The organism is Myxococcus sp. CA051A, assembly GCF_013336705.1.
GTDB classification, from domain to species: Bacteria; Myxococcota; Myxococcia; order Myxococcales; family Myxococcaceae; genus Myxococcus; species Myxococcus llanfairpwllgwyngyllgogerychwyrndrobwllllantysiliogogogochensis.
Window position 1 is genome coordinate 286,279 of the sequence record NZ_JABUMS010000003.1, and the last position, 56,734, is coordinate 343,012.

The 56,734-nt window shown below is 69.8% G+C and carries 49 protein-coding genes (2 of these 49 running past the window's edge); 32 read left to right on the top strand and 17 right to left on the bottom strand.

Features of this window, described 5'->3' with window-relative positions:
• Both HUA74_RS11120 and HUA74_RS11125 read left to right on the top strand, forming a co-directional pair.
• A protein-coding gene (locus tag HUA74_RS11120; protein WP_371745656.1) for a hypothetical protein crosses the window boundary here: on the top strand, window positions 1–617 show its end. Its footprint begins 838 nt before the window's first position; only the last 617 of its 1,455 coding nucleotides appear in the window; its start codon lies off the left edge, out of view; the stop codon is at window positions 615–617.
• A complete protein-coding gene (locus HUA74_RS11125) occupies window positions 586–1,728 on the top strand; it encodes a glycosyltransferase family 4 protein (protein ID WP_254613957.1) in 1,143 nt (380 codons plus the stop codon). The genes HUA74_RS11120 and HUA74_RS11125 overlap by 32 nt, the downstream gene beginning before the upstream one ends.
• A 6-nt stretch (window positions 1,729–1,734) precedes the next feature.
• Here the strand turns inward: HUA74_RS11125 and HUA74_RS11130 are convergent, their stop codons facing one another.
• Both HUA74_RS11130 and HUA74_RS11135 read right to left on the bottom strand, forming a co-directional pair.
• The gene (locus HUA74_RS11130; RefSeq protein WP_174454547.1) at window positions 1,735–2,883 is read right to left on the bottom strand and encodes a glycosyltransferase family 4 protein; all 1,149 of its coding nucleotides are present in this window, start codon (window positions 2,881–2,883) and stop codon (window positions 1,735–1,737) included.
• A 75-nt stretch (window positions 2,884–2,958) separates the two neighbouring features.
• Window positions 2,959–4,176 carry a glycosyltransferase family 4 protein gene (locus HUA74_RS11135; protein ID WP_174454548.1) on the bottom strand — a complete coding sequence of 406 codons (1,218 nt, stop codon included), beginning with the start codon at window positions 4,174–4,176 and terminating at the stop codon, window positions 2,959–2,961.
• A 303-nt stretch (window positions 4,177–4,479) separates the two neighbouring features.
• Here HUA74_RS11135 and HUA74_RS11140 point away from each other — a divergent pair, with 303 nt between their 5' ends.
• Entirely contained in the window at window positions 4,480–6,060 is a 1,581-nt protein-coding gene (locus HUA74_RS11140; protein WP_174454549.1) for a serine/threonine-protein kinase, read from the top strand.
• Between the two features lies 1 nt (window position 6,061).
• On the opposite strand, the gene HUA74_RS11145 is transcribed toward HUA74_RS11140, so the two are convergent.
• Genes HUA74_RS11145 through HUA74_RS11155 form a run of 3 tightly spaced genes read right to left on the bottom strand, consistent with a single transcriptional unit; the run spans window position 6,062 to window position 9,051 of the window.
• Window positions 6,062–7,171, bottom strand: coding sequence for a glycosyltransferase (locus HUA74_RS11145; RefSeq protein ID WP_174454850.1), 1,110 nt, complete (start codon window positions 7,169–7,171; stop codon window positions 6,062–6,064).
• Between the two features lie 32 nt (window positions 7,172–7,203).
• Complete coding sequence (locus tag HUA74_RS11150) at window positions 7,204–8,379, bottom strand: glycosyltransferase (protein ID WP_174454550.1); 1,176 nt, start codon at window positions 8,377–8,379, stop codon at window positions 7,204–7,206.
• Window positions 8,380–8,382: 3 nt separating this feature from the next.
• A complete protein-coding gene (locus tag HUA74_RS11155) occupies window positions 8,383–9,051 on the bottom strand; it encodes a bifunctional 2-polyprenyl-6-hydroxyphenol methylase/3-demethylubiquinol 3-O-methyltransferase UbiG (RefSeq protein WP_174454551.1) in 669 nt (222 codons plus the stop codon).
• 198 nt (window positions 9,052–9,249) lie between these two features.
• Here HUA74_RS11155 and HUA74_RS11160 point away from each other — a divergent pair, with 198 nt between their 5' ends.
• The 4 genes from HUA74_RS11160 to HUA74_RS11175 all read left to right on the top strand — a co-directional run bounded on the left by HUA74_RS11160 (window position 9,250) and on the right by HUA74_RS11175 (window position 13,861).
• Complete coding sequence (locus tag HUA74_RS11160) at window positions 9,250–10,767, top strand: oligosaccharide flippase family protein (protein WP_141641779.1); 1,518 nt, start codon at window positions 9,250–9,252, stop codon at window positions 10,765–10,767.
• Window positions 10,768–10,786: 19 nt separating this feature from the next.
• On the top strand, window positions 10,787–11,737 hold the full coding sequence (locus tag HUA74_RS11165) for a glycosyltransferase family 2 protein (RefSeq protein WP_174454552.1): 951 nt from the start codon (window positions 10,787–10,789) through the stop codon (window positions 11,735–11,737).
• Window position 11,738: 1 nt separating this feature from the next.
• The gene (locus HUA74_RS11170) at window positions 11,739–12,656 is read left to right on the top strand and encodes a glycosyltransferase family A protein (RefSeq protein ID WP_174454553.1); all 918 of its coding nucleotides are present in this window, start codon (window positions 11,739–11,741) and stop codon (window positions 12,654–12,656) included.
• 176 nt (window positions 12,657–12,832) lie between these two features.
• Window positions 12,833–13,861 (top strand): ROK family protein, encoded by a 1,029-nt coding sequence (locus HUA74_RS11175; RefSeq protein WP_174454554.1) that lies wholly within the window; start codon window positions 12,833–12,835, stop codon window positions 13,859–13,861.
• Between the two features lie 112 nt (window positions 13,862–13,973).
• On the opposite strand, the gene HUA74_RS11180 is transcribed toward HUA74_RS11175, so the two are convergent.
• Genes HUA74_RS11180 through HUA74_RS11195 form a run of 4 tightly spaced genes read right to left on the bottom strand, consistent with a single transcriptional unit; the run spans window position 13,974 to window position 17,397 of the window.
• Complete coding sequence (locus HUA74_RS11180; protein WP_174454555.1) at window positions 13,974–15,044, bottom strand: acyltransferase; 1,071 nt, start codon at window positions 15,042–15,044, stop codon at window positions 13,974–13,976.
• 13 nt (window positions 15,045–15,057) lie between these two features.
• The gene (locus HUA74_RS11185) at window positions 15,058–16,020 is read right to left on the bottom strand and encodes a glycosyltransferase (protein ID WP_174454556.1); all 963 of its coding nucleotides are present in this window, start codon (window positions 16,018–16,020) and stop codon (window positions 15,058–15,060) included.
• Window positions 16,017–16,292: a hypothetical protein gene (locus HUA74_RS11190; protein ID WP_174454557.1), complete on the bottom strand. Its 276-nt coding sequence runs from the start codon at window positions 16,290–16,292 to the stop codon at window positions 16,017–16,019. Before HUA74_RS11190 ends, HUA74_RS11185 begins: the two co-directional genes overlap by 4 nt.
• A 7-nt stretch (window positions 16,293–16,299) precedes the next feature.
• Complete coding sequence (locus HUA74_RS11195; protein ID WP_254625016.1) at window positions 16,300–17,397, bottom strand: acyltransferase; 1,098 nt, start codon at window positions 17,395–17,397, stop codon at window positions 16,300–16,302.
• A 299-nt stretch (window positions 17,398–17,696) separates the two neighbouring features.
• Between HUA74_RS11195 and HUA74_RS11200 the strand changes: the two genes are divergently transcribed.
• From HUA74_RS11200 to HUA74_RS11220, 5 genes are all read left to right on the top strand, one after another.
• Entirely contained in the window at window positions 17,697–19,181 is a 1,485-nt protein-coding gene (locus HUA74_RS11200) for an MraY family glycosyltransferase (protein WP_174454558.1), read from the top strand.
• Window positions 19,182–19,189: 8 nt separating this feature from the next.
• Complete coding sequence (locus HUA74_RS11205) at window positions 19,190–20,215, top strand: nucleotidyltransferase family protein (RefSeq protein WP_371817225.1); 1,026 nt, start codon at window positions 19,190–19,192, stop codon at window positions 20,213–20,215.
• 109 nt (window positions 20,216–20,324) lie between these two features.
• On the top strand, window positions 20,325–21,296 hold the full coding sequence (locus HUA74_RS11210; protein ID WP_174454560.1) for a nucleotidyltransferase family protein: 972 nt from the start codon (window positions 20,325–20,327) through the stop codon (window positions 21,294–21,296).
• A 102-nt stretch (window positions 21,297–21,398) separates the two neighbouring features.
• On the top strand, window positions 21,399–22,700 hold the full coding sequence (locus HUA74_RS11215; protein ID WP_174454561.1) for a UDP-glucose/GDP-mannose dehydrogenase family protein: 1,302 nt from the start codon (window positions 21,399–21,401) through the stop codon (window positions 22,698–22,700).
• Window positions 22,697–23,887 carry an acyltransferase gene (locus HUA74_RS11220; protein ID WP_174454562.1) on the top strand — a complete coding sequence of 397 codons (1,191 nt, stop codon included), beginning with the start codon at window positions 22,697–22,699 and terminating at the stop codon, window positions 23,885–23,887. Before HUA74_RS11215 ends, HUA74_RS11220 begins: the two co-directional genes overlap by 4 nt.
• 10 nt (window positions 23,888–23,897) lie before the next feature.
• Here the strand turns inward: HUA74_RS11220 and HUA74_RS11225 are convergent, their stop codons facing one another.
• Entirely contained in the window at window positions 23,898–24,203 is a 306-nt protein-coding gene (locus tag HUA74_RS11225; protein WP_141645546.1) for a hypothetical protein, read from the bottom strand.
• Window positions 24,204–24,573: 370 nt separating this feature from the next.
• Between HUA74_RS11225 and HUA74_RS11230 the strand changes: the two genes are divergently transcribed.
• Window positions 24,574–27,180: an O-antigen ligase family protein gene (locus tag HUA74_RS11230; protein ID WP_174454563.1), complete on the top strand. Its 2,607-nt coding sequence runs from the start codon at window positions 24,574–24,576 to the stop codon at window positions 27,178–27,180.
• A 17-nt stretch (window positions 27,181–27,197) separates the two neighbouring features.
• Here the strand turns inward: HUA74_RS11230 and HUA74_RS11235 are convergent, their stop codons facing one another.
• Together HUA74_RS11235 and astB are read right to left on the bottom strand one after the other, a co-directional pair.
• Window positions 27,198–27,737 (bottom strand): YbaK/EbsC family protein, encoded by a 540-nt coding sequence (locus tag HUA74_RS11235; RefSeq protein ID WP_174454564.1) that lies wholly within the window; start codon window positions 27,735–27,737, stop codon window positions 27,198–27,200.
• 135 nt (window positions 27,738–27,872) lie between these two features.
• Window positions 27,873–29,195 (bottom strand): N-succinylarginine dihydrolase, encoded by a 1,323-nt coding sequence (gene astB / locus HUA74_RS11240; RefSeq protein WP_174454565.1) that lies wholly within the window; start codon window positions 29,193–29,195, stop codon window positions 27,873–27,875.
• Window positions 29,196–29,211: 16 nt separating this feature from the next.
• On the opposite strand from astB, the gene HUA74_RS11245 reads away from it, so the two are divergent.
• The 8 genes from HUA74_RS11245 to hpf all read left to right on the top strand — a co-directional run bounded on the left by HUA74_RS11245 (window position 29,212) and on the right by hpf (window position 36,315).
• Window positions 29,212–30,168 (top strand): lysophospholipid acyltransferase family protein, encoded by a 957-nt coding sequence (locus HUA74_RS11245; protein ID WP_174454566.1) that lies wholly within the window; start codon window positions 29,212–29,214, stop codon window positions 30,166–30,168.
• Between the two features lie 21 nt (window positions 30,169–30,189).
• Window positions 30,190–30,738: a hypothetical protein gene (locus HUA74_RS11250; RefSeq protein ID WP_174454852.1), complete on the top strand. Its 549-nt coding sequence runs from the start codon at window positions 30,190–30,192 to the stop codon at window positions 30,736–30,738.
• The gene (locus tag HUA74_RS11255) at window positions 30,731–31,321 is read left to right on the top strand and encodes an LptA/OstA family protein (RefSeq protein WP_174454567.1); all 591 of its coding nucleotides are present in this window, start codon (window positions 30,731–30,733) and stop codon (window positions 31,319–31,321) included. Before HUA74_RS11250 ends, HUA74_RS11255 begins: the two co-directional genes overlap by 8 nt.
• Window positions 31,318–32,061, top strand: a complete 744-nt coding sequence (gene lptB / locus HUA74_RS11260) for an LPS export ABC transporter ATP-binding protein (protein ID WP_174454568.1) — start codon at window positions 31,318–31,320, stop codon at window positions 32,059–32,061. Before HUA74_RS11255 ends, lptB begins: the two co-directional genes overlap by 4 nt.
• A 247-nt stretch (window positions 32,062–32,308) precedes the next feature.
• A complete protein-coding gene (gene rpoN / locus HUA74_RS11265; protein WP_141645553.1) occupies window positions 32,309–33,826 on the top strand; it encodes an RNA polymerase factor sigma-54 in 1,518 nt (505 codons plus the stop codon).
• A gap of 57 nt (window positions 33,827–33,883) precedes the next feature.
• A complete protein-coding gene (locus tag HUA74_RS11270; protein WP_174454569.1) occupies window positions 33,884–34,531 on the top strand; it encodes a GNAT family N-acetyltransferase in 648 nt (215 codons plus the stop codon).
• Window positions 34,532–34,626: 95 nt separating this feature from the next.
• Window positions 34,627–35,394 (top strand): hypothetical protein, encoded by a 768-nt coding sequence (locus HUA74_RS11275; protein WP_174454570.1) that lies wholly within the window; start codon window positions 34,627–34,629, stop codon window positions 35,392–35,394.
• A 249-nt stretch (window positions 35,395–35,643) separates the two neighbouring features.
• Complete coding sequence (hpf, locus tag HUA74_RS11280; protein ID WP_174454571.1) at window positions 35,644–36,315, top strand: ribosome hibernation-promoting factor, HPF/YfiA family; 672 nt, start codon at window positions 35,644–35,646, stop codon at window positions 36,313–36,315.
• Between the two features lie 310 nt (window positions 36,316–36,625).
• Here hpf and HUA74_RS11285 read toward each other — a convergent pair whose 3' ends face one another.
• Window positions 36,626–37,243, bottom strand: coding sequence for a hypothetical protein (locus HUA74_RS11285; protein ID WP_174454572.1), 618 nt, complete (start codon window positions 37,241–37,243; stop codon window positions 36,626–36,628).
• A 241-nt stretch (window positions 37,244–37,484) separates the two neighbouring features.
• Between HUA74_RS11285 and HUA74_RS11290 the strand changes: the two genes are divergently transcribed.
• The gene (locus HUA74_RS11290; RefSeq protein WP_174454573.1) at window positions 37,485–37,946 is read left to right on the top strand and encodes a PTS sugar transporter subunit IIA; all 462 of its coding nucleotides are present in this window, start codon (window positions 37,485–37,487) and stop codon (window positions 37,944–37,946) included.
• Between the two features lie 27 nt (window positions 37,947–37,973).
• Entirely contained in the window at window positions 37,974–38,819 is an 846-nt protein-coding gene (locus tag HUA74_RS11295; protein WP_141645559.1) for a hypothetical protein, read from the top strand.
• On the opposite strand, the gene dtd is transcribed toward HUA74_RS11295, so the two are convergent.
• Window positions 38,816–39,283 (bottom strand): D-aminoacyl-tRNA deacylase, encoded by a 468-nt coding sequence (gene dtd / locus HUA74_RS11300; RefSeq protein WP_141645560.1) that lies wholly within the window; start codon window positions 39,281–39,283, stop codon window positions 38,816–38,818. The genes HUA74_RS11295 and dtd overlap by 4 nt on opposite strands.
• A 226-nt stretch (window positions 39,284–39,509) precedes the next feature.
• Here dtd and dacB point away from each other — a divergent pair, with 226 nt between their 5' ends.
• Entirely contained in the window at window positions 39,510–41,795 is a 2,286-nt protein-coding gene (gene dacB, locus HUA74_RS11305) for a D-alanyl-D-alanine carboxypeptidase/D-alanyl-D-alanine-endopeptidase (protein ID WP_141645561.1), read from the top strand.
• A gap of 231 nt (window positions 41,796–42,026) precedes the next feature.
• Window positions 42,027–42,533 (top strand): single-stranded DNA-binding protein, encoded by a 507-nt coding sequence (locus HUA74_RS11310; RefSeq protein WP_141645562.1) that lies wholly within the window; start codon window positions 42,027–42,029, stop codon window positions 42,531–42,533.
• A gap of 134 nt (window positions 42,534–42,667) precedes the next feature.
• Here the strand turns inward: HUA74_RS11310 and HUA74_RS11315 are convergent, their stop codons facing one another.
• Window positions 42,668–43,345: a succinate dehydrogenase gene (locus tag HUA74_RS11315; RefSeq protein WP_141645563.1), complete on the bottom strand. Its 678-nt coding sequence runs from the start codon at window positions 43,343–43,345 to the stop codon at window positions 42,668–42,670.
• Between the two features lie 262 nt (window positions 43,346–43,607).
• On the opposite strand from HUA74_RS11315, the gene HUA74_RS11320 reads away from it, so the two are divergent.
• The 7 genes from HUA74_RS11320 to HUA74_RS11350 all read left to right on the top strand — a co-directional run bounded on the left by HUA74_RS11320 (window position 43,608) and on the right by HUA74_RS11350 (window position 53,593).
• Window positions 43,608–44,501: an Hsp33 family molecular chaperone HslO gene (locus HUA74_RS11320; protein WP_174454574.1), complete on the top strand. Its 894-nt coding sequence runs from the start codon at window positions 43,608–43,610 to the stop codon at window positions 44,499–44,501.
• Between the two features lie 34 nt (window positions 44,502–44,535).
• Window positions 44,536–45,567 (top strand): Glu/Leu/Phe/Val dehydrogenase dimerization domain-containing protein, encoded by a 1,032-nt coding sequence (locus tag HUA74_RS11325; protein ID WP_141648593.1) that lies wholly within the window; start codon window positions 44,536–44,538, stop codon window positions 45,565–45,567.
• Window positions 45,568–45,686: 119 nt separating this feature from the next.
• Window positions 45,687–46,430 carry a phosphoribosyltransferase gene (locus tag HUA74_RS11330; RefSeq protein WP_141648592.1) on the top strand — a complete coding sequence of 248 codons (744 nt, stop codon included), beginning with the start codon at window positions 45,687–45,689 and terminating at the stop codon, window positions 46,428–46,430.
• Between the two features lie 19 nt (window positions 46,431–46,449).
• Complete coding sequence (gene selB, locus HUA74_RS11335) at window positions 46,450–48,366, top strand: selenocysteine-specific translation elongation factor (RefSeq protein ID WP_174454576.1); 1,917 nt, start codon at window positions 46,450–46,452, stop codon at window positions 48,364–48,366.
• Window positions 48,363–50,879: an ATP-binding protein gene (locus tag HUA74_RS11340; protein ID WP_141648590.1), complete on the top strand. Its 2,517-nt coding sequence runs from the start codon at window positions 48,363–48,365 to the stop codon at window positions 50,877–50,879. The genes selB and HUA74_RS11340 overlap by 4 nt, the downstream gene beginning before the upstream one ends.
• Window positions 50,876–52,321 (top strand): sigma-54 dependent transcriptional regulator, encoded by a 1,446-nt coding sequence (locus HUA74_RS11345; protein ID WP_174454577.1) that lies wholly within the window; start codon window positions 50,876–50,878, stop codon window positions 52,319–52,321. The genes HUA74_RS11340 and HUA74_RS11345 overlap by 4 nt, the downstream gene beginning before the upstream one ends.
• A 501-nt stretch (window positions 52,322–52,822) precedes the next feature.
• On the top strand, window positions 52,823–53,593 hold the full coding sequence (locus HUA74_RS11350) for a GNAT family N-acetyltransferase (RefSeq protein WP_371817226.1): 771 nt from the start codon (window positions 52,823–52,825) through the stop codon (window positions 53,591–53,593).
• Between the two features lie 99 nt (window positions 53,594–53,692).
• Here the strand turns inward: HUA74_RS11350 and HUA74_RS11355 are convergent, their stop codons facing one another.
• Window positions 53,693–55,252: an NADH-quinone oxidoreductase subunit N gene (locus HUA74_RS11355; protein ID WP_141648587.1), complete on the bottom strand. Its 1,560-nt coding sequence runs from the start codon at window positions 55,250–55,252 to the stop codon at window positions 53,693–53,695.
• Window positions 55,253–55,270: 18 nt separating this feature from the next.
• Window positions 55,271–56,734: the 3' portion of a NuoM family protein gene (locus HUA74_RS11360; protein ID WP_174454579.1), read on the bottom strand. It continues 267 nt past the right edge of the window; the window shows 1,464 of its 1,731 coding nt (coding positions 268–1,731); the start codon falls outside the window, past its right edge; its stop codon occupies window positions 55,271–55,273.

Genomic DNA, 56,734 nt, shown 5'->3' on the forward strand with positions numbered 1-56,734 from the left:
TAGCGGCCATGGCCTTCGTGCTCACGCTCACGGGCCGGGTGGGGCGGCTGGCGAAGCTGTTCGCCGTGGTGGGCGGGGCGGCTGTGTTCGCCTTCGGCTGGGCCGTCGCGGTCGGGGGCGACGCGGTGCAGTCGCGCTGGGACTCCTTGTTCGAGGCGAAGCCCGAGGAGGTCTACCGCAGCAACCGGGGGCGCTTCCTGGAGGGGACCTTCGAGCACCTGCTGCCGGAGTATCCGCTGGGAGCGGGCCTGGGACGCTACGGAATGCCCAACGCGTACTTCGGGGACAACTCCGACCCGGCCTACCCGGGCCTGTGGGCGGAAATCCAGTGGACGGCGTGGGTCTACGACGGTGGGGCCTTGGTGATGGTGCTCTATCCGCTGGGCCTGCTTGCAACGATGGCCTGGGTGCTGCGCATCGCGCGGCGGCGCGAGGACCTGGGTGAGGAGTTCTGGCTGTGGGGGAGCGTCATCTTCGCGTACAACCTGGGCGCGCTGGCGCTGACCTTCAGCTATCCGTTCTTCATGAGCCAGGTGGGCATGGAGTTCTGGTTGCTCAACGCGGCGCTCCTGGGCGCCTGGACTCATGCGAAGACCCTACACGCTCATCGCCGGTGACTTCGTGGCCACCGGTGGGATGGACCGGGCGAACCTCGCGCTGGCGCTCTGGCTGGCGAAGCAAGGCGGCCCCGTGCGGCTGGTGGCGCACCGCGTGGCGGACGAACTGCTCGGCTTCCCCAACGTGCGCTTCGTGCACGTGCCCAAGCCCGCGAACTCCTATCTGCTGGGCGAGCCGTTGCTGGATGCCATGGGACGCGCCTGGGCCCTGCGCACGCGCGCCGAGGGTGGCCGCGTCCTGGCCAATGGTGGCAACTGCGTGGTCCCGGGCGCCAACTGGGTGCACTACGTCCACGGCGCCTACGTCTCGGAGCCGGTGGGCGGTGCGCTTCGCCGGCTCAAGGGGCGGGTGAGTCACCAGCGCTACAAGAACGATGAGCGCAAGGCGCTGTGGCGCTCGAACGTCATCATCGCCAACTCCGAGCGGACTCGAGCCGACCTGGTGGCGGCGACGGGCGTCCCCGAGGCGCGGGTGCATGTCGTCTATTACGGCAGCGAGCCGGAGCGCTTCCACCCTGTCTCGCTGGAGACTCGGAGCGCGACGCGCGCGGCGCTGGGTTGGCCGACGGACCGGCGGGTGGCGCTCTTCATCGGAGCGCTGGGCGACAGGCGCAAGGGCTTCGACACGCTCTTCGAGGCGTGGTCCCGACTTCATGCCCGAGGCGATTGGGACACGGACCTCAAGGTGGTGGGCGCGGGCGCGCAGCGCGAGGCCTGGGAGCATGAAGCGCGGGTGCGTGGCCTGTCGGAGCGCATCCAGTTCCTCGGGTTCCGAAGTGATGTGCCGGTGCTGCTGTCCGCCGCGGACCTGCTCGTGGCGCCGACGCGCTACGAGGCCTATGGGCTGGGAGTTCAGGAGGCCCTGTGCGCGGGGTTGCCCGCGCTGGTGAGTCGCGCCGCGGGCGTAGCGGAGCGCTATCCCGCCGCGCTGCGGGACTTGTTGCTGAACGACCCGGACGACGTGGCGGGGCTCGTGGGCGCGCTGGAGTCCTGGCGGATGAATGCGAGCGCCTGGGCCGCGCCGCTGGCCTCGCTGTCGGAGTCGCTGCGCTCCAGGACGTGGGACGACATGGCGTCCACGCTCGTCGAGGTGATGGAGCGCGAGGGCTGAACGCGGTCAGCGGCTCGCCAGGACTTCTTCAAAAAAGTCCAGGTGGGCCCGTGCCACGACAGGCCATGCGAAGCGGGTGACGGCGCGCTCCCGTCCGCGCGCGGCGAGCTCCCGGCGTTGCTCGGGGCTCTCCAGGAGTCGGGCCAGCGCGGCGGTCCACGCTGGGACATCCGCTTCGGGGAGCACGAGGCCGGCGTCGCCCACGGTGCGAGGTACCTCGCCCGAGTCACTGCCCAGCACGGGCACCCCGCAGGCGAAGCCCTCCGCGAGCATGCGCCCGAACTGCTCCTTCCACCGAGGCGTCGTCTGGCTGGGCGCGCACAGCAGGTCCATGGCGTTGAGCGCGCGTGGCACGTCGCCGTGGGGAACGCCGGTGACGATGCGCACGCGGCCCTCATGGTGTGAGGCCCATGCTCGCAGGGCGCCGTCCAGGGGGCCTCCTCCCACGAACAGGGCGCGCCACGGCGTCTGGAGTCGGTCCAGGGCCGCCATCAGCAGGGGGACCCCCTTCTCTTGAACGAAGCGTCCCAGGTAGCCGACCACGGGAGGGCCCGGCGCATCCCAGCCTTGCTCGCGCAGGAAGGCCTCGCCCGCGGCGCGGTGTGGACGGAACAGCTCCACGTCCACGCCCATGGGGATGGCGCGCGCGGGCCTCGCGGCATAGCCGGGACGGGTGGTGAGGAGCTCCTTCACCGTCTCGCCCCAGGCCACCCAGCCCGAGGCGCGCTGGATGACGAAACGCTCGGCCTGCGCGAAGGGCGGCGGGTAGCGCTTGAGGAGGTTCTGCGCCGAGCAGAAGACGAGGGGCGTGCGGCGAGGAGTGAGCAGGGCCACCTCCAATCCGGCGAGCACGTAGGGCTCCTCCCAGGAATGGACGAGGTCCACGTCGCCCGCGAGACAGCCGCGCAGCTCCGGCCCGTACACGAAGGCATGCAGGGAGCGACTGAAGAAGGCCCGCACGGCTTCCAGCGTCGCGGCCTCACCGTCGTCGCGCTTCAAGAGGAGAGGGCTCAGGTCTCCCTGGAAGGAGCGGGGCGCCACGGCCTTCACCTCCCACGTCCCCGCTCCCACGCGCGCCAGCTCGTTGGCGAGGCGCCGGTTCAGGGAGACGACATAGGAGTGCGAGACGGTGACGAGTCTGCGAGGCCGCTTCACGGAGGCTCCCGGTCCACCGAGGACCGAACCAGACCCGCTCCACCGGGTCAAGGCACCAGAATGGACGGCGGCCCGTCAGGTGGACAGCAGCGCCTGGTACACGGCGAGCACCTCACGCGCGTAACGCTCGCGAGAGAAGCACGCCACCGCGCTCTTCCGGCCCGCCTCGCCCAGTCGCGCGCGCTCTCTCGCCTCCGACAGCAGGGGGCGAAGCGCCGTGGCGAGGAGGCGGGCATCACCCGGCTCGATGAGCCGGGCATCCACTCCGTCCGTGAGCGCCTCCGCCGCGCCGCTCGCGCGCGAGACGACGGCGGGCGTCCCGCAGGCCAGGGCCTCCGCGATGGTGAGACCAAAGGGCTCGCGGCGTATGCTGGCGTGCACGAAGACATCCAGGGCGCGGTAGACGGCGGCCGGGTTGGCCTGGAAGGGCACCAGCCCGACCCGGCCGGTGAGCTGGTGGTGGTCGATGTACCGCCGCAGCTCATCCTCGGTGAACTGGGAGCCCGGGGTCCGGTACAGCGGCGCGCCCACCAGGTAGAAGCGCACCGCGAGCGTCGGCGCCTGACGCGACAGCAACGCGGCGGCTTCCAGGAAGACGTCATGACCCTTCCAGCGCGCGTAGGTGGCCACCAGCCCCACGCGCAGCGTGCCCTCCGGAGCAGGGGGCAATCCCGCGAGCGCGTCCAGGTCCGCCGGGGCGCCCGGTGCGAAGCGCTCCGTGTCCACGCCGTTGTAGACGACGTGGACGGGGACTCGGCCAAGCACCGAGCGCGTGTCCTCGCCCACGGCGCGGGAGTTGGCGATGGCCGCCGAGGCCAGCGGCGCCAGCGTGCCCAGCGTGCGTCGCACCAGGGGGCGCTCGCTCAAGAAGTCGTGGATGTGCCAGACGCGCTTGAGCGGCAGGCCCGCCGTGACGGGGCTCAGCAGGTGGGTCTTGATTCCATTGGAGTGCAGCAGGTCCGGCCGCAGCCTCGCGACTTCGTGACGCAGCGCACGGCCGTAACCGGCGAGGAGCGCGGGCGCGGGCAGCAGGCTTCGCGCGAAGCGCCACGCCTCCCCAGGCCCCTGCCCACGCAGTGCGCTGTCGCCCAGGCCGGACAGCCCCGCTGGAAGCGGAAGGAGGCGGGTGTCGACGCCCAGGGCCCTGGCCGCGTCCAGCAGCGGGCCCTCGGAGCCCGCGAGCAGGTGCAGGGACAGCCCCGCGTCCAACTGGCGCAGGCAGGCCATCAGGTCCAGCAGCGCGCGCTCGGCGCCACCCAGGATGCCCACGGGATTGAGGAAGAGGACGCGCACGCGCCTGGGACCGAAGCAGACCCCTCCGAACCCGTCAATCGCGCCCGTGCGTCGTTTCCGACCGCGTTCTGCTTGGGCGCGGGGGGGGCTGAGATGGGTTTGGATGAAGTCAAGTCAGGCAAGTGAATCCAGGAAAGCCGTGTGTTACGGCGTTGCGATTGCCCTCGGTGAGATGGATTCCACCCAGGGGGCCGAGCGATAGTCCGAGAGACGATGAGCCCCTCTCGAAAATGCCCGCGCTGCGGAGCGGACCATCGACCGGGTGTCACGGTGTGCCCGCAGGAGGTGTTTCGCGTCGGAGTCGTGGCGCCGGCCGGTGCGTATCGCCCGGACGCGGAAGAGGACACGGACGAGGCCACGTTCAAGCGCGAGCGGAACATGTTGCCGGAGCCCGTGCGTCCCCTGGTGTCGGGGGTTCCCCCGGCGTACTCGGCGCGGGCGATGAAGTGGGAGGAGTCCGTCACCCGCGACGCGCTGGTGGGCACGAAGGTGGGCGACTACCTCATCAAGCGCCGCATCGGCCGCGGTGGCATGGGCATCGTCTACGAGGGAGAGCACGCGGTCATCGGGCGCAGGGTGGCCGTGAAGGTCATCCGCCCGGACTTCGTCGAAGGTGGCCGCGCGAGAGACCTGGCCACGGAGGCGCGTTCGGCGGCGGCCATCCGTCATCGCGGCATCATCGACATCTTCGGCTTCGGAACCATCCCCGACGTGGGGCAGTACCTGGTGATGGAGTACCTGGAGGGCGCACCGCTGGACGAGGTCATCCACCAGCGCGCCCCCATGTTGGAAGTGGAGGTCATCAGAATCCTCGATGCGCTCTTGAGCGCGCTGGCCGCGGCGCATGGGGTGGGCGTCATCCACCGCGACCTCAAGCCGGGCAACGTCTTCATGGTGCGCGAGGGTGATGGCAGCGAGTCCGTCAAGGTGCTCGACTTCGGCATCGCCAAGCGCAGCGAGGCGCCTTACGGCAGCACGCCCCAGACACACGCCAACGCCCTGGTGGGCACTCCCGAATACATCGCTCCGGAGCAGGCGTGTGGTCATCAAGTCAGCCCGCAGACGGACCTGTATGCCGTGGGGGTCATCGCCTACGAACTCCTGACGCGGCGACTGCCCTTCGAGGGTGAGTCGGCCATGGCCATCATCGTCCACCACGTCCGCACGCCACCTCCGCCGCTCTCCAAGTACCGGGAGGTGAACTCCGCGCTGGAGGCGCTGGTGATGCGGCTGCTGGCGAAGGAACCCACCGAGCGCCCCGCCTCCGCGGAGTCCGTGCGTCGCGAGCTGAAGCACGTCCTCGCGGGGTTCTCCGAGGGCGCCACCCGGCTCTCCGCACCGCCCCCGGAGACGCGCGCGACGGAGTTGCTCCAGGCGATTCCCCAGGTGAAGGGGAAGAAGGGTGGACGGCGAGAGCCTCGCCGCCGGGGGCCCATCTCCGACTCCGAGCGTCCGACGAGCATCATGGTGACGCCCACCATGCTGCTGGAGGCGACGTCGCTGGACCACAAGCCGCTGCGCCCGCTGCGTTCGCGCAAGCTGCTGGTGGGCGGCGCGCTGGCCCTGGTGGTCGTGGTGGGCGGCTGGGCGTTCCTGGCGCAAGCCCGGACGCGCTCACCCCGTCGCGACACGACGCGTGCGCGAGTCCAGAAGACCGCGCCTCGAGGAATGGGCACGGTGGTGCTCAAGGTGAACGGGCCTCCGCTCCAGGACGTGCTCGTGGATGGGAAGAGCCACGGCGAGAAGTACGTGCTGGAGCTGCCCGAGGGCATTCACCAACTGGAGGTGCGGGGCCGCGACCTGGGAAGGCCGCACAGCAGCTCTGTCGACATCCGGGCGGGTGCGTTCATCGAGCACCACGTGACGTTGCCCTCCCTCTTGTGATTCAGCGCGCGAGTCGCTGATACGCATCCAGGATGGCGCGCGTGTGCGCGGTCCAGGTGAAACACGCCGCGCGGGCGAGGCGACGGGTGAGCGGCGGCGGTGACACGCGTCCGGTGAGGAGGGCGTCGACGGTCTCCGTCCACGCGGAGAGGTCTCCGACGGGGCAGTAGAGACAGGTGGATTCGCCCACTTCACGCAGCACGGGCAGGTCGCTGGCCACCACGGGGACGCCGCAGGCCAGGGCTTCGATGAGCGGGAGCCCGAAGCCCTCCGCCTCGCTGGTGATGAGCACGGCCTTCGCGTTGCGGTACAGGCCCGCGAGCGTGGACCGCTGCTGAAAGGGGGGTTGGAACAGGGCGTCGCCGATGCCAAGTCGAGCGACGTGCTCCCGCTGCGCCGAGTTCAACGCGCCCCCCTGCTGGACGAGGCGCAGGTCCGGGTGGCGGGCGCGCAGCGCGGCGAACACGTCGAAGAGCACGTCCAGACGCTTGCGCGGAATCGCGCTGCCGACATGCAGGAGGTAGGGCCGGCCCTCGAGGGGCGCGAGCACTTGCTGGCTCTGGTCTCCCGGGACGGCTTCGACGCGGTACTCGGGAGAGGTGCCCAGCGGGGCCCAGACGAGACGGGCGGGGTCGACCACGCCATGCGTGAGCAACTCGTCCCGGATTGTCTGGGTGTTGTGGAAGACGATGGCGGCGCGCTCGAGCCCTCGAAGCTGGGTCCTGGCCATGAGTCGGAACCACGCGGGCCGGGCTTCGCGGTGAGGTTCCACGACGGAGCGGAACGCATCGAGGTCGTAACAGAAGACGCCGGTGCGCGAGGCCGGGAGCGCGTGGACGAGCTGCGCGTAGCTGTGGTCGACGATGTGGAAGGCGTCGAACCGGGAGCGCGCGAGCAGCGCACGCGCCGGGTAGAGGCCGAAGCGGGTGAGGATGCGGTCGACGTTGAACGCCTCGCGCCGCGAGCCCAGGCGTGGCAGCCGGCGGGCCACGGCCGGCAGGGGTGGCCGCAGGCCTTGGGCGGAGACTTCGCCAGGGAAGGCTTCCAGTCCATCGACGAGTGCCTCGCCCACGAGGTCCATGCTGGGCCAGCCCTCTTCGAGAGGGTCCATCAACACCGCGAGTCGGAGGGGCTTCGAGGACGTCACGGAGTGCTCCCTGGCGGGTGCAGGAGTGCTTCCACCGTGCGTTCCAGGGTGAATCGCTCGCGATACAGCCGGGCCGCGCGCGCACCCAATGCGGCGCGTTCCTCCGCGTGGGCCAGGAAGTACTCGGCGCACTCGAGCAGCGCCCCGGCAGTGGTGTCCTCCGCGAGAGCGACGGCCCGCGACTCGCGCCAGAAGGGTTCCGTGAGATGCCCGGTCTGGGTCACCAGGGGACATCCCAGTGCCAGCCCGGCCATGGAGGTCGTCCGGCGCGTGCTCACGCCATCCAGATAGGGCTGTATCAACAGGTCCACGGACGACAGGTGTGCCGACAGTTCGGCGGGCGCCAGGTCATCCCGCGAGGTGATTCGTGGGGCGAGCTCTGGATGTCGCAGGCCCAGTTCCTGGACGAAGCGTCGGCTGCCCCGTCCCAGCAGCAGGCCCTTGCGGTGTTCGTCCGCGCGCAGCAGTGGGACGAGGACCGTCGACAGGAGCTCGCTGATGGCGGGGTCGTACGTGCCGAAGTGGCCCAGCCAGGGCCCCGTCCCCAGTGCCAGCCGTACTGCTTCACGCGTCTGTTCCGGAACTTCTGTTGGAAGCGTGCTGGGAATGGGGCGCCATTCCGCGCGATGTCGGACTCTCGCGGGCAGGTGCTCCGCCCATGACGGGATGGACACGAAGAGTCGCTCCGCCGCGCCGCCCACCATCCCCGCCATCACCCGTGTGACTCCCGCGAGCACTTGATGGCGCAGCGGAGACGTTGGCTTCCACGGGTAGACGATTTCGTGGAAGAAGACCCAGCGCTCGTCCTGGCGACGCGCGGCGAACCAGGCGCAGAACGGAACGTTCATCGCTTTCATGCCCAGGGCGTGCGGGACGTACTGGAGCAGCAGCCGCCTTGGCGTGGGACAGTGATTCAGCTCGCGCGTCAGGTGGCGCAGCCCCATCGGCGTGAAGAGTCCGGGAACGCGGTGCACCGTGACGCCGAGCTCCTCGCGTGCGCCTGACTCTCCCGGTGCCCAGACATGCACCTGCTGCCCTGCGTGGACGAGCGCCTGAGCCACCAGCCGGGTGTAGTCACTGACGCCGCCAGGCTGCGGTGGATACTCCCCGGTGAGCAGGTGCCACGAGACGGGCCTGTCACCGTCCCGTGGTTCGCCGGAGGAGGAGGTCACGGCTCAGGAGGCTTCCAGGTCGCGGACGGCGAGGAGTTGGAAGGCGTGCTGGGGGAAGCGCGTGGCGAAGGGCTCGGTGAGGATGGACAGCCGGCTGCCCAGTCGTGCGGGGCGGAGGCGGGGCAGCGCGAAGTCACCTCGCAGCGGCTTCCAGCCGCTCATGCCGGTGACGCGATAACCCCGCAGCTCGAAGTCATAGACCTCCCAGCCCGAGCGGTGGACCTGATGGACGTTGTTGTCCCATTCATCCTGGGGAAGAAACCCGTTGGGCGTGAAGATGACGACGCGCTTTCGCGCGAGTGACTCCATCATCTCCAGCAGTCGATATCCCTCGGGCTTCTCGAAGTGCTCGATGACGTCCAGCGCGATGACCGCGTCGAAGCTCTTGGGCGCGAAGTGCTTGCCGACCTCGAGCAGGTCCATGCAGTGGTACTCCTGATGGATGTCCGCGGCGCGACTGCGCTCGATGCTCGCCGGGTAGCCATCGACGCCCACGGTGCGCGAGAACAGGTGCGAGATTTTCTTCAGGGGTGAGCCCGAGCCGCAGCCGATATCGAGCACGCTGTCGCACGAGCCCACCAGCGTGTCCCGCAGCGTACGGTGGAAGACCTCGTGCTCGCTGACGAGCACCTCGCGCTTGAGGAATTGGAAGAGGGAGTGGCTCGGTGACATGCCCGGCGGACCGTAGCCCCGGGGCTTCCTGGGTGGCAACCACGCGTCGGGCACCCAAGCAGTCAAGCCGCTGACCCACTGTCCCGACGCCCTCGCATTGCTTGTGAGGGTGGGACGGCCCCGGTAGCATCGAGTGGGCGCCGTCCACCTGGGGCGGCCCTCGTCTTTGATGCCCGGGAGCGGGCTGTCCCCCTTGCGATGACCGCGACCGCCGCACCTGACGTGGACACTGGCGACGTCAAGGCCCGTGCCCTGAAGGGCATGGTCGTGCTGATAGCGCGGACCGTGGCCTCGCAAGGCTTGCGAGTGGTGAGCGCCCTGGTGCTCTCCCGGCTGCTGTTCCCCGCTGACTACGGCCTGTTCGGCATCGTCGCCTATGCGGCTTCGCTGGGGGTGTTCCTGGGGGACCTGGGGTTGAGCGCGGCGCTGGTGCGTCAGCCCCATGAGCCCACGCGGGATGAGACCTTCACCATCTTCTGGTGCCACCAGGCGCTCACCGCCGTCATCGTCGCCGTCGTCTGCGCGTTGGCCCCCCAGCTCGCGGAGGGCTATGCCCTGGGCGAAGGGGCGGTGCCCATGGTGTGGGTCATGGCCCTGGGGCTGTTCCTGTCCTCGCTGCGCGTGATTCCGCTGATGGCGCTGGAGCGGCGGCTGGCCTTTCCGGCCATCGCGAGGGCGGAGCTGGCGGAGAACATCGCCCAGGTGGCCAGTACGTTGGCCCTGGCGGCGGCGGGCCTGGGTGCGTGGGCGCTGGCGCTAGGGTCCCTGGTTCGCGGCGTGGTGGGGTTGGTGTGCATCGGCTGGGCTTCGCCGTGGCGCCCGCGCGGGACGTTCCGGGTGGACGTGCTGCGGCGGCTCCTGGGCTTCGGACTGGCCTTCCAACTCCCCCCGCTCGTGGCGGCCGTGGTGGCGGGCTGGGTGCCGCTGGTGGTGGGGAGGGTGCTCGGCAAGGATGCCGTGGGGCTGGTGAACTGGGCCGTGGCGCTGGCCTCCACTCCGATGATGCTCAGTGTCGTCCTCAACCGCGTGGCCTTCCCGGCCTATTGCCGGATGCAGGATGACCCGGAGGGCTTCGCGGAGTACCTGCGCACCTCGCTGCGGCGGCTGGCCGTGGTGCTGTTGCTGACGCTCCCCGTGGCGGTGCTCGGGATGCCCGTGCTGGTGCCGCTGTTCTTCGGGCAGCGGTGGGTCGCCGCGGTGCCGTTGGTGCAGTGGTTCAGCCTGGAGTGTCTGCTCATCGTGTTGACGGGCCTGCTCGCCACCGCGCAGAACGCGGGAGGCCGCCCCTGGGAGCGGCTGGCCGTCGTCGTGGGCGTGGGCGTGGTGAAGTGGAGTGTCGGTACGTGGGCCATCCACCGCTTCGGCCTGGCGAGCGTGGGGCCCATCGGGCTGGTGGTGTCGCTGGGGGAGGTCTGGGTGACGGCGTGGCGGGTGTCGCGGCTCAACCCGGCGCTGCGCGGGCTGGTGCTCCAGGTGGTGGAGCCGCTGGTGACCGTGGGGATGGTCGTGGCCGCGGCCTTCCTGGTCGTGCGCCTGTGGATTCGAGACGGTGGCTTGTCGGGCTGGGCGGTGGGGACGGTGGTGTTCGCGCTGCTCATCCTCGTGCGCGAGCGCCTGCCGGGGACGCTCTCGCTCCTGGGCGAGGTGCGCGACATCCTCGCGTTCATCCGGGCGCGGCGGGCCGCTCGGGCTGTCCCGGTGAGCCCGGTGTCATGAGAGGGACGTGAGGCATCCGATGACGAAGCCGGACCTGGTCATCTCCATCGTCAACCACAGCAACCCGGAGTTGCTGCACGACTGTCTGCGGACGCTGTACGCGACGACGCGGGAGTGCACCTTCGAGGTGTGGGTGGTGGACAACGCCACGGATGGGCGAGGCGTGGAGGCCATGCGGCGCGACTTCCCCCAGGTGCGCTGGCTCTTCAACTCCGCTCGAAAGGGCTTCTCCGCCAATCACAACCAGGTGTTGCGACAGGCGCGCGGGCGCCACTTCTGCATCTTCAATGACGACACCATCGTCCACGAGGATGCGTTCGATTCGCTCGTCCGTTTCATGGATGAAAATCCGCGAGTGGGCATGGCGGGTGCACGGCTGTTGAACGCGGATGGCACCATCCAGAACTGCACCTTCCGGCCCATGTCGCTGTCCGGGCAATTGTTCGACCTGCTCTTCCTTCCGAGCCCGCTGCACTTCCTGAAGCGCAAGGACATCGACCCCGCGCAGTACGGACACGAGGATGCCCGGGTGAGCTGGGTGCTGGGGGCCTGCATCGTCGTGCGGGAGGAGACGCTGGCGGAGGTGGGGTTGCTCGACGAGGAGCTGTCGCCCCTGGGCAACACGGAGGACACGGACTGGTGTGTCCGGGCGTGGAAGGCGGGCTGGGAGGTGGCGTTCTGTCCGGAGGCGGTGATTACGCACCTGACGAGCCGCTCATTCCGTCCCTCCGCCACGGGGCCTGACAAGGTGCGCATCGAGCTGTGGCGCACACGGGTGGCCTACTTCCGAAAGCACCACGGCCGGCTGCGGGAGTGGATGCTGCGCGCCATCCTGGTGGGGACGCTTCCGTACAACTCGCTGGTGTTGACGCAGACGCTGCTGCGCGGACGCATGGCGCTTCCGGAGTACCGGCGGCAGCTCGCCACCTTCCTGCGCATCTCCGAGATGGGGCTGCGGACGCGACTCTGACATGCCCTTCTTCTCCGTCGTCATCCCCACCTACAACCGGGCGCGGCTGCTGGAGCGGACGCTGGCCTCCGTGTTCGCGCAGGAGGAGCGGGATTTCGAGGTGCTCGTCGTGGACGACGGCTCCCAGGACGACACGCTGGAGGTCCTCGCGCGGCTGGGTGAGCAGGTAAGGGTGCTCCAGCAGTCCAACGCGGGCCCCGGCGCCGCGCGCAACCTGGGCATCCAGGCGGCCCGTGGCGAGTACGTGGTGTTCCTGGACAGCGACGACCTGTGGTTCCCATGGACGCTGGCGTCGTACCGGCAGGTGCTGGAGGAGCACGGTGCGCCGACGGTGGTGATGGGCACGTCGGTGTCTTTCAGTGGCGAGGAAGAGCTGGCCCGGGTGGCTCGGGAGCCCGTGCGGGCCTCGCTGTTCACGGACTACCTGGCGAGCGCCCTGGACCGGACGCCGCGCACGGCGTGCGTGCTGGCGGTGCGGACGGAGGCGCTCAGGCGGGTGGAGGGTTTCACGCCGCTGCGCATCGTCGCGGAGGATTATGACCTCCTGTTCCGGTTGGGGACCGAGCCGGGCTTCGCCTGGGTGAGGACGCCCGTCATGGTGGGCTACCGAAGGCACGACGGGTCCGAGTCGACGATGCTGGAGTCGAGCCACCAAGGCATGGCGTATCAGCTGATGCAGGAGCGACTGGGGCGCTATCCCGGCGGGGGCGAGCGGAGGCGCGAGCGACTGGAGATGTTGCTCTATGCCACGCGGCACGTCTCGCACGTGCTCGTCGAGCACAGGCGGATGGACCTCGCCGTTGACTTGTATCTGCGCGGCCTGCCGTTCCACCTGGAGGTGCCGCGCTGGCGGTACCTGCTGGGCTTCCTTCCGAAGGTGGCGGTGACACAGGTGTTCCGGCGCCTCAGGGGGCGTTGATCGAGGCCGCGCGGGCCCGCCCTCCCGAGCGACTTCCGTGTCGCCGCACGGTCGCACGCTCGCCCTGACCTACCGCTGCGCCAACGACCTGTCAGGCGAGCGGGTCGCGGAGGTCGAGCCGAGACTGCGCATCTTCCATGGGACGTGCGCATGCGCGTGGTTGCCGGAGGCACGACATGGATGAGGTTCGGTCGGTGGGAACGGGGAAGGCTCGCGGAGGGCCGACCCCTGGCACGGCGAAGGCTTGGGGTGGCATCGACCTGGGCGGAACCAAAATCGAGGCGGTCATCATCGATGAGACAGGCAAGCCGATAGGCCATGCGCGCCATCCGACGCCGGTGCAAGGCAAGCCGGAGGAGGTGGTGCGGGAGATGTATGGGACGCTGGAGGAAGCGGCGGTGACGGCGGGGTTGTCCTCTCGGCGCCTCGAGGGTGTGGGAGTGGGGGCGCCCGGCGCGGTGGATGCGAGGGCGGGGACGCTGGCCCGGGTGAGCAACGTGGGGCGTGGATGGACGGAGCCCTACCCCATGGCGAGCGACCTCTCGAATCTGGTGCACGGCCGGGTGGTGTTGGGCAACGACGTCCAGGTTGCGGTTGTCGCGGAGTATCGCCTGGGGGCTGGGAGGCCCTATCGATCGGTGCTGGGGGTGTGGTGGGGCACGGGCGTGGGCGGGGGGCTTGTGTTGAACGGGGTGTCCTGGCGAGGCCGTGGAGCGGCGGGCGAAGTCGGCCACATGGTGGTGAAACAGGGTGGGGCTCGCTGTGGTTGCGGACGGTACGGGTGCCTGGAGGCGTATGCGGGGCGCGCGAGGATGGAACGCGAGGCGCGAAAGGCCGAGGAGGAGGGCAAGAAGACGGTCCTCTTCGAGATGATGAAGAAGAAGCAGCGCACGCGCCTGACGAGCAGCATCTGGAAGAAGGCGCTGAAGGAGAAGGACCCCCTGGCCACGAAGCTCATTGAGCGGGCGCTGCGGATGATGGGCGTGGGGATTGCCTCGGCCATCAATCTGACGGACGTGGACGCGGTCATCCTGGGAGGTGGCCTGGGCACGAGGCTGGGCGAGGAATACGCGGACCGACTGCATGAGGCCATGCGTCCCCACATCTTCATGCCCGGGCGTCAGCCCCCCGTGCTGGCGGCGGAGCTGGGAGAGCTGGCGGGAGCCATTGGTGCGGCCCTGCTCACGGAACCGCCGATGAAATAGCGATTGCCTGCTGTGCTTGAGAGTTGAACCGCACGCAGTGCAGTCTGGAGTTGCGAAAAACGCCAGGCGCTCGATGCTACCGCCCGTACCACGTCCGGCCAGGACTCGAGGCTTAGGAGTTCAAGGGCTGTGATGGTTGTGGTCGTGTTTGTTGTTTGCCGAGAGCGATGGCTGGCTGCTCGATGTATCTCCAGGACATCATCGCAAGCAGAAGCGTGACAAGGAGGGACAACGCCGCGTTCCACCACCACGGCATGGGGCCTCCCAGCAAGGCCGTGACGGCTTGCTGCACGGGGAAGGCATAGATGTAGAGGCCATACGAGAAGTCCCCGTGGCGTCCGAAGTGCGCGAGCCTGCTCGGGAGGAACGCGAGGTACAGCACGAGGTACGCGCCACAGGAGCCGATGGCGACAGGGAGGCCCTTGCCCGCCATCGACGTGGCGGTGAGCACCAGGACACAGGCCACCGCGAGCCATGGACTCATCCTCACGCGCTCTCTCCAGAGATAGAGCACCAGGCCCCCTCCGAAGTAGAGCCCGAGGAGCGGCCAGAAACCCAGGCGGCCGATGTGCAGGAAGGACAGCACCGCCGTGACACACCACCCGGCCAGCGCCAGTTCCTTGCGCAGCAGTCCCGTGACTCCCAATCCCAGCACGAGCAGGTAGAAGCCGACTTCGTACTTCAGCGTCCACAGCGAGCCATTGACGGCGCTGGGATACACGTTCCCTTCGAACACCCCGGGCAGGTTCCACTGCGGATTGATGAGGGTGAAGTTGCGCAGCAGGAAGCGGTACGTGTCGGGCGCCGTGAAGTACTCACCCAGCGGGTAGGTGGTGAACGCGGCGCCGAGCACGAGCGTCGTCAGCAGGAGCGACACCGCCAGCCCCGGGAAGATTCGCAGCGTGCGCGCCAGGACGAAGCTTCGGACGTCGCGCGTCCGCTCCCAGCTTCGGGTGATGAGGACCCCACTGATGACCAGGAACACCGCCACGCAAACCAACCCGAGCGAGACCTGGCCGTGGGTGAAGACGGTCAGCGGCTCGGGGCTCCCCTGAGGGCCCTCGCCCAGCGGAAAGGAGTGGCTGACGATGACGCCCGTGGCCGCGGCGAAGCGCAGGAAGTCCAGGTTGTTTCCCCGGCCTTCGAGACACTCACTCAACGTGGGACGTGGCCGGGGCGCCATGGGGGAGGGCTGCTCAACGCGTCTCGTGGAGTTGGGGATACGGCCCCTGCACCTGCGCCCAGCGACTCGCCAGCACGAACAGAATCTCTCGCACGGAGTCTCCCCGGAACGCGAGCACGGGACTGGCGAGCCCGGCACCGAGCAGCCGCGCAAACGCCTTCCAACGCGCCATGCCTCCGGAGCGCCGTCCCAGATAACGCGCCTGGAGGGTCTGCTCGCTGCGCACCACGCCCACGATGAGTCGGAAGAAATAGCGCGTCTCGAAGCGCGAGCGCGGAATGACGTGCCACACCTTCAGCGCGGGAGCGTAGAGCCGACGATGGCCTGCCTTGCCGAGCAGGAAGCCCAGCTCGATGTCTCCTCCACTCAGGAGTTGGTTGCCGAGCCGATCCGGCATGAGCTGCTCCGGCGTTCGCCACGGCACGGCCTCCAGGACGGCCGCGCGCCGCAGCCACAGCCCGGCTCCAATCGTGGGTGCGAGCGTGGCTCCCGCCCCGAAGTCGACGAGGTCATCCCCCATCCGGTGATTGATGGCGAGAAGATGCTCGCGCCGGGAGATGCTGGGCGGAGGCGGCGTCTCGTACCGGGGATAGATCCGGGAGACCACCACGCCGATTGCCGCGTCCTCGAAGTGCGCCAGCCCGTCGGCGAGGAAGTTCGGCTCGGGGATGTTGTCGTCGTCCAGGAAGCAGATGACCTCGCGCCGCGCGCTGTGGATTCCGCACAGGCGCGCGAAGAGCAGCCCCTGGCGGGCTTCATGGACCACGCGCACGTCCACGCCTCGGCGACGCAGTCCCGCGACGGCCGGGCTGTCTTCCACCACGCGCGCCGTCCCGTCCGCCGAGTTGTTGTCCACCACCACCACCTCGAAGCACGCGCTCGGCGCCTGCTGCGCGAGCAGGGCTTGAAGCGGCGCTTCCACGCGCCTTGCTCCGTTGTAGGTGGGGATGACCACCGTGACGCCCGCTGAACTCATCGGCGTGCCTCGGACTCACGAGGACGCGCCCAGAGCAGCCCGTTCACCTCGCCATTCCAGAGGCCGGGAGTGACTTCATGGCCCAGCGCTTCGAGGGGCTGCTCGCACCAGGTCTTGCCGTCCGGCCTCTCCCGGGTTCGATGCCACTCCATGACGAGCGTGCGAATCCGCAGGCGCGCGAAACGTAGGTCGCGGCGACCCAGCGGCAGCGCCCTCCAGGCGAGGTACCGCGGCTGGCTCAGCGACGTCAGTCGGTCCCTCAGTCGTGCCATGGTGTTCCTACGGGGACAAGACGCCCGGAGGGAGCGCCCCACGCGTCAACAGCCAGTCTCGCAGCTTGAGGCAGGGTTTCTCCACCGTGACATAGGTCACCCAGGCCACGCCCAACGTCAAGGCGAGGTACGCGAAAAGGTCCAGCCCCCAGGCGCCCAGGCTGGTGCCCAGCCGCTCCACCACTCGGACCAGGAGCCCATGCCAGAGGTAGGCGCCGTAGGAGAGCAGCGCGGTCTGATAGACGCCCCAGCGCAGGCCGCGTGGAAGCTGGAGCGACTCGATGCCCACGAGCACCGCGCCGAAACCCACCGCCAGCCCGGCGAAGATCCAGACATGGCTCGACGTCGTCACGATGGCGCCGTAACGCCCCACCGTCAGCGCCAGCACCCCCACTCCCGCGAGGGCACACGCTGTACGCCGGTGCCGAGACCAACTCCTCCACGTGGGTGCGGTCCGGGCCAGGAACACCCCGATGCCGAGCCCGTCCAGGTGCAGCTCGGTGGACCAGGGCGCGAACGTGGAGAGGCCCGTCACGGGCAGGTCCGCCGGCAGGTTCCGCGAGAAGAGCCAGCGAGCCACGACACTCACCGCCATGGGCGCAAGCCACGCCCAGGCGGGCCATCGTCGCCCCCCCAGCGAGAAGGCGAGCAGCGGCAGCACGACGTAGAAGTGCTCCTCCACGCACAGCGACCAGCTCTGCACGAAGTCGCGCGGCATCGTGAAGTTCTGGAGGAAGAGCGCGTAGTGCCAGCCTCCGCCCACGAAGGGCGTGCCCACCGTCCAGGGCTTGAGCGCGTAGAACGCGAGCACGACGAAATACAGCGGCAGGGTGCGCATCCAGCGCTTCAGCCAGAAGGTGCGCAGCCGGGAGCCCAGGGGAGGTTCACCATCCTCGGCGAAGACCTGCCGGCCGACCAGGTATCCCGAGAGGACGAAGAAGAGGTCCACGCCCATCCACCCATGCGCGAAGGCGAAGCGCACCGGGAGCGGCACGGCGTCATGGATGACCGCGGGCGCGTGGAAGACCAGCACTCCGAGGATGGCGAAGGCCCTCAGGACATCCAGCCCATCCATGCGTCGCGTGGAAGCGATGTCGGCGCTCAACGCGTGACTCCGCGCGGGTGATGCTCGCGGGCTCGTGGGAGGGGGGAAGACCTGGTGGGGCACATGCGGGTGGTGGGTGCATTGTGTCCCCCGTCCCAGGGGCGTCAACAACGGACCGCGAAGGGCCTGGCCGCAGGGCAGGCGTGGCACAGAGGTCAGCCATGACACTTCCAGGCCCCGCCGGAGCCCGCATGGCCGCTCGCTGGGGGACGACTCGGGCGACATCAGGGTGTCGGACAGGAACGCTCATTGACGCGCCGTGACGCTCACCGTCAGCATGGTGGGAGCGGCCCTTCTCGATGATCACCTTCTTCGTCGCGTTCCTTGTCTCGTTGATGGTGGCCCTGGGCCTCACGTATTTCGTGCGCAACCAGGCGCTGGCGTGGGGCTGGCTGGACCAGGCCAACTCGAGTCGCAAGGTCCACGTCCGGCCCATCCCTCGGCTGGGTGGAATCGGCATCGTGGCGGGGTTCTTCGCCCCCCTGTGCGCGCTGTTCCTGGTGGACTCCGGCGTGGGACACCACTTCCGGCTCCACACCGAGCTGATTTCGGGCCTGTTCATGGGGGGCGCGGCCATCGCCGCGCTCGGGCTGTATGACGACCTGCGAGGCGCGGGCGCACGGCTCAAGTTCAGCGTGCAGCTCATCGTGGCGCTCGGGCTCTACCACCTGGGCTTTCGCATCGAGGTCATCGCCAATCCGTTCGGCCCCGAGCTGACACTGGGCGCGCTGAGCCTGCCGTTCACCGTGCTGTGGATGGTGGGCGTCATCAACGCGCTCAACCTGATTGATGGCCTCGACGGGCTCGCGGGTGGTGTGGCGTTCTTCGGCGTGAGCACCAACTTCATCCTCGCGCTGTCGCGCGGTGACGTGCTGCTGTGCCTGCTGATGGCGGCGCTCGCGGGCGCCATCCTCGGGTTCCTCGTCTTCAACTTCAACCCGGCCTCCATCTTCATGGGGGACACCGGCAGCATGTTCCTCGGCTTCGTGCTGGCGGCGGTGGCCATCAAGACGAGCACCAAGAGCGGCACGGCCGTGGCCATGCTCGTGCCGGTGATGGCGCTGGGCCTGCCCCTCATGGACACGCTGCTCGCGGTGGTGCGCCGCTCGCTCCTCGGGCGACCGCTGTTCAGCGCCGACAAGGAGCACATCCATCACCGGGTGATGAGCCGCATGGTGCTCAGCCACCGCTCCGCCGTGCTGGTGCTGTACGGCCTGTGCGGCCTCTTCATGTTGACGGCCCTGGGGCTCAACTTCGCCAACAGCGCGCAGAGCGCCTTGCTGCTGTGTGGCATGGGCGTGGTCATCGCGGTGATGATGCGCAAGCTGGGGTATCTGGACCTGGGCCGCGCGGGCGACATGCAGCAGCGCCGCCAGAGAAACATCCGGCTGCGCTCGCTGGTGAAGGAGGTCATTGGCGCCGTGCGCGAGGCGAGGTCCCTTCAAGAGGTCTGGGGCGCCGTGCGGCTCCTATCGGAGGTGCTGGACGTGTCGCGGCAGGAGCTGCGCTTCCAGCACCTGCGCGACGGACTCCTGGACGGCGTTGTCTTCGAGACCCAGCGTGCCGCGGGCCTGTCGATGCCCTTCGAGCTGCGCCTGGAAGTGAAGGACGAAGAAGTGGTGCTCGGCTCGCTGCTGCTCGTCTGGCGCGATGGCCGCACTGCCATCGACCGGGACGAGGAGCTGGCGCTGGAGCTGGTGGCGGACGCCGTCGCCGAACGCGCCGCGGGGCTCCTGGCGGTGGCGGATGCCGACCCCGCGCGCGTCGTCGTCCTGAGAAGATGACGACGGCGGTGGGCTCAAGCGCTCTCGTCGCGCTGCTGCGCTCCTGGCCCAAGCCCCCCGCGAGAGGGGCTCCCGAAGGCGACGAGGCCACTGCCTTCGTGCGCGGGGCCGTCCGCCACGGGCTCGCCGGGTTCGTGGCTCACGCGGTGGGGCAGGTGGGTTGGGAGCTGCCCGCCGATTCGGGCGCACTGTTGCGCCGCGAGTCCCTGACGGGCGCGGCCCGCTCGCTCCAGGTGAAGGCCCTGCTGCTGAGAAGCCTGGAGGCGCTGGCCTCCGAGGGCATCGTCCCCGTGTCGCTCAAGGGGTACGGACTGGCGCAGCGGCTGTATCCGGACCCGCTCCAGCGCGCCACCCGCGATGTGGACCTGCTGGTGTCACGGGGCGAGGTCGAGACGGCCGTGCGCATCCTCACCGGGCTGGGACTGACGGCGCGTCCGACGCGCGATGGGCGCCACGCGGACCTGGACTCGCACCACCTGGAGCTGGAGGGAAAGGCGGGGCTCGTGGAGCTGCACTTCCGTGCCCTCGCGGGCTGGGGACGGACGCTGGAAGGCGACGCGCTGGTGTCGCGTGCGGTGGAGGGAGCACTGGAGGGCCAGCGGGTGCGGTGGCTCTGTCCCGAGGACGAGGCGGTGTACCTGGCCCTTCACGCGAGCCACCACTTGTTGCAGCGCCTGGCGTGGCTGTTCGACCTGAAGCTCCTGGCGGCGCGGGGATTGGACTGGGACCGCGTCGTCGCGGGGGCTCGTGGAACGGGCCTGCCACAGCTCGTGTTTCACGGCTGGGAGGTCGCGAGGAGGCTCCTGGGCGCACCGGTGCCGGAGGCCGCGCTGGAAGCCCTGGCGCCTCCCTGGTGGCAGCGGCGGCTCGCGCGGAGGTTCTTCACGGAAGAACGACTGGTGGAAACGGAGCTGGTTCGCAGCCGGCCGCGCTGGATGGCGGCGAAGCTGCTGCTGGCGCCCGAGCCGGGGGCGATGGTCCGCTATGCGCTGCGGCGCCTGGACACCGCGATACGCCCCTCTTCGGACAGATGAACCGTCGCCCCCAGGGGCGGGCCTTTGTCCTGTGTCCACCACGCCGTCATCCCGTGGGGCTCAGGCAGTGATTGCAGGCGATGCGGTGGGCCCGTTAAAGGGGGCCACCATGCCGCTCAGCCTGCTCGACACCTTCCGCGTCCTCGCTTCGTTCGAACCACCGCGAGGAGCCCTCAAGGGCGCGCCCTGGGAGGAATACGTCGACTGGGCCATCGCCCAGGGCCTGGCCCCGCTGGCGGCCTACAACCTGGAGTACCGCCTGGGCGCCAGCGCCGCGCCCGAGTGGGCCCGAGACAGGCTGCTCGCCATCTACCAGGGCTCCGTCAACGACAACGTGATGAAGCTCGTCAACTTCAAGCAGGTGGTGGACGAGCTGCAAGGCCGCAAGCTGGTGCTCATCGGCTCCGCCGCCTTCGCCGAGGCGCTCTACCCGCACATCGGCTTCCGCCCCGTGCTGGACCTCCAACTCCTCATGCGCCGCATGGACGTGGACGGCTTCGCGGGCTTCCTCTCCAACCACGAGTTCAAGCCGGAGACGGACACCTCCCACAGCGGCGCCACGAAGCTCGTCTCCGACGGGCGCACCGCCATCTACCTCTACTCCGACATCCTGGGTCCCCAGCGCCGCGAGCAGACCGCCGGCATCATCGAGCGCGCCAAACCCATGAAGGTCTACGGCCCCTCCATGTTCCGGGCCGACCTGGAGGATTCGGTCCTCCTCGTGTGCCTGGAGCACGCGCGTCAGGGGTATGACGTACCCTGGCTGTCCTTCATCGACCTGCGAGAGCTCGTCACCGGCGCCAAGTGGATGGGCGGCGTGTACTCCCGGCCGCTCGACATCCCCGCGCTGCTCGCCCGGGCCGCGGAGTGGCGCCTGGAGCGCGCCCTCTACACGTCGCTGTCCATCGTCGCCCGGCTCTTCCCGGAGGCCGCCGCGGAGGCCACCGCCGCCTTGCCGCCGCTGCGTCGGGCCACTCGGGAGCTGCTGGACCGGACGGTGGTGGGTCCAGTCAGCACCCCCGGGCGCACTTCGGCTCTCAGAGGCTTGGAAAGAGTGCGCCGTCTGCTCACGGGGCAGTGAGGCTGCCCGGCCGCTGTGCGGGCCCCGGGGACGGGCTTTCTTTCCGAGCGCGTCCCGGCGTATGAGTTCTGGTCAAGACACCTCCCCACTGGGACTCTTTCAATGCGTATCGCCATCATCGGAACGGGCTACGTCGGCCTGGTCGCGGGCACCTGCTTCGCGGACTCGGGCAACGACGTCACGTGCGTGGACATCGACGAGCGGAAGATCCGGATGCTCCAGGCGGGCGAGGTGCCCATCTACGAGCCCGGCCTCGAGGAGCTCATCAAGAAGAACGTCCGCGAGAAGCGCCTGTCCTTCACGCGCGACCTGCCGGAGGCGGTCTCCAACGCGCACGTCGTCTTCATCGCCGTGGGCACGCCCGAGGGTGAGAGCGGCGACGCCGACCTCCAGTACGTGCTGGCCGCCGCCGAGCAGATTGGCAAGGCGATGAAGCAGTACACCGTCGTCGTGGACAAGAGCACCGTGCCGGTGGGCACCGCGGACAAGGTTCGCGACGCCATCCGCAAGGTGACGAGCGTCGAGTTCGACGTCGTCTCCAACCCGGAGTTCCTCAAGGAAGGCGCCGCGCTGGACGACTTCCTCAAGCCGGACCGCGTCGTCATCGGCGTGGACTCCGAGCGCGGCCGCAAGGTCATGGGCGAGCTGTACGCGCCCTTCGTGCGCACCGAGAACCCCGTGCTGTTCATGGACACGCGCTCGGCGGAGCTGACCAAGTACGCCGCCAACGCGATGCTCGCCACGCGCATCTCGTTCATGAACGACATCTCCGCGCTGTGCGAGAAGGTCGGCGCGGACGTGGACTTCGTGCGCAAGGGCCTGGGCTCCGACAAGCGCATCGGCTACCCGTTCCTCTTCCCGGGCGTGGGTTACGGCGGCTCGTGCTTCCCCAAGGACGTGAAGGCGCTGGGCGCCACCGCGCGTGAGTTCGGCCTGGAGCTGGACCTGCTGCGCGCTGTGGAGCGCACCAACGAGCGGCAGAAGAAGCTCCTGGTGAACAAGGCGACCAAGCACTTCGGCGGCTCGCTGGAGGGCAAGAAGTTCGGCGTGTGGGGCCTGGCCTTCAAGCCGAAGACGGACGACATGCGCGAGGCGCCGTCCATCGACGTCATCGAGGGCCTCATCGGCAAGGGCGCGTCGGTGGTGGCGCACGACCCGGTGTCCACGCACACCGCGAAGCGCGTCTTCGGTGACCGCATCCGCTACGCCAGCGTGCCGTACGAGGCGCTGGAGGGCGTGGACGCGCTCTTCGTCGTCACGGAGTGGAACGAGTTCCGCCACCCGGACTTCGAGCGCATGAAGTCGCTGATGAAGGCGCCGGTCATCTTCGACGGCCGCAACGTGTTCGACCCGGTGCGCATCCGCGAGCTGGGCTTCACATACTACGGCATCGGCCGCCGGTGAGCCGAGGCGGTTCGCTCGATGCCCTGACGGGGCTGCGTTTCTTCGCGGCCCTGCATGTCGTGTTGTTCCACTTCGCGCGCCCGGCCCTGGAGCCGGCGCCGGAGTGGCTGCGGAACTTCGTGGGCGCGGGCTACTCCGCCGTGGGCGTCTTCTTCGTCCTGTCCGGCTTCGTCCTCGCCTGGAACTACCTGGACGTCGACGGGCGGATGGAGACCGGGACGCGCGCCTTCCTCGTCGCCCGTGCCGCCCGCGTCTATCCCGTCTATCTGCTGACCTTCCTGCTGTCCGCGCCGCCCACCGTCCTCGCGTCGGTGGCGGATAACGGCTGGAAGCTCGCCTGCGTGAAGCTCGCGGTGGGCGCGGTGGCGACGCTCGCGCTGGTGCAGGCCTGGGTGCCGCGGCTGACGCTGTACTGGAATCCCCCGGGCTGGTCCGTGGCGGTGGAGGGGTTCTTCTATGCCCTTTTCCCCCGGCTCGCGCGGTGGCTGCCCACGCTGCGTCCCTCGCGGCTGCCCATGTTGATGGGCGCGGTCTGGGTGCTGGGGCTGACGCCGCCGGTGCTCTACCTCGCGCTGCGGCCGGACGGGCCGGGGGCGCTGGACGCGCACTCGGGAGGCGTGTGGCTGTCGGTGGTGAAGTTCACCCCGCTGGCGCGGCTGCCGGAGTTCCTCTTCGGGGTGCTGCTGGGCTGGTGCTTCGTGCGCGAGCGCGCGGCGGGTGGGGCGAAGGGCTCGGGCGCGGTGCTGGCTTCAATCGGCGCGGCGCTGCTGGTGGCGGCCGGTGCGGCGGGGGAGTGGATTCCCTATCCGCTGATGCACAACGCGCTGCTGGCGCCCGCGTCGGGGCTGCTGGTGTACGGGCTGGCGCGCGGGGGAGGGTGGCTCGGCTGGGGGCTGTCGCGCCCGCTCGTGGTGCATCTGGGGGCGGCGAGCTACGCGCTGTACCTGCTGCAGTACCCCGCGGGCGAGGCGGCCATGAAGCTGGAGCGCGTGCTGTCGCCCTGGGTGGACCTCAACACGCCGCTGGGGTGGTTGGGCTCGGTGCTGCTCTTGGCGGTGCCGACGTCCGTGCTGGTGCACCGGTACGTCGAGACGCCGCTTCGCTCCCGGGTGCGCAAGGCGCTTCAGCCCTGGGTGGATGCGGAGGGTACCGCGGGCGCGGCCCGGACTGGGGTGTCGGGGGCCTGAGCCGGCCGCGTCAGTCGACGCCGCCCGGACGGGCGATGCCGCACTCGCGCTTGCCTTCGGGGGTTTCAATCTTCTTGCAGTCGCAGCCCTCGAGCTTCGCCTCGCAGACGACCTCGTCCTCGGGCGTGGGCTCCACGCGGCTCTCGTCGAGCGAGGCGTTCTGGAGGCACAGCTCCTTCTCCACGGAGTTGATGGAGCAGTCGCACAGCTTCTCGGACAGCTCGCGGCAGGCCCCCTTGCAGCCGGTGAGACCGGACAGGGTGGAGCAGAGGAGGGCGGCGGTGAGGAGGAAGCGGCGCATGGGTGCGGCGAACATGCCAGAAGGTCTTCCGGATGCAAGCCAACTCCGGGCCCGGTCGTGCATGAACGGATGCCGGACAGGCCCGCTCGCTCGTCCTGACTCCCGGGCCTGGGAGGGCCGGCGAGCCGAGGTGCCCCTGCGTCCCGAGGGCAGCGCGGCTTTCAACGCCTGACAGAGGGGGCTGGTTCTCCCCCTGGTGCCACCTGACGCCCTCGTGAGCTCCCGAGACGCGGGCCTCGACGGAGTGGACCCGCGAGCCCCGTGAGGGACGCGGCCGGGGGCCCACGGGCTTCGAGCTTGCCGGCTCTGTCAGCCGCCGAGCGGGAACCCGGGACGGAAAGAAGAGGCCTCCGAGGCTCGTGTCATACTCTCCGCCCCGCTCCGAATGGCCTCCTCGCATCGCAGCTGCTCCCGGTACACCCGGCTCGCTGAAGTGGCCCTGGCCACTCTTGTCGTGGTGTGTCCGCTGGCGCTCGGCGGCGCGGCGAGGTGGGTGGCCTGGCCGTTGATGGGGCTCGCGGGCGCGGCGGCGCTGCTCGCGGGAATCGGGGCCCGGCGCCAGGGCCAGTCGCTGCGTGTTCCCCTGCTGGCCGTGCCCCTGGCGGCGAGCGTGGTGCTGTGCGCGGTGCAACTCGTCCCCCTGCCGGAGGGGGTGCTGCGCGTGCTGAGTCCGGAGGCCGCCGCGCTGCGCGAGTTCGCGCTGGAGCCGCTGGGCCTCACGGGCGCGCGGCCAGTGTCGTTGGACTCCTCGGCCACGTGGCGCGAGCTGTCCAAGCACCTCGCATATCTCATGACCTTCCTCGCCGCGGTCCAGGTGTGTCGGGCCCGGGACAGCCGTCGGCGCCTTCTCGCGGTGGTGGCGTTCAGCGGCGCGGCGGTGGTTGTCGTCGGCCTGGGACATGCGCTGCTCGGCATGCACTCCCTCTTCGGGATGATGCCCTGGGTGCATGCGCGGCCCCCGCTGATGACGTTCTTCGCCAACCCCAACCACCTCGCGGGCTTCCTCGGGCTCGCGGCCTCGGTGGGCGTGGGGCTGGCTCTCACCACGCGGCCTCGCTCGAAAGCGCTGCCCTTCGCGCTGGCGGCGGGCGCCAGTGGCCTCGGGGTGCTGCTGTCGCTCTCGCGCGGGGGCATCGCCTTCTTCCTCTTCGGACAGGCGCTGCTGATGCTGTGGCTGGTGCGTCAGCGCCGCGAGGGCGGCGCGCCCCGATGGGCCCGGAGCACCGCCGCCCTGCTGGGTCTGCTGGCGGTGCTGGCGGTGGGCGCCTACGTCGCGGCGGACTCGCTGTGGGCCGAGGCACGCTCCGCGAACAGCATCGAGAAGCTGAGTCAGTCCAAGGTGGCGCTGTGGCCGATGATGGCGCAAGCCGCGCGAGCCTTCCCCGTGCTGGGCATGGGGCGCGGCGCGTTCGAGGCGGTCTTCCCTCGCTACCAGTCCGAGCCCAACCCGAACACGCTCACGCATCCGGAGAACGCGGTGCTCCAGGCCGCGACGGAGCTGGGCCTCCCAGGGCTGTTGCTGCTGGCCGTGGCGCTCTGGGGCTTCGTGCGGCTGGTGCGCCGCGAGGACCTGGATGCGCTGGAGCTGGCGGTGCTTTCGGGCGTGGCGGCGCTGGGGCTGCATAACCTCTTCGACTTCAGTTGGGAGCTGCCGGCCTGCGCGGTGGCCACGCTGCTCGTGCTGGGCGCGGTGGCCCGGCCTCGGGAGCGCGGCAGGGCAACGGAGGGAGCGCGGCAGGGACTGACGCCATCGCCGGTGTTGCTGGGCGCAAGCGTCGCGCTGACGGTTTTGGGGTTGCTGGCGCTCGTGCCGGGGGCGCACCGTCTGGCGGACGCGGAGGCGGAGCTGGCGGCGCTCGTCAGTGCCCGAGCGCCCGTGGACGTGGTGCACGCCAAGGGCCTGGAGCTCATCGCCCGGCACCCCTCGGACTATCTGCTGTATCGGCTGGTGGCTTCGGCCCATGCCTCGCGCGGAGGTGAAGGCGCGGGGGACACGCTGGCCTTCGTCAATCGCGCGCTGTACCTGGCCCCTCGGGATGCCGTGTCCCATCGAGTCGCTGGGCGCGCGTTGCTGGCCCTGGGCCGCCGCTCGCAAGGCTTCCTGGAGTACCGGCTGGCGCACGAGGCGGGTGATGCCGGTGCGCTCCTGGGAGAAGCGGTGCGCCGGGCGCATTCGGTGGAAGAGCTGGCGACGATGACGCCGGACTCGCCGGAGGTGGCGGGCCGACTCATGGACGCGCTGAGCAACACGCCCGGGCGTCAGGAACTGGCGCTGGCCTACGGGGCCTGGGCCCGGGAGCACTTCGAGGGACGGCACGGCGTGACGGAGCTGTGGACGCGCGAGGCGCGGCTGCGCCTGCTGCGCAAGGAGCTGCTGGAAGCGGAGGCCGCCTGCGCGCAGGTCGAGCGTCGTGAGCCGGAGCGACTGGACACCGCGCTGTTGCGCGCGGAGGTGCTCAAGGGCCGGGGCGAACTCGACGCCTCGCTCGGGGTCGTGGAGGCGCTGCGGGCCCGTCACCCGGGAAACGTGGAGCTGGCCTTCACCCTGGCCTCCTGGCAGTTGGAGGCGGGGCTGACGCGGCGCGCTCGCGAGACGCTCCAGTCGGTGGGCGGCCTCATCTCGGACTACCGCCAGCGGGCGCGGATGCTGTCGATGGAGGCGGACGGCCTGGAGCGTGAGGGGCTGCTGTCTCGCGCGGTGGAGCGACGACAGACGGCGGCGCGGCTGGTGCCGAGCGCGGAGGGGTACTTCGCGGTGGCGCGGTTGCAGGAGTCACTGCGTCGCTATGACGCCGCGGCGCGCTCCGTGCGCGAGGGGCTGGGATTGCTACCGCCCGACTCCCGCGAGGCCGCGCGGGCGTGGATGACGCGCCTGGAGTCCGCCGAGCGCACCCGGGTGGACACCCGTCGCAAGGAGTTGATGGACGACCCGAGGGCCCAGGAGCTGGAGCACCTGTTGGGAGGGCCGAGAGAGCCGCCCGTGGAGCCCTAGCGTCCACGGACGGCGCGTCATGCGGGCATCGGTGCTTCCTGCTCCATCAGCAGCGGAGTGATGGGAGTCACCGACGGGACGGGTTGCTGCAGTCCCTCGTGGATGAAGGAGGCCACCAGCGGCCACTCCAGCGTGGCGAAGTCCTGGAAGCGCATCTCCAGGGCCTCTTCGTGAGAGCCCGCGCGGATAAGCAGGTGCTCCGTCAGGCTGAGCGTCTCGTCCACCGCGACCGGGAGCCCATACAGCTCGCCGAAGGGCGGCTCGGCCCCCAGCTCGCAGTCCGGGAAGTGCTCGGAGAACTCCCGCTCCGTGGCGAGCCTCGCCGTGCGACAGCCCAGAAGCTCCTGGACGCGCGCCAGGTCCACGGTGCCCGCGGCGGGCACGACGAAAATCCACGGCTGTCGGTCCGCCATGACGATGACGGACTTGGCCACGCGCCAGCCCGAGACATGGAGCGCCTGGGCCAGCTCCTGTGCTGTGACGGCACGCGGGTGCCAGTAGCGCTCATAGAGGACACGGTTGTGTTGCAGATAGTGCTGGATGGATGCCGGAATCACGGGGCGTCACCTCCTTGATGGAAAGGTGCTCACCCCGACGGTTCCGACCACCACACCCCACGCCCCTCGGCACCATGGCCGTCCGAGGGGCGCCCGCTGACTCGTCACTGGAGCAGGCGAGCGGGCTTCCGCCCCTCACTGCTGGAAGTCGTAGACGCTTCCCAGCTTGAGGATGCGTGTGAGCTCATTTAGCGCGGTCATCGTCTCACGCGCCAGCTGCGGGTCCTGCAGGTCGCGCGGGCGCAGCACCTCGCGGTAGTGGCGGCGCACCCATGCGGCCAGGGACTCGTGGAGGGCGGGCGTGTAGAAGACGTCGGCGTCGATGGCCCGGCGCTCGGTATCCGTCAGCCACACGCGCTGGCGCAGGCACGCGGGGCCTCCGCCGTTGTTCATGGACTGGCGCACGTCCAGGTAGTGCACGGCCTTCACCGGGGTGTCCTCGGCGAGGATGCGCTCCAGGAAGCCGCGCGCGGCGGGCGTCTCGCGGCTCTCCACCGGAGCCACAATCGCCATCGTCCCATCCGGCAGCGTCAGCACCTGCGAGTTGAACGGGTACGCCTTCACCGCGTCCTTGGGCGGCAGCTCCGCGCTGCTGGCCACCACCGCGCGGAAGTCCGGTCCCAGCTTCTCGCGCAGCACCTGGAGCAGGCCCGGGTAATCCACGAACGCCAGCTCGTGCAGCATGAGGAAGCGCTCGTTGCCCACCGCGAGCACGTCCGTGTGGAAGGCGCCCGCGTCGATGCCATCCGGGTGTTGCTGCGGGAAGAGCACGCAGCGCGCGTCCAACTGGTGCAGCCGCGCCAGCGCCTGGCTCGACTCCAGCGTCTGCCGGGCGGGGAAGCGCTTGGGGCCGGGGACGTCCTGCCACGCGCTGCGCCCCCAGGCGAGCAGGTGCACGCCTGGGTGTCCCGGAGTGGCCAGCCGTGTGTGGTTGGCCGCGCCCTCGTCCGCGAAGTGGCTGCCGGGCGGCAGCGGCGCATGCACCGCGAAGTGCTTCTCGTTGGCGAAGATGGCGCGCAGCACCGAGTGCGTCGTCTCCGCCTCCAGCGCGCGGTGGAACATCTGCGACAGGTTGGCGGGCGTCAGGTGGACGCGCCCGTCGGCCGTGTCCGTGCTCGGCGCCACGGTGGCGGCGTTGGCCGTCCACATGGAGGAAGCGCTGGAGGTGAGCCGCAGCAGGTGCTCGCCCTCGCGCGCGGCGCGGGTGATGACCTCCTCGTCCGTGCCGGTGAAGCCCAGGGCGCGCAGGGCGCGCAGCGAGGGGCGCGGCTGGGGAGGCAGCACCGCCTGGCCCACCCCCAGGCTGGAGACGAAGCGCATCTTCTCCAGGCCCTGGAGCGCGGCTTCGCGGGGATGGCTCGGCTCTCCGACATGGCTCTGCGACGCCAGGTTACCGGGCGACAGGCCAGCGTAGTTGTGAGTAGGACCGACGAGCCCGTCGAAGTTGTATTCGCGCATGGGGTATGGAGCGACTGTGGAGCATCCCCCCTTAGCAAAGCGCCTGAAACGTTTCCTCCGGTACCTGCTCATCCGCAGCGTCCTGTTGTGCCTTCAACCCCTCCCCCTGGGTTGGGCCCGGGCCCTGGGCTTCCGCCTGGGCGGACTTGCCTACACGCTGGCCGGTGGGGAGCGTCGCAAGGCCTTGAAGTCCCTGACCGTGGCCTTCCCGGAAAAGTCCGACGCGGAGCGGCAGGCCCTGGGCCGCGCCTCCTTCCGGCACCTGGGCGCCGCGGCGCTGGAGGTGGCCTGTACGGGCGCGCTGGACCGGGGGCTGGAAGAGCTGGTGGCCTGGCCGGACGCGGACCGGGCCGTGCTGGACGCGGCCCTGGCGAAAGGCAAGGGCGTGGTCTTCATCACCGGCCACGTGGGCAACTGGGAGTTGCTCGCCCGCCGAGTGGCCCGCGCGGGCTACCCCAGCCAGAGCATCGCGAAGGAGACCACCGACCCCCGGCTCACCGTGTTGGTGGAGCGCTTCCGGGCGCGGGGCGGGGTGCGCAGCATCTGGCGCGGCCAGGACGGGGCGGCGCGGGCCATGCTGCGCGCGCTGCGTGCCGGGGAAATCCTGGGCCTGCTCATCGACCAGGACACGAAGGTGCAGTCGCTCTTCGTGCCCTTCTTCGGGGAGCTGGCGGCCACGCCCCGCGCGCCGGCGGACCTGGCGGTGCGCACGGGCGCGGCGGTGGTGACGGGCTTCTGCCACCGCGTGGAGGGTGGGGGCTACCGGCTGTCGATGGAGGAGGTACCCGTGCCCGTGAGCGAGGACCGCGAAGTCGCGGCGCTGGAGCTCACCCAGGCCCTGTCGGCGCGCATCGAAGCGGCCATCCGGCGCACCCCCGAGCAGTGGGTGTGGATGCACCAGCGCTGGAAGACGCGCCCTCCGGTGGCCCCCCAGCCCGTGCTCGCCGAGGCGGCGCACGCCACCGCCCGGTGATAGAAGGCACCCGTGCCGCGCCTGTCCGTCCGACTCCTCGCCGCCTGCCTGCTCGTCGCCGCGTGCTCTCCGCGCCGCCCGGCGGAGGCGCCCCCACAGCAGCCTCCGCCCCAGGTGGTGCTCCATGGGGCCCGCCTGATGTCCTACGAGGGCGAGCGCCTCACGCTGTCGGGTGAAGCCGAGCAGTTGACGTACCAGCGCGCGGGGGGCGACGTGCAGGCCTCCAACGCGACGCTGCGCATCCCCCCGGGCAGCGCCGAGGAGGGCATGTCGGTGGGCACCGCCGCGGGCATGGACATCAGCGCCCCGAATATGGAGGGCAGCCTCGCGTCCAAGCAGCTGGTGGCCTCCGGAGGCGTGGTGGTGCGCACGGGTCAAGGGATGGTGGTGAACACGCCCCGGTTGACCTACGACGCCATCCAGAAGGGCGCGCATGGCAACGAGGGCGTGCAGGTGCGAGGGCCGGCGTACCGGTTGCGGGCGGACCGTTTCTCACTGTCCTTCCCGGATGAGACATTCAACTTCGAAGGCTCGGTGGAGACCGTGCTGGGAGCGGCTGAGCGTGATTGAGTTCCTCGTGATGGCCTTCTTCGTGGCGCAGCCCCTGCCCGCGGCCGCGGCCACGCCTGTCGATGGCGGGACGCCTCCGGTGGCCGATGCCGGCACCGCGAGCCCAGGCCCGAACCCGCTGGGCCCGGTGGACCTGAAGGAGCCGGTTCAAATCAACGCCGACCTCATCGAGGGCGGCAAGTCGCAGGCTACGCTCACCGGCAACGTGAAGGTGAAGCACCGCACCCTGGATTTGAAGTGCGACCGGATGATTGCCTACTTCGCGGAGACCCGCGTGGTGACGCGTGTGGTGTGCACGGGCGGAGTGCACGCGGTGGATGGCGACCGCATGGCCCGGGGTGAGCGCGCCGAGTACGACGTGGCCAGCGGAGTCCTGGTCGTCACGGGCACGCCCGAGGCGCGCCAGGGGACGACGTACATGCGCGGGACGAAGGTGCGCCTCACGTTGGGGAGCGAGCGGCTCGACGTGGAGAACGCCGTCATCATCTTCGAGTCCCCGCCGTCGGCCCCCGCGCCCGCCCGGCGGAAGGCCGCGCCCGCTCGCACGACGCCCGCGCAGCCGCAGGAGGCGAAGCCGCGATGAGCGACGGGAAGCTGCACGCCGATGGCCTGAAGAAGGCCTATCGCGGGCGCCAGGTCGTCAACGGCGTCTCCTTCACCGTGGCCCCGGGCGAAGTGGTGGGCCTCTTGGGCCCCAACGGCGCCGGCAAGACGACGAGCTTCAACATGGTGGTGGGCCTGGTGACGCCCGACGGGGGCCGCGTGCGCGTGGGCGACGAGGACCTCACGCACCTGCCCATGCACCGCCGCGCCCGCCGGGGCGTGGGCTACCTGCCCCAGGAAGCCTCCGTCTTCCGCAAGCTCACCGTGCGCGACAACTTCCTGTCCGTGCTGGAGCTCCAGAAGGGCCTGGACAAGCGCGCCCGCGAGACACGCGCCAACGCCATCCTGGAGGAGTTCGGCCTCACCCACGTCTCCGAGTCCCTGGGCGGCACCCTCTCCGGGGGCGAGCGCCGCCGCGCGGAGATTGCCCGGAGCCTGTTGCCCGAGCCCCGCTTCATCCTCTTCGACGAGCCCTTCGCCGGCGTGGACCCCATCAACGTGGGCGACCTGCAGCGCCAGATTTTCCTCCTCCGGGAGCGCGGATTGGGCGTCCTCATCACCGACCACAACGTCCAGGACACCCTGGGTATCTGCGATCGCGCCTACATCATCACACAAGGGCAGATCCTCGAAGAGGGGACACCCGCCGAGATTGCCGCCTCTCCCCGGGCCCGAGCCGTCTACCTGGGAGAACGGTTCCGTCTCCAGCAGCCCTTGTGAGGACGACTGGCCTTCGGCCAACCGAATGCATAGACTGCGTTGGCCCCGCTTTTGCGTCGACAGGTCAACACGGCCGAGTCACGCCCAGTGCGTGTAAGCTCTTGGTTTCCTTGTGGAATTTTGAATATGCAAGCAAGGGACCACGATTGCGCCACTAGACGTCGTCAGGGTGCCTTGTTACGTTGGCACGGTCTTTGATTGGTCCCGTGTTGTGTAGGGACTGAATCACTCGGGGAGACCCTGTCTCATGGCGATGGAACTCAAACAAAGCCTGAAGCTTGCGCAGCAGCTGGTGATGACGCCCCAGCTGCAGCAGGCCATCAAGCTGCTTCAGCTCTCCCGCATGGAGCTGTTGGAGCAGGTCCGCGAGGAGATGGATCAGAATCCACTCCTGGAGCAGCCGGACGAGCAGGCACCGGGCGACGTGGGGGACAAGGAGCCCGGGGAAGCGTCGCTGGAGGCGGACAACGTCGAGATGCCGCGCGACGGGGACATGCCGGCGGCCACGAGCGACACGGCCACGGAGTTCAAGGCGGACGGCGACGGCCCCCCGGAAATCGACTGGGAGGCGTACCTCAACAGCTACCAGTTCAACGAGCAGACCACCGCCTCCAACAAGGGGAACGTGGCCACGGACGACCTGCCGTCGTTCGAGGCCAACCTCGTCAAGAAGGAGGACCTGGTCGACCAGCTCCAGGAGCAGCTCGGCACGCTGCGCCTGAACGACGCCGAGCGCCGCGTCGCCATGCTCATCCTCGGCAACCTGGATGACGACGGCTACCTGAAGCTGCCGGACGTGGAGGGCGACCCGCTCATCCGCCTGTGCAACGAGGCGGACGTGCCCATGCACGTGGCCGAGCGCACCCTGCGGCGCATCCAGATGCTGGAGCCCCGGGGCTGCGGCGCGCGTGATTTGCAGGAGTGCCTGCTCATCCAGCTGCAGGGGATGAAGGAGCCGCACGCGCCGCTCCTGGGCCTCATCATCAAGCGGCACATGAAGTACCTGGAGAGCAAGAACCTGCCGGCCATCGCCAAGGACCTGAAGGTCACCTTGGAAGAGGTGGTGGAGGCGGTGAAGCTGCTCCCCAAGCTGGACCCGAAGCCGGGCCGCAACTTCAGCGGCGACGACGCGCAGTACATCACCCCCGACGTGTTCGTTTACAAGATGGGGGAAGAGTACACGGTGGTGCTCAACGATGACGGCCTGTCCAAGCTGCGCATCTCCGGCACCTATCGGAACGCGCTGAAGACGGGCGCGGTGGGCCCTGGCCAGACGAAGGACTTCATCCAGGACAAGCTGCGCAGCGCGGTGTGGCTCATCCGCTCCATCCACCAGCGGCAGCGGACCATCTACAAAGTCACCGAGAGCATCGTGAAGTTCCAGAAGGACTTCCTGGACAAGGGCATCGCGCACTTGAAGCCGCTCATCCTCCGGGACGTGGCCGAGGACATCGGCATGCACGAGTCCACGGTGAGCCGCGTGACGACGAGCAAGTACGTGCACACGCCGCAGGGCATCTTCGAGCTGAAGTACTTCTTCAACTCGTCCATCTCCCGCGTGTCCGGCGAGGACACCGCGAGCGAGGCGGTGAAGCACCACATCAAGCAGCTCGTGTCGCAAGAGGACGCGCGCAACCCGTACTCGGACCAGAAGATCGTGGAGCTCCTGCGCTCGCAGGGCACCGAAATCGCGCGCCGCACGGTGGCCAAGTACCGCGAGGTGCTGGGCATCCTCCCGAGCAGCAAGCGCAAGCGGTACTACTGAGTCCGCGACAAGTGGCTCTTTCCCCCGGCTCTCCGGGGGATGAGATTCAGGGGCGCCATGAGCGCCCCTTTTTCTTTCCCCTCCGATGCCGACGCCCCTCGCCGGGCGCTTTTGCCCCTCGTCGTGCCGCCCGTCGTCCTGGAGGGGCGCACGGTGCGCCTGGAGCCCATGGCGCTCGAGCACGCCCCGGCCCTGGCCGCGCTGTGCGAGGACGACATCTTCACCCACTTCTCGGTGGTGCTGCGCACCGAGGAGGACGTGGAGCGCTACATCACCCGGGCGCTCGGGGCGGCGGAGCGGGGCACGGAGCGCCCCTTCGTCATCGTGGAGCGCGAGACAGGGGAGGTCCTGGGTACCACCAGCTACCTGGACATCCAGCGAGAGCACCGGACGCTGGAGATTGGCTGGACGTGGCTGGGCCGCCGGGCGTGGCGCACGCGCGTGAATACCGAGTGCAAGTACCTGCTGCTGTGCCTGGCCTTCGAGACGCTCGGCGTCATGCGCGTGCAGCTCAAGACGGACCGGCGCAACGCGCGCTCTCGCGCGGCGATTGAGCGGATGGGCGCGAAGTTCGAGGGCATCCTCCGCAACCACGTCCTGGTGCGCGGCGGGGTGGTGCGCGACAGCGCGTACTACGGCGTCATCGACACGGAGTGGCCGGAAGTGAAAGCTCGGCTGGAGGGCTTCCTCCAGCAAGCGGGCTAGCGGACAGGCGGGCGTGCGCGGGGGTGGGAAAGGTGACGGCCCGGCGCCGTTCTGCTCCCAGTCCTCAGGGGTGGCGGGTATAGGGTGCGGCCTGTATGCACTCTTCCTCTCGTTTCCCTGGTGGCGCGGTATCGGGAGTCCTTGTCGCGCTCGGACTGCTGGCGGGCTGTGGTGACTCCCTCACCACCGAGTCGGTGGACCTCGTGGCGCTCGCGGACCGCACGCTGACGTACTCGCACGCGGACGTGGACCTGTTCGAAGTGGAGCAGGCCCCGGGCTCCCACCGCGTCACCGTGACATTTTCCCAGGCGGGTGGAGACCGCTGCACCCGCCTGAATGACGGCGCCACCGCGACGTTCAACGGCCAGGCCATGCTCCTGGAGCAGGGCGGCGTCGATGCCACGGCGGGCCGCGACGTGTGCCTGCCCACGCGGGTCTTCTACGAGTTCGACCCCGATGCCTGGGCGGCGATGGGCCCGACGGACGCGCGCGTCGTCATCCAGGATGCGAGCCACACCGTCGTCCTCACGATGAAGGAGGGCCAGGCGAAGCGCTCCTTCACGGGGCCGACGATGCGACTGCTGCGGGGACAGACGTACTCGTTCCAGTGGAACCCGACGACCGAGTCGCTCAACGCCGCCGCCGCCACGCTCCTGCCCGAGGGCGGCTCCGTCACCGCGGGGATGGCCGTCACGCGCGAGGGGGGAAAAATCACCTTCACCGTGCCCGGCCAGCTGGGCGCGGCCACGCATCTCTTGACCTTGAGCGGCACCGTCCAGGGCGAGGTGGTGGAGTGCCAGGGAGTGGCTGCCTGCAGGGGCACCTACTTCCACTCGCAGGAGCAGGTGGTTTCGGTGCAGTGAGCAGGCTGCTCGCCTGAGCCCGTGTCTCACGATACCCGGCTTGAGACACACGGCGTGGCGCAGCGCGTGATTCCGAGGGGTTGAAGAGTCTGGTGCCCCGCATGAATGCGGGCCAGCGACGCCGGGTTGTCAGCCCCCGGACGCGTGGTGCGCTCGGGAAGAGGCAACGTGGGGAGACGGGTTGCTTTCCCGAGGTCAGAAGTTTCTGATCTGTCACGCAGCTCCCCTCACCCTAGGAGGCAGCCACGCATGCAGTTCAACATCACCTTCCGTCAGTTCGGGGCGTCGGATTCCCTTAAAGAATACGCACGCGAGAAGGTCGAGCGGGTGAACAAGCTGTTGGACAGAGCAGGAGAGGCACACGTCGTCTTGTCACTGGAGCGTTACCTCCACCACGCGGACATCACCATCCAATCCGGCGCCTGGGTGCTGCGCGGGCGGGAGAAGAGCGATGACATGTACGCGTCCATCGACCTGGCGATGGACAAAATCGAGCGCCAGCTGCGCCGCTACCGCGACAAGCTGAAGATGCATCACGGTCGAGATCGCGTCCATCACCGCCAGGACCTGGTGAACAGCCTGAAGGTGCGTCACGCCGTCTTCGAGGTGCCGGAAGCGGAGGAGCTGGCCGTCATCGCCGCGACGTCCACGTCGGAGCCGTCCACGACGACGAAGGCCGCGGACCCCGTGGACACGGCCGCCAGCGCCGCGACGCGCGTGGTGCGTGCCACCCAGCTCACCGTCAAGCAGCTGTCGGTGGATGAGGCGGTGATGCAGATGAACCTCATGGACAACGACTTCTACGTCTTCCACAACGTGGAGTCGGATGCGCTGGGCATCGTCTACCGGCGCAAGGATGGCCAGTACGGCCTCATTGAACCCCACGAGCCGCCGGCCCTGGCCGTCGCCGCGGGGACCTGAGCCCGCCCGCCGTCACAGTCCGGTCTGGAAGAGTCGCGCTCCGCCACCCCCCTCGAGGAGGCGGAGCGCGAACACCCCCGTCCGGTGTGGGACGGGGGCGTTGCCGTTCCTTCATGGATGCCGCATCCGGTGCCCGTGGTCGGCCACGTGCACCAGTGTCCCCCCAGCCACCCGGAATGGCGGCTGGCGCATCCATCGCCAGGAACGACGGCGCGCTCGGCGCATATCGGTCCGAAAAAAGACGGCGCGCTCCACCTCTCCCCCGAAAGGTGGAACGCGCCCGGTGGGGCCTGCTGGGCCGAGGCCCCCTTCAGTAGAACTTCTTGCAGGAGTCGGCCTTCTGCTCGTTGCGCGCGTCGCCGCCCGACAGGCTGGAGATGGTCATCGAGGTCGTGACGAGGGGCGCCCGGGTGTTGACGAGCGCCAGCGTCATCAGCGCGGCCCGCTCGCCCAGGGGGCGCTGGTGGAGCGTCGCGGGGAAGGCCAGGGTGACGTCCTTCTCCAGCGCGCTGCCGCACTCGCGCACCCCCGTCAGGGTGTCACCCTCGCGCTTCAGGACGTAGGCGCAGGGCCCCACGCGTCCGTGCAGGTACGTGCCGTCCTCCGTGAGGTCCACCGTCATTCCGCCGAAGGTGCCCCAGACGCGGGTGTCGTCTCCCTCCGCCAGCTCCAGCCGAGTCGCCCGGTAGCCCACCGAGCCCGTCATCTTCTGGTAGTCCCACTCGAGCGACACGGGGTCGCGACGGTAGCGGCCATGCATGGCGTTCTCGGTGATGCTCAGCGTGGAGCTGGGCCCGGTGATGGCGCCGCCTTCCAGGCGCAGGGACTCCTCGGCGGCGTCTCCCAGGGCCACGCCCCGCGCGGTGGTGGCGCAGCCGGTGGTCAGCGCCGAGATGAGGACAAGGCTCGAGCACAGCGTTCGCTTCATGGCGGTCGCTCTCTTCCTGATTCAGTTTCAGTGTGGAGGGTTCACGACGGAAAACGGTCGCCTGGGCGGCGCATATCGCCCCAGGGGACGACCGGGGAGGGTGGCCTGGGGGCGACCCAAGGCCCCCAGGGCCCTGATGCGCAGTGAGCGGCCGTGGGGCCAGGACGACAGGCGACCCTTGCGCGAATCGAGGGTGAGGAGTAATTGCCGCCATCTCAGGAGCGCCAGCGCGGGAGCGTCAGTGAGAATCGCCGAGTTCCTCAGCCCCCAAGCCGTCATCGCGGACATGCAGTCGCGGACGAAGCCGGAGGTGTTGCGCGAGCTGAGCGCCACGTTGGTGCGAGCCCACCCCCTGCTTCAGGAAGACCGGCTGGTGGAGGTGCTGCGCGAGCGCGAGAAGCTGGGCAGCACCGGCATCGGCGAGGGCGTGGCCATCCCCCACGGCAAGCTGCCGGGCATGACGCAGCTCCAGGCGGCCTTCGGCGTGTCCCGGGCGGGCGTGGACTTCGAGGCCATCGACGGGAAGGCCACCCACCTGTTCTTCGCGCTGGTGGCCCCCGAGAACAGCGCGGGCGTGCACCTCAAGGCGCTGGCCCGCATCTCCCGCCTCTTCAAGAATCCCCGCTTCCGGGCCTCCATCCTGGAAGCGCCCACGGCCGCGGACATCCACGCGCTCATCATCCAGGAAGACGCACGGCCCTGAAGTGCCGTGTCCCAACGGGGGGACCCCATGGACGTGGTGTTGCGGCCCATCAACGACCGGTTCTTCCACGAGCAGGTGCTCCCGTTCCTCTCGCGCGCCATGGGCGACGCGAGCGGGGCCCTGGAGTCGCTGCTGGAGACGCTGGGGGACGGGCAGGCGCGGATGCTGTGCGAGCGGATGCTGGCCACGGCGGTGCCCGGGGGCCTGGGCTCCGTGGACGCCGACCCCTGGTCGGACCTGGTGGACCGGCTCGCCTTCCTTCCCTGGAAGGAGGGCCCCACGGGCTGGGAGGTGGGCGCGCAGCACGCCGGCTACGCGGACGCCTGGGACGAGGCGCTGCACCTGTCGCTGATGCTGGAGGAGCCCAACTACCCGTATTGGGACTCGAAGGGCGCCCGCGAGGTGCGCGACGGCTTCCGCTTCAGGCCCCTGGCGGACATGGGGCTGGCCTCGCTCCTGGCGGGACACTGGGACCCGTTCCCGGAGTTCCCTCCGGACCGCGTCTTCGTCACCCAGGGCCGGGGCGAGTATTTCCCCACCGAGCGCTTCGCCTTCGCCGACTGGGCCTGGCGCCCGGCCCGCGCGGTGGCGCACTGGCAGGTGAACCTGCCGCGCAAGCTGGAGCGGCTCATCGCCCGCGAGCAGGAGCGCATGAGGCTGCCGTCGCTGCCGGAGAAGGACGAGGTGCTCGGCTACTGGCTGGGCAAGCTGCCTCAGCCTCCGCCGCTGACCGTCGCCTTCTCCGGGCTGGGGCCGCGCGCGGCCAGCTGGATTCGGGAGCTGGGCGCGCTCACCACGCACATCCGCCAGGCGGCGATGGCCAGGCAGGGCCTGGCCGCGCTTGTCACCAAGGGCAGCACCGTCCGCGTCTAGGGTCTGGGTGGCGCCGGAGCCGGAACCGGGCTGTCCAGGATGAGGGTGACGGGCCCGTCGTTGACGAGCGCGACCTTCATGTCGGCCGCGAAGATGCCGGTGCCCACGGTGAGGCCGCGCTGGCGGAGGCCCTCGCAGGCGCGCTCGTACAGGGCCTTGGCGACGGCGGGCTCCATGGCGTCGATGAAGCTGGGGCGCCGGCCCTTGCGCGCGTCTCCGTAGAGGGTGAACTGGCTGACGACGATGAGCTGACGGGAGGTGTCCTCCAGGGACAGGTTCATCTTCCCGGCGGCGTCCTCGAAGATTCGCAAGCTGGCGAGTTTCTCCACCATCCACGCGACGTCCGCTTCCGTATCGCCCTTGCCCACGCCCAGGAGCACCAGCAGGCCGGGGCCCATGTCACTCACCCGTTGCCCGTCCACCGTCACCGAGGCCTCCAGCACCCGCTGCACCACCGCTCTCATCGAAGTTTCCTCCAGGGCTGTCAGGGGCACCCCTCATGATGCGCCCAGGCTTTATCGGCATCTTGGGCGCTGAGAGGACCGCAGTGAAAAGAAGTCCACATGTGAGGGGTGCCAATTTCCACTTGGCGGTAGAGCGAGCGCCCAACCGTGGACTCCCGCACCCCCTCTCCCTTGCCGTGCTTTCGCGCCCTTCCCCATAATGGCCGCCGACTTCCCCGGAGCGTGCGTGCAGGTTCTTCGAGCCAGACACCTCTTGGCCGCGACGGCCATCGTTTCCCTGCTGCTTCCATACGGCGCCGTCGCGGCGCCGCCTTCCTCCGCCGAGAAGCGCGCGGACCGCGAAGCCCTGCGGACCGCCTTGCTCGAAGTGCTCCAACGCGCCCCGCTCAAGGTGAGCCGGGTGGGCGTGCACATGCAGAGCCTTGATGACGGCACGGTGGTGTTCACCCACAACGCGGACGAGCTGCTCAACCCGGCGTCGAACGTGAAGCTCGTCACGTCCGCGGCGGCGCTGGCGACGCTCGGGCCGGAGTTCCGCTACGACACGGAGTTCCTCGTCGAGCCGGAGCTGCCCGCGGACGGCAAGGTGAAGACGCTCTACGTGCGCGGCAAGGGTGATCCGTCCATCACGACCGAGCGCCTGTGGGGCGTGGTGTCGGAGCTGTGGCACTCGGGTCTGCGCGAGGTGGGGGACATCGTCGTGGACGACTCCTGGTTCGACGCCGAGCGCACGCCGCCCGGGTATGACCAGGAGGACTCGGACCGGGCCTATATGGCGCCCACCGGCGCGCTGAGCCTCAACTGGAACGCGGTGGCCATCTTCCTGCGCCCTGGCGCGAGCCCCGGCGCCAAGGGCACCGTGGAGATGGAGCCGCCGAGCGACTACTTCATCGTGGACAACCAGCTGTCCACCGGCGCGCGGCGCGCTCGGCGTGTCTCCGTGACGTCGGACCCGTCCGGCGCCCAGCAGAAAATCGTCGTGCGCGGGCAGGTGCCGGCCGAGCGCGGCGGGGCCGTCAGCGTCTGGAAGAAGATCGACAACCCTCCCATGTACTTCGGCCAGACGCTCAAGCAGCTGTTGAGCACGCGGGGCATGAAGGTGAAGGGCCGGGTGAAGGTGGGCCTGACGCCGTCCAAGGCGCGCACGGTGCACGTGGCCCAGTCGGACACGTTCGACGTGCTGCTCAAGCGCCTCAACAAGCTCTCCAGCAACTTCGTCGCCGAGCAGCTGCTCAAGACGATGGGCGCGGAAGGGCGAGGCCAGCCGGGCTCCTTCACCAAGGGCGTGGAGGTGGTGGAGCAGTTCCTGGAGCGCGACGTGGGCATCTCCCGCGGCACATACGTGATGAAGAACGGCAGCGGCCTGAACGACGCGAACCGCTTCTCCGCAGCCCAGCTCAACAAGCTGCTCCGTCACATGTCCATCCGCTTCCCCTTCGCGCCGGAGTACCTGTCCTCGGTGCCCATCGCCGGCAAGGACGGCACGTTGAAGTACCGCTTCGAGGGCAGCGACGCGGTGGGCAAGCTGCGCGCGAAGACAGGCACGCTGGAGGGCGTCTCCGCGCTGAGCGGCTACGTGACGAGCGCGGGCGGTGAGCGCTTCTCCTTCTCCATGATGGTGAACGACTTCGCCGGCCGTGCCGGGCCCATCGTCGCGGGCCTGGATGCGCTGGGCGCGGCGGTGGCGGCCACGGGCTCCAGCCTGGGGCCTTCCAGCGCGGTGGCGTCCCTGGCGGACGGGGGCAAGCCGTCGGGCGCCATCGACGACGTGGCCGCCCGCATCAAGACGTACCTGGACCTGGGCCGGCAGAGGGACCAGCGCAACCTGGGCTTCCTGCGCACGGCGTGGCGCAGCGAGAGAGACCCTGCGGTGCGCGCGGTGCTGGCGGAGAGCCTCTACCAATCCAACCCGCATGACTACCTGGGCGCGCGCACGCTCCTGGACAGCTACTCGGCGGGCAACGACGTGTATGGCCGGCTGAGGGAAGTGGCGCGGGTGTTGTCCGTGGAGGTGCCCGGCGTCACCAGCATGGTGGAGCTGGCGGCGGGCGGTAACACGGAGGCGCTGGCCCGGGTGCTGGAGCTCGCGGGCGCCACGGGCGTGGATGCCCAGGCGCAGGCGGAGATGTCCGTCGCGCTGGGCGAGGTGGCTCGCACGGCGCCGGAGGAGCTGGTGGTGGCGCTGCGCGCGTCTTCGCCGGCGGACCGTGAGGCGGCCTCGACGCTGCTGGCCCGCGCGCTGGTGCAGGCGGGGCAGGCGGACCATCCCTTCTGGAAGTCGCTGCGCCGGCTGCAGGGCGCGGCGGACCCCCAGGTGGCCGCCTTCTCCAAGGGGCTGGACTCCACGCTGTCGCAGAAGGTGGCGGAGGCCAAGGCGCCCCGTCCGTCCGAGGGCGGCGCTCCGGTGCAGGTGGTGGCGCCGGCGGGAGGCGCCTCGTCTCCTACGCCCCCGCGTTCCACGGGCAGTGCCCCTGATGCGTCGCGCACCGCGGAGACGCGTCCGGGCGGGTAGCACCCGGTGGGCGGGTGCCACCTCCCAGGTGGTGCCCTCCCGCACCTTTCCACCGTCGCCTCCCTGCCTGCGGGGCCGCCGTCCGGGCGGGCCCGGGGCCCAGGGTCCGCCTTCTGGAAATGTCAGGCCGCACTGCTATACGTCGGAGGCAACCTGCCAGGGCTGATGCTCGGCGGGCAGTTTCCCCGCCGTGGTGGTGGGGAACTCGACGGAAAGACAGAGGGAGCAGTCATGGCTGGAGGCGTGAACAAGGTCATCCTCATCGGCAACCTGGGTGCGGACCCCGAAGTGCGGTTCACCCCGGGCGGTCAGGCGGTCGCGAACTTCCGCATCGCCACCAGCGAGAGCTGGCAGGACAAGAACGGCCAGAAGCAGGAGCGGACCGAGTGGCACCGCATCGTCGTCTGGGGAAAGCTCGCGGAGCTCTGCGGCGAGTACTTGAAGAAGGGACGGCAGTGCTACGTCGAGGGCCGCCTGCAGACTCGCGAGTGGATGGATAAGGAGAACCGGAAGAACTACACCACGGAAGTCGTGGCCAACGCGGTGACGTTCCTGGGCGGTCGTGACGCCGGGGAAGGCGCGGGTGGCGGTGGTGGGGGGCGCCGGCAGTCCGGTGGTGGCGGGCAGCCGCGCGGCATGGACAACAACGACTACGGCCAGCCGCCTCCCATGGATGACGGCATGGGCGGTCCCTCCGGCGGTGGCGGCGGCAACAACGAGGACGACATCCCGTTCTGAGCGCCGCCCGTCGCGCGGCACTCCAGAAACGAACCGGCCGCTCCCCAGAAAGACTTGGGGGCGGCCGGTGTGCTTTCAGGGCTGGAACGACGGGAGCGGGTGCGCCCGCGCGAGGGGCTTCCCGCTCCGGAGCTTTACGAGCCCGAGGGGCCGAAGGCGGCGCCCGCGGTGTAGAGCGCGTAGATGACGCTCCAGCTCATCGCCGTCAGCAGCAGGAAGAGGATGATGGAGACGGGCTCGAAGCGGCGCATGGCGCGCTCGCTGCCCAACAGGCCCCAGCCCATGGCGAAGCCCTGGAGGCCGTTGGCCAGGTGGTACGCGGTGCCCAGCGTGCCCAGCAGGTAGACGATGAGCGTGGGGCCGTGGAAGCGCATCTCCCGGGCGATGTCGGAGAACGCCTCCGGGTGTCCCGCCACCAGCCGGGGCTGCAGGAAGGCCAGCCAGATGTGCGCGCCGAGGAAGGCGAGCACGCCCAGGGCGCTCACGCGCTGGAGGATGAACTTGAAGTTGCCGTAGTTGTTGTACCGGTTGTTGTTCGGCCGGAAGCTGAAGAGCCGGACCAGGCCCCAGCCGGTGTGGAACAGCAGCGGCAGCATGACGATGATGAACGTCAGGGCCTGCGAGTACGGGTTGGCGTACGTGGTGACGGACTTCTCCCACGCGGCCGCGCCGTTGAACGCGGAGAGGTTGTCCCACAGGTGGTTGACGACCCAGAACGTCAGGGGCACCACCGCGAGGAACGAGCCCAGGCGGGACTTGAGGAGCGGAGTCTTCGTTGAAACGGCGTCGGCTGTGGCGGCCTGGGTGCTCATCGGGTCTCCAGCGATGGCGCGCGGGCAAGTGGCCGCGCCCCAAGTCAAAGTCGGGTGACTGTCGGAGGGCGGTTTATAACCGTTCCGGCCAGGACGCTGGATTTCTTCCGCCTCCCCGCATGGCAGCCGTCGCGCATGGAGGCATAAGCCTGGCCTTATGCGTCACCCTGGGTGGCCCTGCTGCCGGGCCGGCATGCGACGGGGCGTCCGCCTTCCGACGTTGGCGGGCACGAAGGGCTCGGGCACGCTAAGTCGCTCTGCCATGTCCGATGAGCTCGTCAGTGGATTGCTGAAGAAGTCCGATGTGCGCGTGGTGCTGGCGCTCACCACGGACCTGTCCCGCCAGGCCCGCGCCACCCACCACACCGCCCCCGCCGCCGCGGCGCTGCTGTCCCAGGCGCTCACCGCCGCCGCACTCCTGGGCGCGCTCCAGAAGGGCGACTCCCGCGTCAACCTCCAGGTGGAGTGTGACGGGCCGCTGCGGGGCCTCTTCGTGGACGGCGACACGTCCGGCCTCGTGCGGGGCTACGTGAAGAACACCCTCGTGGAGTACGTGGGCGGTGGCGGCGACCAGTACTTCTGGCGCCCCGTGCTGGGGAACAAGGGCTTCCTGTCCGTGCTGCGGGATTTGGGCGGAGGCGAGCACTACCGCTCGTCGGTGGAGCTGGAGCACTTCGACCTCGCCGCCGACCTGGAGCGCTACTTCCATCAGTCGGATCAGCTCCCCTCGCGCCTGGTGCTGGCGCAGCTGCCGGCCCAGCTCGACGGCAAGACGGAGTCCCTGGGCGTGGTGGCCGGCCTGCTCATCCAGCCCCTGCCCGGCGCGGACCTGGAGGCCTTCCAGGCGCTCGGTGAGCGGCTGCGTCATGCCGCCCCGTCGGTGCTCCTGGCGCACGCGGCGTCGGGTGGGGCCGCCGTGTTGCGCGCACTGTTGCCGGAGGCGGACTTCGAGGTGATGTCCCGCTATCCGCTGCGCTTCGGCTGCTCGTGCAGCGAGGACCGCGTGAAGCGCGCGCTGCTCGCGATGGGACGCGAGGAGCTGCAGGACCTCCTGGAGAAAGAAGGACAAGCGGAAGCAACGTGTCAATTCTGTACGACGCGCTATGTCATTCCAGGAGAGGAAATTCGAAGCATGCTGGCGAGCGGCACGGTTTGACTTGGGTGCGTGGCCTCGGTAGAGGCCGCGCGCCATGAGTTACTTCACGCAATTGCTCGAGGGCGGCTACGAAGCCGTCCATCTGCTCAGCGACTCCCGGACGGGCCTGAGGGCCATCGTCGGAATGCACAACACGCGGCTCGGTCCCGGGCTGGGAGGTACGCGCGCGTTGGCGACGTACACCAGCGAGGAGGAGGCCGTCGCGGACGCGCTCCGGCTGGCGCGAGGCATGACGTACAAGGCGGCGCTGGCGGGCCTGCCGCACGGCGGTGGCAAGGCCGTCATCATGCTGCCGCGCGGCAACTTCGACCGGGCGAAGCTGTTCGAGTCCTTTGGTCGCGCGGTGGAGTCGCTCGGCGGCCGCTACATCACCACCGAGGACAGCGGCACCAGCACGGACGACATGGAGCACGTGCGCAAGCACACGAAGAATGTCGTCGGCCTGAAGGAGCGCAGCGGAGACCCGTCGCCGGTGACGGCGTACGGCGTGGCGCGCGCGATGGAGGCCACGGCGAAGCACGTCTTCGGCCGGCCGGACCTCAAGGGGCTGCGCGTCACGGTGCTGGGCGTGGGCCACGTGGGCATGTACCTCGTGAAGGAACTGCACGAGCGCGGCGCGAAGGTCTGGGTGAGCGACATCAACGCCCAGAGCGTGGCGCACGCGGTGAAGGAGTACGGCGCCACGGCGGTGGACGCGGACACCCTGCACCGCATGGAGGCGGACGTGTACGCGCCCTGCGCGCTGGGCGGCGCCATCAACGACGCCACGCTGCCGCTCTTGAAGGTGAAGGCGGTGTGTGGAGCGGCGAACAATCAGCTGCTCACCATGCGACACGGCGAGCAGCTCGCCAGCCGGGGCATCCTCTACGTGCCGGACTACGCGGCCAACGCCGGGGGCCTCATCAACGTGGCCCAGGAGTGGGCGGGGTATGACCGGGAGAAGGCGTATGCCCGGGCGGCGAACATCTTCGACACCATCGACACGGTGCTGCGGCGCGCGAAGGAGTCCGGTCTTCGTCCGGAGCAGGTCGCCGACCGGATGGTGGAGGAGAAGCTGGCGGCCTGAGGTGGGCCGGCACCTCGACGTGTCTTCGGACGCGTCGAGGACGGGGACTTCAGCGGGATGTGGCCAGGGCGCGGTCCTCGGGGTATGACGGGGCCGCACCCCAGCCGGAGCTCACCGCCGTGGCCACCAAGCGGGCAGCGCCCGGGCCCAAGGCCCAGGGCAAGCGCAAGCCCACCGCGAAGTCCTCCTCGAAGAAGACTTCTCCGAAGTCTCGTGTCGCGCCGTCGTCGGCGTCGTTGTCCGCCGCGGAGCGCAAGCAGGCGCAGAAGCTCGTCTCCATTCCCGTGGACCTGGTGTTGGCGCCGCAGGTGGAAGCGCCGCGTCAGCCCACTGGCAAGGACCAGTCGCGCAAGCGCTCCGCGGGCGTGAAGGAGCTGACGTGGGCGGACTTCGACCGCGCCGTGCACCACCTGGCCGACGCCATCCGCAAGACGTTCAAGCCGGAGGCGGTGGTGGGTGTGGCCCACGGCGGCGTCTTTGTCGGGGGCGCGCTGTCCTCGGCGCTGGGCTGCGCGTTCTTCCCGGTGCGCATCAGCCGTCGCAGCCGGGACAGGGGTGACGAGGGGCGTCCGAAGGGCGGCCCCAAGACGAGCGGGGAGATGCCGCGCGAGCTGAAGGGCAAGCGCGTGCTCATCGTCGACGACGTGGCGTCCAGCGGCGACACGCTGTCGCTGGCCACGGCGCTGGCGCGTGAGGCGGGCGCCACCAAGGTGTCGACGGCGTGCCTCATCGCGAAGCCGGAGGGTTTCGCCCCGGACTTCGCCGGGCTGACCACGGGCTCGCTCGTCGTCTTCCCGTGGGACTACGCGCCTGGCGCGGGCGACGCGCGCTTCGAAGAGGACCCGGACAAGGCGGGGGCGTGAGCGGTGCCGTGGTGAGGCGATGATTGTCGGCACCGCGGGCCACATCGACCACGGCAAGACGTCGTTGGTGAAGGCCCTCACCGGCATCGACACGGACAGGCTCCAGGAAGAGAAGCGTCGGGGCATCACCCTGGAGCTGGGCTTCGCGCACCTCACGCTGGATGACGGCACGGTGGCGGGTGTGGTGGACGTGCCCGGCCACGAGCGCTTCGTGAAGGCGATGGCCGCGGGTGCTGGCGGCGTGGACCTGGCCGTGCTGGTGGTGGCGTCGGACGAGGGCGTGATGCCCCAGACGCGCGAGCACCTGGACATCTGCCGGCTCCTGGGCGTGCGCGCGGGTGTCGTCGCCCTCACCAAGTCGGACCTGCTGGCGGAGCCTGGGCCGGAGTGGCGCGCGCTGGTGGAGGCGGACCTCGCCGCGCTCACCACGGGCTCGTTCCTGGAAGGGGCGCCGGTGGTGCCCTGCTCGACGCGCACGGGGGAGGGACTGGACGCGCTGCGCACCGCGCTCAGCCGCGCCGCCGGTGCGCTGGCGAAGCGTCCCTCCGAGGGGCCGACGTTCCTCCCGGTGGACCGCGTCTTCACGCTGAAGGGCTTCGGCACGGTGGTGACGGGCACGTTGCTGTCGGGCACGGTGGCGGTGGACGACGCGGTGTCGCTGTTGCCGGGACAGCCGGGCCCGTTGCGTGTGCGCGGCGTGCAGGTGCACGGGCGGGCGGTGGAGAAGGTGGAGGCCGGGCAGCGCGCGGCGGTGAACCTGCCGGGCGTGGAGGCGGAGTCACTCCACCGAGGGCAGGTGCTGACGCGCTCGGGAGAGCTGCCCGAGACGCGCATGCTGGACGTGGAGTTGACGCTGCTGCCGACGGCGGAGTCGCCGCTGCCGCGTCGCCGGAAGCTGCTGTTGCACCTGGGCACCTCCCAGGTGGAGGCCACGGTGGCGCTGCTGGACGTGGAGCGGCTGGAGCCCGGCGAGACGACGCTGGCGCAGCTCCGGTTGGAGGCTCCGGTGGCGGCGCTCGTGGGCCAGCGCTTCATCCTCCGGGGCTCGCGTGCGCTGCCGGGGCGGGGCGCGACGCTCGCGGGCGGACGCGTGCTGTCGATTGTGCCCCCCCGGCGCCGCAAGGGGGGCTCGGCGGTGGTGGCGCCGTTGCGAGAGGCGGACCCGGCGGGGCAGGTGGCCTGGTTGCTGCGGCAGGCGGGCTATCGCGGACTGACGCAGCGGGAGCTGTTCGGCCGCTCCGGGCTGGGGCCTCGGGTGCTGACGCGCGCGCTGGAGCTGTCGGGCACGAGGGGCACGGCGTTGCTGCTGGACCGCGAGAAGCGGCTGTATCTGTCCGGCGAGGTGTTCGAGGGACTGCAGGGGCGAGCGCTCGCATTGCTGGCCGCATTCCATGAGCGCGAGCCCTTGCGCGAGGGCCTGTCCCGAGAGGAGCTGCGGCAGCGCCTGTCGTCCGAGCTGGACGCTCGCGCCTTCCAGCGGGTGTTGCAGGGACTGGGGGACACCGGGAAGCTGGAGGTGGACCGGGACCTCGTGCGTCTGAAGGGGCGCGGCCGTGCATTGTCGCTGGGGGACGAGGCGGCCCGGGCGCGGCTCGCCGCGGAGCTGTCCGCGACGGGACTGGCCCCGCCCACGGAGGGCGAGCTGTCCCAGAAGCTCCAGCTCCCGGTGCCCCGCCTGCGAGAGCTGATGAAGGTGCTGGTGGCCGAGGGGAGGGTGGTGAAGGTCAGCGAGGAGCTGTGCTTCGACGCGGCGGCGCTGGGCTCCCTTCGGGAGCGGCTGGTTGCCCACCTGCGCGAGAAGAAGGAAATTACCACCCAGGCCTTCAAGGAACTGGTGGGACAGAGCCGCAAGTTCGTCATCCCTCTGTCCGAGTACTTCGACCGGGAGAAGGTGACGCTCCGGGTGGGCGAGAAGCGGGTGCTGCGTCGCGGATGAGCACGAGGCATTACAGCGAGGCGTCGCTGCGCGCCTTCATCGAGCCCTTCGCCAACCCCGTGCTCGCGGTGGTGGACGGACGGGTGTTCGCCGCGAACGACGCGTACCTCGCGCTCCTGGGGCTTCCCCGGGAGCGAGTCGAGGGGCGCTCCATCATGGACTTCGTCCAGCCGGAGGACCGCAGCAGGCTGGTCGAGCGCTACCGCCTGCTGGAGTCCGGCGTGCCCATGGAGGCGGCGACGCAGCTGTACCAGGTTCCCTCGGCGGACGGCGTCACCCGCGAGGTGGCCCTCTACGCGTCCCATCTCTCGCTCGAGAGCGGGGGGCGGGCGCTGCTGCTCAACCTGCTTCCCATGGTGGACCGGCCCACCGAGCTGTCCGTGGCCGAGCGACTGGTGGAGACCTCCGCGGGTCTCGTGTCCGCGCACTCCGAGGACGCGGTGCGCCGCGTCGCGCTCAAGGGCCTGGAGGCCGCGGGCTTCCGGGTGCGGCTGTTGCGGTGGGACGGCATGCGGTTGCACGCGCTCGATGGGGGGCCTCCTCCGGTGGACGTGTACCTGGGGCTGGAGGCGCTGTCGGACGGGCGCCCTGTCTTCGGTGGCGCGGAGCGGGCCTCGCCCACGCATGTGTACCTGCCGGTGGGTGGGCCCCAGGTGGAGGTGCTGCGAGTGGAGGGGCCCTGGGTGGCGCCTCGCCACGGCTCGGTGCTGACGCTCTTCGCCAAGGTGGTGGGGGCGGCGCTGACGGACGCGCGTGTGCAGGCGGACAGCACCCGCAGCCGGTGGGAAGTGGGCGCCGTCGCGGAGATGGCGCGCTTCGTGGCGCGGCCGATTCCCCCCACGCCAGAGGACTTCCTGTCGCGCGTGTCGGAGCTGCTGCTGGCGGAGGCCGCCGTGCTGCACCTGACGAGCGGCGAGGAGGGCCCGCTGGAGCTGACCGCCCACTTCGGGCTCGCGGAGAGCGGCGTCTCCCCGGGGGCCGTGGACCGCCTGAGCCGGGTGATGGGGGCCTCGGTGCCGGACGCCCTGGATGGAGACCTCACCACGGAGGCGCAGGCGGCGGTGCTGCGCGAAGTCTCCGGCGGGGCGCTGGGCAGTGGCGCGGCGGTGCGGCTGGCTCGGGGCGGAGAAGTCTGTGGGGTGCTCCAGGTCCTGCGTGCTCCGGACCGGCCCTTCGACGCGCGGGATGTGCGGCTGCTCGGGACGTTGTCGGAGTTGCTGGTGACGCTGCTGGAGCAGCGGCGGCTGCGCTCGGAGTCCGGGCGGCAGCTCACGGAGACGCGCCTGCTGTTGGACCTGGCCCGCACCACGTCGGGCGTGCTGGAGACCTCCAGCATCCTCGACGTGGCCTCGGACTTCCTGGTCCACCTGCTGGACGTGTCCAACTGCTACATCATGCTGTACGACGAGAGCGCCAAGGTGCTCCGGGGCGCCGCGGCCTCCGCGGCCCATCGCGACTTCTTCCGCACGGTGGTGTTGTCGCTGAGCAGTGACAGCGTGGCGGCCCGGGCCGCGCGCGAGCGGCGGCCGGTGGCCATCGAGGACGTGGAGGCTTCTGGCGGAGGCTTCAACCCGCAGCTCGTCCAGCGCTTCGGCGAGAAGGCGCTCCTGGCGTTGCCGCTCACCTCTCGCGAGGAACTCATTGGCGTGGTGCTGGTGGACGACACGCGGCGCACCCGGGGCTTCAGCCCCCAGCTCGTCGAGCTGGCGGAGGCCACGTGTGGTCAGCTGGCGCTCTCCATCGCCAACGCGCGCCTGTACGAATCGCTGTGGGCCAGCTACGCGGAGCTGGCCGCCACGCGCGCGGAGATGGTGAAGCGCGAGCGACTGGCGGCGCTGGGCGAGCTGTCCGCGATTGTCGCGCACGAGGTGCGCAACCCGCTGGGCGTCATCTTCAACGCGGTGGCGTCGCTGCGCCGGCTGCTGGAGCCCGCGGGTGACGCGGGGATGCTGCTGGACATCCTGGGCGAGGAGAGCGACCGCCTCAACCGCATCGTCGGCGACCTGCTGGACTACACGCGCCCCAGGAACCCGGTGCTCCAGCACGAGGACCTGGGCCGCGTGCTCCAGGACTCGCTGGAGGCGGCGCGCGTGCAGGGCGGTGGCACGGACCGGCCCGTGCAAATCGATTCGGAGGTGGAGCCCGGCTTGCCGCCGGTGCCCATGGACCGCAGGCTCATCCGCCAGGCGCTCGTCAACGTGGCCGTCAACGCGATTCAGTCCATGCCGCAGGGCGGGAGGGTGCAGGTGCGGGCTCGACGGGAGGCGCATGGTGGGCGTGAGCAGCTGCGCATCGACGTGGCGGACCAGGGGCTGGGCATTCCCGCCGAGCTGCTCCACCGCGTCTTCGAACCCTTCTTCACCACCAAGGCGCAGGGAACGGGCCTGGGCCTGGCTGTCGTCAAACGTATCCTCGAGGAACATCGAGGCGAAATCGCCGTGGACAGCGTCCCCGGTCGCGGTACCACCTTCACTTTCCGCCTTCCCCTCTCGCAGCCCCCGTCCTTCCCATGACTGACGCGAACACCCCGCCGTCCCGTGGACGCATCCTCGTCGTGGACGACCAGCGCAACATGCGCGCGACCACCGCGTTGCTTCTGCGCGCCGAGCACTACACCGTCTTCGAGGCGGGCACGGGTGAGGAGGCCCTGGCCCACCTGTCGGGCGGCAGCATGGATCTGCTGCTGACGGACTTGAAGATGGAGCCCATGGACGGGCTGACGCTGCTCAGGCGCGCGCTGGAGGTGGCCCCCCGTCTCCAGGTCATCATGATGACGGCCTTCGGTTCCATCGAGAGCGCGGTGGAGGCGATGCGGCTGGGCGCCTACGACTACGTCACCAAGCCCTTCAAGGAGAGCGAGCTGCGCTACCGCGTGGAGCGCGCCCTGGAGCGCGCGCGCCTCCTGCGCGACGTGGACAACCTCGCCACCGACTTCAACCAGCGCCACGGCCTGTCCGCGCTGGTGGGGCGCAGCGCCGCCATGAGGGACCTCACCTCGCGGCTGATGCGCGTGGCGCAGAGCGACGCCACCGTGCTCATCCAGGGCGAGAGCGGCACCGGCAAGGAGCTGGTGGCGCGCGCGCTCCACGCGCACAGCCGTCGCAAGAGCCGCTCCTTCGTGCCCGTCAACTGCGCCGCCATCAGCGAGTCCCTGCTGGAGAGCGAGCTGTTCGGCCATGCGAAGGGCGCCTTCACGGGCGCGGTGAAGGCGCGCCGCGGCCTCTTCGAGGAGGCCGATGGCGGCACGCTCTTCATCGACGAGGTGACGGAGACGAGCCCCACCTTCCAGTCCAAGCTGCTGCGCGCCCTCCAGGAGGGTGAAGTCCGCCGCGTGGGCGAATCCACCGCGCTGCGCGTGGACGTGCGCACCGTCGCCGCCACCAACCGAGATATCGAAGTGGAGGTGCGCGAGAAGCGCTTCCGCCAGGACCTCTACTACCGCCTCAACGTGGTGACGCTGCGCGTGCCCCCCCTGCGCGAGCGTCTGGAGGACGTGCCCGCGCTCGCCGAGCACTTCCTGGAGCGCGCCAACGCCCGCAGCCCCAACCCCCGGCGCCTGTCCGCCTCCGCCGTGACGCACCTGATGGGCTACGACTTCCCTGGCAACGTGCGCGAGCTGGAGAACCTGGTGGAGCAGGCCGCCGCGCTCGCCGAAAGCGACGAGCTGCTGCCCGAGGACTTCCCGCTGCGCCAGGCCCGCCTGCCGCCCGCGCACGGCTCATCTGGCCTCAGTTCCCTGGACGGGCAGTTGGGCCTGGGCTCGGGCACGAGCGGAGGCCCCACGCTGGCCCAGGTGGTGGAAGAGGCCGAGCGCCGCGCCATCGCCCAATCCCTGGAGCGCCATGGCGTGGACCTTGCCCGCGTCGCGGACGAGCTGGGCGTCTCCTCCACCACGCTGTGGCGGAAGATGAAGCGCCTCAACCTCCGCCCGCCCAGCGAGGCGGTCCGGGAGTAGGGTGGAGTTGGACGTGTAACTTTTGCGCACCTGTGGATTCAGATCCGAAATGAACGAGGTTCATCGGTGAAAAACACAGGCGCTTGAAATCATTGAGAATTTTCAGTTCTGCAAGTCGATTTCAGGGCTGCAATGCAATCGCCGAGGTTGGCCAGTGTCGGGTGGACCTCTAAGTGCCTGAGAAAACTGGAGTTTGTCTCAAAACGACTCTTGGCACGACGACTGCTATAGCTCCACGCGGGACACATCGAAGCGAGGCTGAAGGCGGTTCCCCCCCACCCCTTCAGCACTTCCGGTGAGTCACCTTCAGAAGACCCGCGGCCCGACCCTCCCCTGTGGAGTGTCGGGCCGCCTTCTTTTGTGCTGTCGGCCGTTGAAATCCGCCCGCGTCGGTGTTCGCTCCATCCTTCTGCGGAGGAATGCCTGATGGCGGTGGAAGCGCGAAGGCAGCCGAGTGCGTGGGCCCTGAGGCCTGGCCGGGCCGAAGACTACGAAACCTACGTGAGGTTGTTCGCGGAGCTGGGGGTGGACGAACCACCTCCGTCCGCCTCCATGTGGGCCCATGAGGTGGCCCCCCGCACCCTGTTGGTGGACGGGCCGGGTGGGGTGGAGGGGTACACGTCGACGGACGCGCTGGGAGAGCTGGGCTACGTGGGGCAGCTGGTGGTGGCGCCCTCCGCGCGTCGGCGGGGGTTGGGGCGCTGGTTGATGGAGCGGGTGGCGGCGCGCTTCCGGGAGCAGGGCTGTCGGAGCTGGGCCCTCAACGTGAAGCGGGACAACGTCGCGGCCCTGGGGCTGTACACCTCGCTGGGCATGAGGCGCGCACGCCAGGGCATCAACCTGAAGGTGACGCGCGCCCAGGTGGCCGCGCTTCCGCCCGTGCCTGGCGGGCTGGTGGTGGTGCCCCTGGAGGCAGGTGACTGGGCGCCGCTGACGGGGGCCTTCGGGATGATGCCGGGCAAGCTGGCTCGCTACGCGACGCTGGCCTCGCACCGACTGCTGCGGCTGGCGCGCGAGGACGGTGTCGAGGAGGCGCCGCTCGGGATGATGGACATGCGCTCGGGCGGCGCGGTGTTGTTTCCCTTCTTCGCGGCCTCACTGCCTCATGCGCGGGCGCTGCTGGAGGGCGCCTTCTCGCTGCTGGGGACCTCGCGCGAGTCGATGGGCGTGGTGGTGACGGATGACGCGCCACTGGAGCGACTCCTGCGCGACGAGGGAGCCACCGTGAGCCTGGAGACCTTCGAGCTGCGTGGAGCGCTTCCGGAGCCGTAGCGCGCGCTTCGTGGCGGGCCCCGGAAAAGACGACGCCCGCCCGAGCATGAGGCCGGGGCGGGCGTGGGAACAACCACGGGGCAGGCAGCCCCGCGAGGGCTACTGGCCGAAGATGCTGCTGGCCTGCTCCAGCCACGCGGTGATGGGGCCGGGGAGGATACCGAACACCACCACGGCGGCGGTGGAGAGGACCAGCGCCAGCTCCGTGGACCAGCTCCGCTCGAGCGGCTGGGCGCCCTCGGGCACGGGCCGCATGAACATGTAGACCACCACGCGCAGGTAGTAATAGGCGCCCGCCGCGCTGGCGAGCACGCCGACGATGGCCAGGCCGATGAGGCCCGAGTCCACCGCGCTCTGGAAGATGAGCAGCTTGCTCATGAAGCCGATGGTGGGAGGAATCCCGCCCAGCGACAGCATGAAGGTGGCCATGGCCACGGCCCAGCCCGGACGGCGCTGCGCCAGCCCGCTGAACCGCTCCAGGTCCCACGCGGTTCCCTTCTCCTCGTCCTCGCGGCGCTCCAGCACGGACACCAGGGTGAAGGCACCCACGGCGCTGAAGGTGTAGGCGAGCAGATAGAAGAGGATGCCGCGCAGCGCCTGCGAGCGCGCCAGCTCCACCGGCGAGCCACCCGTCAGCTCGGACGGGCCCAGCAGGCGGAACTGCTCGCCCGGCGCGGTGACGAACAGCGCCGCCACGCCCACCAGGAGATAGCCGGCGTGGGCGATGGACGAGTACGCCAGCATGCGCTTCACGTTGCGCTGCGGAATCGCCAGCAGGTTGCCCACCACCATGGTGAGGAAGGCGAGGGTGGAGAACAGCACCAGCGGCAGGTGCGGGTCGATTCCCTTGCCCAGCGTGAGGAACACGCGAACCAGCGCCGCGAAGGCCGCGGCCTTCACGCCCGCGCTCATCAGCGCGGTGACGGGGGTGGGGGCACCCTCGTACACGTCCGGCGTCCACATGTGGAAGGGCACCGCGGCGACCTTGAAGGCGAAGCCGGAGCCCAGGAGGATGAGGCCCGCGTAGACCAGCGCCGGCTGGGTGGCGAGCGCGCCGGACAGCGGGCCCACCATGGCCGTCAGCTTCGTGGTGCCGGTGGCGCCGTACAGGAGCGCCGCGCCGTACAGCAGCACCGCGGAGGAGAAGGCGCCGAGGATGAAGTACTTGAAGCCCGCCTCGCTCGGCCGCGTGCCACGTCGCAGGTACGACGTGAGCGCGTAGGTCGCGATGGAGAGGACCTCCAGGTTGACGAAGAGGGTGATGAGCTCGTTGGACATCGCCAGCAGGCTCATGCCCGCCGCGGCGAAGAGCATCAACGCGTAGAACTCACCGCGCTCCGCCCCGCGCTTGCGCAGGAAGCTCACCGAGCTCAGCGCCGCCAGGCCCAGGCCCACGCACACCACGAAGGTGAGGAAGCTGGAGAAGGGGTCCAGCACGCCGAAGCCGAGGAACGCCTCGTGCGCCGGCTCGAACATGGAGGCCACGGCCACGGCGCCCGCCGCCACCGCCGCCACCACGGTGAGCACGGCCTGGTAGGAGCGCGACGCGGTGGCGCTGAGGAACACCTCCGACAGGAGCAGGATGCAGGCTCCCACCACCAGGATGATGGCGGGAATCAGCGGGAGGAAGTCTGCCAGGGTGAGATTGGGCAGGATCATGTCGTGGGCTCAGGCGGCTTACGGCCGAGACGAGGGGACGGCCCGGGCGGCGAGCGGGGTGGGGGCGCTCGGAGCAGCCACGGTGGGGTGGGCCGGCAGCGCCATCACCTCCACGCGCACCTGGTCCTCCTGCACGGTGGCTCCCGGGGTGCCCACGCGAGCGCGGGCGAGGAAGCGGCCAGTGGACGGCTCGATGCGGTCGAGGAACGGCTGCGGCATCAGGCCCATCACTCCGACGAGGATGATGAAGGGCAGCACCGTGAGCATCTCCCGCAGGTTCATGTCGGTCAGGTGCTGGTTCTCGCGGTGCGTGAGGCCGCCGAAGAACACCTTCTGCACCATCCACAGCATGTACGCGGCGCCCAGGATGACGCCCAGGGTGGCGAACGCGCCGAACACCATCGTCAGGTGAGGGTTGCCCGCGGCCGCGCCCAGGTCCGACTTGAACGTGCCCAGCAGGACGAGGAACTCACCGATGAAGCCGTTGGTGCCCGGCACCGCCACCGACGAGAAGGTGATGATGACGAAGGCCACCGTGAACACCGGCATGACCTTGGCGATGCCGCCGAAGTCCGCCATCAGTCGCGTGTGGCGCCGCTCGTAGAGGAAGCCGAACAGGAGGAACAGCGCGCCCGTGGAGATGCCGTGGTTGAGCATCTGGTACGCGCTGCCCGTGGCGCCCTCCGCCGTCAGGGCGAAGATGCCCAGCATGCAGTAGCCCAGGTGGCTCACGGACGAGTAGGCAATCAGCTTCTTGATGTCCCGCTGCGCCAGACACATCAGCGCGCCGTACACGATGCCGATGACGGCCAGCGTCGCAAGGAAGGGCCGGGCGTTCTGCGCGGCCACCGGGAAGAACGGAATCGCGTACCGCCAGAAGCCGAACGTGCCCATCTTCAGCATGACGCCGGCCAGAATCATGGAGCCGGCCACCGGCGCCTGCACGTGCGCGTCCGGCAACCACGTGTGCACCGGCCACATGGGCACCTTGATGGCGAACGCCAGCGCGAAGGCGGCGAAGAGCCACGGGCCATAGGTGTGCAGCGTCGCGGCCAGTCCCGTGAGCGAGTCACACGCTCCGGGGGGGCCCGCGTTGCAGGCGGACAGCTGCCGGTTCGCGTCCAGCAGGCCGTTGTACAGGGTGGAGTAGTCGAACGAGCGCGCGCCCGCGGGTGAGCTGATGAAGTACACGGCGATGAGTGCCACCAGCATCAGCAGCGAGCCGACCAGCGTGTAGAGGAAGAACTTCACCGCCGCCATCTGGCGGTCCTCGGCGCCCCACACACCCACCAGGAGGTACATGGGGATGAGCATGGCCTCGAAGAAGATGTAGAAGAGCAGCACGTCCAGCGACACCAGCGCGCCCAGCATCGTCGTCTGGAGCACCAGCAGCGCCAGGTGGAACTCCTTGATGCGGTGGCTGATGTACGTGGTGGAGGCCATTACCACCAGCGGGCCCAGGAACACCGTGAGCAGGAGCAG

What these genes read in the sequence shown, in the direction of transcription:
- rpoN (WP_141645553.1), top strand. Translation starts at nt 32,309, where the DNA reads ATGGCGATGGAACTCAAACAAAGCCTGAAGCTTGCGCAGCAGCTGGTG.
- HUA74_RS11200 (WP_174454558.1), top strand. Translation starts at nt 17,697, where the DNA reads ATGATCACCTTCTTCGTCGCGTTCCTTGTCTCGTTGATGGTGGCCCTG.
- HUA74_RS11355 (WP_141648587.1), bottom strand. Translation starts at nt 55,252, where the DNA reads ATGATCCTGCCCAATCTCACCCTGGCAGACTTCCTCCCGCTGATTCCC.
- HUA74_RS11170 (WP_174454553.1), top strand. Translation starts at nt 11,739, where the DNA reads ATGCCCTTCTTCTCCGTCGTCATCCCCACCTACAACCGGGCGCGGCTG.
- HUA74_RS11125 (WP_254613957.1), top strand. Translation starts at nt 586, where the DNA reads ATGCGAAGACCCTACACGCTCATCGCCGGTGACTTCGTGGCCACCGGT.
- HUA74_RS11230 (WP_174454563.1), top strand. Translation starts at nt 24,574, where the DNA reads ATGGCCTCCTCGCATCGCAGCTGCTCCCGGTACACCCGGCTCGCTGAA.
- HUA74_RS11315 (WP_141645563.1), bottom strand. Translation starts at nt 43,345, where the DNA reads ATGAGCACCCAGGCCGCCACAGCCGACGCCGTTTCAACGAAGACTCCG.
- HUA74_RS11155 (WP_174454551.1), bottom strand. Translation starts at nt 9,051, where the DNA reads ATGTCACCGAGCCACTCCCTCTTCCAATTCCTCAAGCGCGAGGTGCTC.
- HUA74_RS11270 (WP_174454569.1), top strand. Translation starts at nt 33,884, where the DNA reads ATGAGCGCCCCTTTTTCTTTCCCCTCCGATGCCGACGCCCCTCGCCGG.
- HUA74_RS11180 (WP_174454555.1), bottom strand. Translation starts at nt 15,044, where the DNA reads ATGGCGCCCCGGCCACGTCCCACGTTGAGTGAGTGTCTCGAAGGCCGG.
- HUA74_RS11310 (WP_141645562.1), top strand. Translation starts at nt 42,027, where the DNA reads ATGGCTGGAGGCGTGAACAAGGTCATCCTCATCGGCAACCTGGGTGCG.
- HUA74_RS11210 (WP_174454560.1), top strand. Translation starts at nt 20,325, where the DNA reads ATGCCGCTCAGCCTGCTCGACACCTTCCGCGTCCTCGCTTCGTTCGAA.
- HUA74_RS11175 (WP_174454554.1), top strand. Translation starts at nt 12,833, where the DNA reads ATGGATGAGGTTCGGTCGGTGGGAACGGGGAAGGCTCGCGGAGGGCCG.
- HUA74_RS11320 (WP_174454574.1), top strand. Translation starts at nt 43,608, where the DNA reads ATGTCCGATGAGCTCGTCAGTGGATTGCTGAAGAAGTCCGATGTGCGC.
- HUA74_RS11295 (WP_141645559.1), top strand. Translation starts at nt 37,974, where the DNA reads ATGGACGTGGTGTTGCGGCCCATCAACGACCGGTTCTTCCACGAGCAG.
- HUA74_RS11275 (WP_174454570.1), top strand. Translation starts at nt 34,627, where the DNA reads ATGCACTCTTCCTCTCGTTTCCCTGGTGGCGCGGTATCGGGAGTCCTT.
- HUA74_RS11190 (WP_174454557.1), bottom strand. Translation starts at nt 16,292, where the DNA reads ATGGCACGACTGAGGGACCGACTGACGTCGCTGAGCCAGCCGCGGTAC.
- HUA74_RS11145 (WP_174454850.1), bottom strand. Translation starts at nt 7,171, where the DNA reads ATGGACCCTCTCGAAGAGGGCTGGCCCAGCATGGACCTCGTGGGCGAG.
- hpf (WP_174454571.1), top strand. Translation starts at nt 35,644, where the DNA reads ATGCAGTTCAACATCACCTTCCGTCAGTTCGGGGCGTCGGATTCCCTT.
- HUA74_RS11325 (WP_141648593.1), top strand. Translation starts at nt 44,536, where the DNA reads ATGAGTTACTTCACGCAATTGCTCGAGGGCGGCTACGAAGCCGTCCAT.
- astB (WP_174454565.1), bottom strand. Translation starts at nt 29,195, where the DNA reads ATGCGCGAATACAACTTCGACGGGCTCGTCGGTCCTACTCACAACTAC.
- HUA74_RS11340 (WP_141648590.1), top strand. Translation starts at nt 48,363, where the DNA reads ATGAGCACGAGGCATTACAGCGAGGCGTCGCTGCGCGCCTTCATCGAG.
- dtd (WP_141645560.1), bottom strand. Translation starts at nt 39,283, where the DNA reads ATGAGAGCGGTGGTGCAGCGGGTGCTGGAGGCCTCGGTGACGGTGGAC.
- HUA74_RS11345 (WP_174454577.1), top strand. Translation starts at nt 50,876, where the DNA reads ATGACTGACGCGAACACCCCGCCGTCCCGTGGACGCATCCTCGTCGTG.
- HUA74_RS11165 (WP_174454552.1), top strand. Translation starts at nt 10,787, where the DNA reads ATGACGAAGCCGGACCTGGTCATCTCCATCGTCAACCACAGCAACCCG.
- lptB (WP_174454568.1), top strand. Translation starts at nt 31,318, where the DNA reads ATGAGCGACGGGAAGCTGCACGCCGATGGCCTGAAGAAGGCCTATCGC.
- HUA74_RS11285 (WP_174454572.1), bottom strand. Translation starts at nt 37,243, where the DNA reads ATGAAGCGAACGCTGTGCTCGAGCCTTGTCCTCATCTCGGCGCTGACC.
- HUA74_RS11185 (WP_174454556.1), bottom strand. Translation starts at nt 16,020, where the DNA reads ATGAGTTCAGCGGGCGTCACGGTGGTCATCCCCACCTACAACGGAGCA.
- HUA74_RS11160 (WP_141641779.1), top strand. Translation starts at nt 9,250, where the DNA reads ATGACCGCGACCGCCGCACCTGACGTGGACACTGGCGACGTCAAGGCC.
- HUA74_RS11215 (WP_174454561.1), top strand. Translation starts at nt 21,399, where the DNA reads ATGCGTATCGCCATCATCGGAACGGGCTACGTCGGCCTGGTCGCGGGC.
- HUA74_RS11225 (WP_141645546.1), bottom strand. Translation starts at nt 24,203, where the DNA reads ATGTTCGCCGCACCCATGCGCCGCTTCCTCCTCACCGCCGCCCTCCTC.
- selB (WP_174454576.1), top strand. Translation starts at nt 46,450, where the DNA reads ATGATTGTCGGCACCGCGGGCCACATCGACCACGGCAAGACGTCGTTG.